This window comes from Streptomyces sp. NBC_00775 (assembly GCF_036347135.1).
Lineage (GTDB): Bacteria > Actinomycetota > Actinomycetes > Streptomycetales > Streptomycetaceae > Streptomyces > Streptomyces lutosisoli.
Genome location: NZ_CP108938.1, coordinates 2,858,702 through 2,916,372, shown reverse-complemented (window position 1 = coordinate 2,916,372; position 57,671 = coordinate 2,858,702). Strand labels below are relative to the sequence as shown.

At 68.9% G+C, this 57,671-nt stretch carries 43 protein-coding genes, 1 tRNA gene and 3 rRNA genes (2 of these 47 running past the window's edge); 31 read left to right on the top strand and 16 right to left on the bottom strand.

Annotated elements, in window-relative coordinates:
* A protein-coding gene (locus OIC96_RS12950) for a tetratricopeptide repeat protein (protein ID WP_330307684.1) crosses the window boundary here: on the top strand, window positions 1-49 show its 3' end. The gene continues 404 nt to the left of window position 1, outside the view; 49 of the gene's 453 nt are visible here — the last part of the coding sequence; its start codon lies beyond the left edge, outside the window; it ends in the stop codon at window positions 47-49.
* A gap of 125 nt (window positions 50-174) precedes the next feature.
* Here the strand turns inward: OIC96_RS12950 and OIC96_RS12945 are convergent, their stop codons facing one another.
* Together OIC96_RS12945 and OIC96_RS12940 are read right to left on the bottom strand one after the other, a co-directional pair.
* Complete coding sequence (locus OIC96_RS12945) at window positions 175-732, bottom strand: hypothetical protein (RefSeq protein ID WP_330307685.1); 558 nt, start codon at window positions 730-732, stop codon at window positions 175-177.
* A 90-nt stretch (window positions 733-822) separates the two neighbouring features.
* Window positions 823-1,062 (bottom strand): hypothetical protein, encoded by a 240-nt coding sequence (locus OIC96_RS12940; RefSeq protein WP_330307686.1) that lies wholly within the window; start codon window positions 1,060-1,062, stop codon window positions 823-825.
* Between the two features lie 247 nt (window positions 1,063-1,309).
* On the opposite strand from OIC96_RS12940, the gene thyX reads away from it, so the two are divergent.
* The 8 genes from thyX (at window position 1,310) to OIC96_RS12900 (ending at window position 11,635) form a co-directional block, all read left to right on the top strand.
* Window positions 1,310-2,050 carry an FAD-dependent thymidylate synthase gene (gene thyX / locus OIC96_RS12935; RefSeq protein ID WP_327432153.1) on the top strand — a complete coding sequence of 247 codons (741 nt, stop codon included), beginning with the start codon at window positions 1,310-1,312 and terminating at the stop codon, window positions 2,048-2,050.
* Between the two features lie 210 nt (window positions 2,051-2,260).
* On the top strand, window positions 2,261-3,160 hold the full coding sequence (gene dapA, locus OIC96_RS12930; RefSeq protein ID WP_330307687.1) for a 4-hydroxy-tetrahydrodipicolinate synthase: 900 nt from the start codon (window positions 2,261-2,263) through the stop codon (window positions 3,158-3,160).
* 137 nt (window positions 3,161-3,297) lie between these two features.
* Window positions 3,298-4,983 carry a ribonuclease J gene (locus OIC96_RS12925; RefSeq protein ID WP_330307688.1) on the top strand — a complete coding sequence of 562 codons (1,686 nt, stop codon included), beginning with the start codon at window positions 3,298-3,300 and terminating at the stop codon, window positions 4,981-4,983.
* Window positions 4,984-5,524: 541 nt separating this feature from the next.
* A 16S ribosomal RNA gene (locus tag OIC96_RS12920) occupies window positions 5,525-7,050 on the top strand.
* A 313-nt stretch (window positions 7,051-7,363) separates the two neighbouring features.
* Window positions 7,364-10,485 (top strand): 23S ribosomal RNA (locus tag OIC96_RS12915).
* A gap of 86 nt (window positions 10,486-10,571) precedes the next feature.
* Window positions 10,572-10,688: ribosomal RNA gene (rrf, locus tag OIC96_RS12910) — 5S ribosomal RNA — on the top strand.
* The 16S, 23S and 5S rRNA genes sit together here, the layout of an rRNA operon.
* Before the next feature lie 114 nt (window positions 10,689-10,802).
* Window positions 10,803-11,465 carry a DegT/DnrJ/EryC1/StrS family aminotransferase gene (locus OIC96_RS12905; RefSeq protein WP_330310309.1) on the top strand — a complete coding sequence of 221 codons (663 nt, stop codon included), beginning with the start codon at window positions 10,803-10,805 and terminating at the stop codon, window positions 11,463-11,465.
* Window positions 11,466-11,559: 94 nt separating this feature from the next.
* A tRNA-Thr gene (locus OIC96_RS12900) sits at window positions 11,560-11,635 on the top strand.
* Between the two features lie 63 nt (window positions 11,636-11,698).
* Here OIC96_RS12900 and OIC96_RS12895 read toward each other — a convergent pair.
* Window positions 11,699-14,446, bottom strand: a complete 2,748-nt coding sequence (locus OIC96_RS12895; protein ID WP_330307689.1) for a SpoIIE family protein phosphatase — start codon at window positions 14,444-14,446, stop codon at window positions 11,699-11,701.
* 317 nt (window positions 14,447-14,763) lie between these two features.
* Here OIC96_RS12895 and OIC96_RS12890 point away from each other — a divergent pair, with 317 nt between their 5' ends.
* From OIC96_RS12890 to OIC96_RS12845, 10 genes are all read left to right on the top strand, one after another.
* The gene (locus tag OIC96_RS12890) at window positions 14,764-20,265 is read left to right on the top strand and encodes a HAMP domain-containing protein (protein WP_330307690.1); all 5,502 of its coding nucleotides are present in this window, start codon (window positions 14,764-14,766) and stop codon (window positions 20,263-20,265) included.
* A 343-nt stretch (window positions 20,266-20,608) separates the two neighbouring features.
* The gene (locus OIC96_RS12885) at window positions 20,609-21,292 is read left to right on the top strand and encodes a response regulator (RefSeq protein WP_028802361.1); all 684 of its coding nucleotides are present in this window, start codon (window positions 20,609-20,611) and stop codon (window positions 21,290-21,292) included.
* Window positions 21,293-21,416: 124 nt separating this feature from the next.
* Entirely contained in the window at window positions 21,417-24,155 is a 2,739-nt protein-coding gene (locus OIC96_RS12880) for a DNA translocase FtsK (RefSeq protein WP_330307691.1), read from the top strand.
* A 311-nt stretch (window positions 24,156-24,466) separates the two neighbouring features.
* Entirely contained in the window at window positions 24,467-25,321 is an 855-nt protein-coding gene (locus OIC96_RS12875; protein ID WP_330307692.1) for a helix-turn-helix domain-containing protein, read from the top strand.
* A 127-nt stretch (window positions 25,322-25,448) separates the two neighbouring features.
* Entirely contained in the window at window positions 25,449-26,924 is a 1,476-nt protein-coding gene (gene rimO / locus OIC96_RS12870) for a 30S ribosomal protein S12 methylthiotransferase RimO (RefSeq protein ID WP_330307693.1), read from the top strand.
* On the top strand, window positions 26,921-27,643 hold the full coding sequence (pgsA, locus tag OIC96_RS12865; RefSeq protein WP_330307694.1) for a CDP-diacylglycerol--glycerol-3-phosphate 3-phosphatidyltransferase: 723 nt from the start codon (window positions 26,921-26,923) through the stop codon (window positions 27,641-27,643). Before rimO ends, pgsA begins: the two co-directional genes overlap by 4 nt.
* Entirely contained in the window at window positions 27,640-28,185 is a 546-nt protein-coding gene (locus OIC96_RS12860) for a CinA family protein (RefSeq protein WP_330307695.1), read from the top strand. The genes pgsA and OIC96_RS12860 overlap by 4 nt, the downstream gene beginning before the upstream one ends.
* 109 nt (window positions 28,186-28,294) lie before the next feature.
* Complete coding sequence (locus tag OIC96_RS12855) at window positions 28,295-28,672, top strand: helix-turn-helix domain-containing protein (protein WP_028802355.1); 378 nt, start codon at window positions 28,295-28,297, stop codon at window positions 28,670-28,672.
* 253 nt (window positions 28,673-28,925) lie between these two features.
* On the top strand, window positions 28,926-29,396 hold the full coding sequence (locus tag OIC96_RS12850; protein ID WP_330307696.1) for a Dps family protein: 471 nt from the start codon (window positions 28,926-28,928) through the stop codon (window positions 29,394-29,396).
* Window positions 29,397-29,494: 98 nt separating this feature from the next.
* Window positions 29,495-29,767, top strand: coding sequence for a hypothetical protein (locus OIC96_RS12845; protein ID WP_330307697.1), 273 nt, complete (start codon window positions 29,495-29,497; stop codon window positions 29,765-29,767).
* A gap of 238 nt (window positions 29,768-30,005) precedes the next feature.
* On the opposite strand, the gene OIC96_RS12840 is transcribed toward OIC96_RS12845, so the two are convergent.
* The 3 genes from OIC96_RS12840 to OIC96_RS12830 form a co-directional block, all read right to left on the bottom strand.
* Window positions 30,006-30,767 carry an SDR family NAD(P)-dependent oxidoreductase gene (locus OIC96_RS12840; RefSeq protein WP_330307698.1) on the bottom strand — a complete coding sequence of 254 codons (762 nt, stop codon included), beginning with the start codon at window positions 30,765-30,767 and terminating at the stop codon, window positions 30,006-30,008.
* A gap of 32 nt (window positions 30,768-30,799) precedes the next feature.
* Window positions 30,800-31,642 carry an Fpg/Nei family DNA glycosylase gene (locus OIC96_RS12835; protein WP_330307699.1) on the bottom strand — a complete coding sequence of 281 codons (843 nt, stop codon included), beginning with the start codon at window positions 31,640-31,642 and terminating at the stop codon, window positions 30,800-30,802.
* Between the two features lie 126 nt (window positions 31,643-31,768).
* Window positions 31,769-36,829, bottom strand: a complete 5,061-nt coding sequence (locus tag OIC96_RS12830) for an ATP-dependent helicase (RefSeq protein ID WP_330307700.1) — start codon at window positions 36,827-36,829, stop codon at window positions 31,769-31,771.
* Between the two features lie 355 nt (window positions 36,830-37,184).
* On the opposite strand from OIC96_RS12830, the gene OIC96_RS12825 reads away from it, so the two are divergent.
* From OIC96_RS12825 to OIC96_RS12810, 4 genes are all read left to right on the top strand, one after another.
* The gene (locus tag OIC96_RS12825; RefSeq protein ID WP_330307701.1) at window positions 37,185-38,132 is read left to right on the top strand and encodes an AraC family transcriptional regulator; all 948 of its coding nucleotides are present in this window, start codon (window positions 37,185-37,187) and stop codon (window positions 38,130-38,132) included.
* Window positions 38,051-38,797 (top strand): AzlC family ABC transporter permease, encoded by a 747-nt coding sequence (locus OIC96_RS12820; RefSeq protein ID WP_330307702.1) that lies wholly within the window; start codon window positions 38,051-38,053, stop codon window positions 38,795-38,797. Before OIC96_RS12825 ends, OIC96_RS12820 begins: the two co-directional genes overlap by 82 nt.
* Window positions 38,794-39,102, top strand: coding sequence for an AzlD domain-containing protein (locus OIC96_RS12815; RefSeq protein WP_330307703.1), 309 nt, complete (start codon window positions 38,794-38,796; stop codon window positions 39,100-39,102). The genes OIC96_RS12820 and OIC96_RS12815 overlap by 4 nt, the downstream gene beginning before the upstream one ends.
* 175 nt (window positions 39,103-39,277) lie before the next feature.
* The gene (locus tag OIC96_RS12810; protein ID WP_330307704.1) at window positions 39,278-40,480 is read left to right on the top strand and encodes a PucR family transcriptional regulator; all 1,203 of its coding nucleotides are present in this window, start codon (window positions 39,278-39,280) and stop codon (window positions 40,478-40,480) included.
* 2 nt (window positions 40,481-40,482) lie between these two features.
* Here the strand turns inward: OIC96_RS12810 and OIC96_RS12805 are convergent, their stop codons facing one another.
* Entirely contained in the window at window positions 40,483-41,427 is a 945-nt protein-coding gene (locus OIC96_RS12805; RefSeq protein WP_330307705.1) for a hypothetical protein, read from the bottom strand.
* Window positions 41,428-41,507: 80 nt separating this feature from the next.
* Between OIC96_RS12805 and OIC96_RS12800 the strand changes: the two genes are divergently transcribed.
* Both OIC96_RS12800 and OIC96_RS12795 read left to right on the top strand, forming a co-directional pair.
* The gene (locus OIC96_RS12800) at window positions 41,508-41,702 is read left to right on the top strand and encodes a DUF3046 domain-containing protein (protein WP_327432173.1); all 195 of its coding nucleotides are present in this window, start codon (window positions 41,508-41,510) and stop codon (window positions 41,700-41,702) included.
* A 60-nt stretch (window positions 41,703-41,762) separates the two neighbouring features.
* On the top strand, window positions 41,763-42,977 hold the full coding sequence (locus OIC96_RS12795) for an AI-2E family transporter (RefSeq protein WP_330307706.1): 1,215 nt from the start codon (window positions 41,763-41,765) through the stop codon (window positions 42,975-42,977).
* On the opposite strand, the gene OIC96_RS12790 is transcribed toward OIC96_RS12795, so the two are convergent.
* Window positions 42,967-43,752, bottom strand: a complete 786-nt coding sequence (locus OIC96_RS12790) for a hypothetical protein (protein WP_330310310.1) — start codon at window positions 43,750-43,752, stop codon at window positions 42,967-42,969. The genes OIC96_RS12795 and OIC96_RS12790 overlap by 11 nt on opposite strands.
* A gap of 355 nt (window positions 43,753-44,107) precedes the next feature.
* Between OIC96_RS12790 and recA the strand changes: the two genes are divergently transcribed.
* The 4 genes from recA (at window position 44,108) to OIC96_RS12770 (ending at window position 49,737) form a co-directional block, all read left to right on the top strand.
* Window positions 44,108-45,232, top strand: coding sequence for a recombinase RecA (gene recA / locus OIC96_RS12785; protein WP_330307707.1), 1,125 nt, complete (start codon window positions 44,108-44,110; stop codon window positions 45,230-45,232).
* 3 nt (window positions 45,233-45,235) lie between these two features.
* Window positions 45,236-46,195 (top strand): recombination regulator RecX, encoded by a 960-nt coding sequence (recX, locus tag OIC96_RS12780; protein ID WP_330307708.1) that lies wholly within the window; start codon window positions 45,236-45,238, stop codon window positions 46,193-46,195.
* A gap of 324 nt (window positions 46,196-46,519) precedes the next feature.
* Entirely contained in the window at window positions 46,520-47,206 is a 687-nt protein-coding gene (locus OIC96_RS12775; RefSeq protein WP_330307709.1) for an ArsR/SmtB family transcription factor, read from the top strand.
* Entirely contained in the window at window positions 47,203-49,737 is a 2,535-nt protein-coding gene (locus OIC96_RS12770; RefSeq protein ID WP_330307710.1) for an ABC transporter permease, read from the top strand. Before OIC96_RS12775 ends, OIC96_RS12770 begins: the two co-directional genes overlap by 4 nt.
* A gap of 110 nt (window positions 49,738-49,847) precedes the next feature.
* On the opposite strand, the gene OIC96_RS12765 is transcribed toward OIC96_RS12770, so the two are convergent.
* From OIC96_RS12765 to OIC96_RS12730, 8 genes are all read right to left on the bottom strand, one after another.
* Entirely contained in the window at window positions 49,848-50,243 is a 396-nt protein-coding gene (locus OIC96_RS12765; RefSeq protein WP_330307711.1) for a rhodanese-like domain-containing protein, read from the bottom strand.
* Complete coding sequence (locus tag OIC96_RS12760; RefSeq protein WP_330307712.1) at window positions 50,240-50,773, bottom strand: cysteine dioxygenase; 534 nt, start codon at window positions 50,771-50,773, stop codon at window positions 50,240-50,242. Before OIC96_RS12760 ends, OIC96_RS12765 begins: the two co-directional genes overlap by 4 nt.
* Before the next feature lie 76 nt (window positions 50,774-50,849).
* Window positions 50,850-50,921 carry a putative leader peptide gene (locus tag OIC96_RS12755; protein WP_309544753.1) on the bottom strand — a complete coding sequence of 24 codons (72 nt, stop codon included), beginning with the start codon at window positions 50,919-50,921 and terminating at the stop codon, window positions 50,850-50,852.
* A 288-nt stretch (window positions 50,922-51,209) separates the two neighbouring features.
* On the bottom strand, window positions 51,210-52,916 hold the full coding sequence (locus OIC96_RS12750; protein WP_330307713.1) for an FAD-dependent monooxygenase: 1,707 nt from the start codon (window positions 52,914-52,916) through the stop codon (window positions 51,210-51,212).
* 172 nt (window positions 52,917-53,088) lie between these two features.
* Complete coding sequence (locus OIC96_RS12745; RefSeq protein ID WP_330307714.1) at window positions 53,089-53,997, bottom strand: amino acid ABC transporter permease; 909 nt, start codon at window positions 53,995-53,997, stop codon at window positions 53,089-53,091.
* The gene (locus OIC96_RS12740) at window positions 53,994-54,662 is read right to left on the bottom strand and encodes an amino acid ABC transporter permease (RefSeq protein WP_330307715.1); all 669 of its coding nucleotides are present in this window, start codon (window positions 54,660-54,662) and stop codon (window positions 53,994-53,996) included. Before OIC96_RS12740 ends, OIC96_RS12745 begins: the two co-directional genes overlap by 4 nt.
* A gap of 115 nt (window positions 54,663-54,777) precedes the next feature.
* Entirely contained in the window at window positions 54,778-55,620 is an 843-nt protein-coding gene (locus OIC96_RS12735; RefSeq protein WP_330307716.1) for a glutamate ABC transporter substrate-binding protein, read from the bottom strand.
* 80 nt (window positions 55,621-55,700) lie between these two features.
* Window positions 55,701-56,477, bottom strand: a complete 777-nt coding sequence (locus OIC96_RS12730; RefSeq protein WP_330307717.1) for an amino acid ABC transporter ATP-binding protein — start codon at window positions 56,475-56,477, stop codon at window positions 55,701-55,703.
* Between the two features lie 284 nt (window positions 56,478-56,761).
* Here OIC96_RS12730 and OIC96_RS12725 point away from each other — a divergent pair, with 284 nt between their 5' ends.
* Window positions 56,762-57,448 (top strand): response regulator transcription factor, encoded by a 687-nt coding sequence (locus OIC96_RS12725; RefSeq protein ID WP_330307718.1) that lies wholly within the window; start codon window positions 56,762-56,764, stop codon window positions 57,446-57,448.
* 9 nt (window positions 57,449-57,457) lie between these two features.
* Window positions 57,458-57,671: the beginning of a sensor histidine kinase gene (locus tag OIC96_RS12720; protein WP_330307719.1), read on the top strand. Its footprint extends 1,193 nt past the window's final position; 214 of the gene's 1,407 nt are visible here — the first part of the coding sequence; its start codon is at window positions 57,458-57,460; its stop codon lies off the right edge, out of view.

Below are 57,671 nucleotides of genomic sequence, written 5' to 3'. Positions count from 1 at the left end.
GATGCAGCGGGCCATCGCCCTGCACGAGGGCAGGCCGGTGGAGGCCTGAGGGCCGAACACACCTCACCGGTGACACGAACCCGAAGGCCGTACGCGCCCGGCGGTGACACGAAAGGGGCCGGTCCGCGTGGTGCGGACCGGCCCCTTTCCTGCGCGCGGGAGGCGTACGGGGCCTCAGCTCCGCCGGTACTCGTCCGCCCACACCTCGATGCCGTCCGCGGCCCGGTCGAAGGCCTCCATACGGGCCAGGAAGTCGGCGTTGTGCGTGGTCAGCAGCGGCGGCACGGCGTCGGGCGCACGATCCTTGCGTACGAGGATCAGCGCCTGCCCCTGAACGGTGCGCGGCAGGCCCAGCCAGCGGACCGGCTGCTGCACCGTCCGCACCGCCACGACCTGCTCCCACGGCGTCGTACGGGTGAGGAAGAAGCCCGCCCGGCGCAGCCCACGCGCGCTCACCCACACGCCCACGCGCAGCAGCCGCAGAGCGCACAGTATGGCGGCCAGGGCCCCGGCCAGACAGGACGCCGCCGCGGTCAGGGTCCCGGTGAGCGCGATGACCACCGCGGCGACGAGCACATACGACGCGAGCAGCAGGACGAGCGCTGCCGCGCCCACCCGCCACGGTCCGGGCCGGTAGGGACGCCGCCAGCGGTCACGGTCGTCGAACGGCAGCGCGAGACCGTCCGCCGCCTCGTCAAAGGCGCGGTCCGCCGTCAGGAAGGGCAGGGGCACGACTGAACCTCACTCAATCCATGCATGGGCTGTGCCCGGTGAGGCTATCGAGACGTGTGTCTGCTCACCACCCTTGGGGGTCCGGAAGAGTCAGCGGCCGTCCGACGCCTCGGAATGCTGTGTCTTCGCAGGTGACTGATCCTGTGACAGGGCGGGCATGCCGAGGATCAAGGATCCGGCGAGCCCGGCGACCATGGTGAGCCCAATGAGCCACCGGCCGGCTATCTGTCCGGCGGACGCACGCTCGCGGGGCGGCGGTGAGACATTGCTGCGGAACTGGTCGGCTTCGGCGATGAAGGCGAACGGGACGGGCTCGCGCCGACGGAACATGGGGCTGCTTCTCCTCTGGAGACTCGTAGCGATGGATCCATGGATCCATGGATCTGGTGACCAGCGACTCGAACGAAATCGCCGTCACCCATACAGACGAGCGAATGCCCCAAGAGGTGCCCAGAATCACCGAATTCGCAGAAGTTCGCCGACGAATGTCGCGGCAAGGTACCGAACGCCCCGTTGTCAGTGCCGGGCCGTAGAGTGGGCGCCGCCCGAGCCTGTGATGGGAAGGACCCTGCGCACCGTGACCGACACCCCCGCCGACGACCTCAAGCCCAGCTTCCGCAGCGATGTCACCGTCGAGCTGATCAAGCACACGGCGTCCGACGCCGATGTGCTGTTCGCCGCCCGTGTCTCCACCGCCGGGGAGCAGTCCCTGGACGAGCTGAAGAAGGACCCGGAGCGGTCCAAGGGCCTGATCAACTACCTGATGCGGGACCGGCACGGCAGCCCCTTCGAGCACAACTCGATGACGTTCTTCATCAGTGCCCCGATCTTCGTCTTCCGCGAGTTCATGCGGCACCGCGTGGGCTGGTCGTACAACGAGGAATCGGGTCGGTACAGGGAGCTCGAGCCCGTCTTCTACGTCCCGGACGAGTCCCGCAAGCTGGTCCAGGAGGGCCGCCCCGGCAAGTACGTCTTCGTCGAGGGCACCCAGGCCCAGCAGGAGCTCACGGGCCGTGTGATGGAGGACTCATACCGGCAGGCGTACGAGGCGTACCAGGAGATGCTCGCCGCCGGCGTAGCCCGCGAGGTCGCCCGTGCGGTCCTGCCGGTCGGCCTCTTCTCCTCGATGTACGCCACGTGCAACGCCCGCTCGCTGATGCACTTCCTGGGCCTGCGCACCCAGCATGAGCTGGCCAAAGTCCCGTCCTTCCCGCAGCGCGAGATCGAGATGGTCGGGGAGAAGATGGAAGCGGAGTGGGCCAAGCTCATGCCGCTCACGTACGCCGCCTTCAACGGCAACGGGCGCGTGGCGCCGTAGCGCGCTTCCGCACGCCTTCCGGCACTGATGTACGGATCAGCCGAGCGAAGTGTCCGTATTGCGGCATTTCGAGAAGTTCATCTAGCCTGATCAAACGGACCCGGCACTGCTTGAACCCCCGAGCAGGCAGTGCCGGGCTCCACATTTGTCGTGCTTTGTCGTGTCCCCCGAGGGCAGACCACGTGTTGAGCAGCGAGTAGCGTGTTACCCATGGCTCCGACCTCCACTCCGCAGACCCCCTTCGGGCGGGTCCTCACCGCCATGGTCACGCCTTTCACGGCGGACGGCGCACTCGACCTCGACGGCGCTCAGCGGCTCGCTACCCACCTGGTGGACGCAGGCAACGACGGCCTGATCATCAACGGCACCACCGGTGAGTCCCCGACCACCAGCGACGCGGAGAAATCGGATCTCGTACGAGCCGTACTGGAGGCGGTGGGCGACCGAGCCCATATCGTCGCCGGCGTCGGTACGAACGACACCCACCACAGCATCGAGTTGGCCCGCGCCGCCGAGAAGACCGGCGCGCACGGCCTGCTGACCGTGACGCCGTACTACAACAAGCCCCCGCAGGAGGGCCTCTACCGGCACTTCACGGCCATCGCCGACGCGACCGAACTTCCGGTGATGCTCTACGACATCCCCGGCCGCAGCGGCGTACCGATCAACACCGAAACGCTGGTGCGGCTCGCCGACCACCCGCGTATCGTCGCGAACAAGGACGCCAAGGGGGACCTCGGCCGGGCCAGCTGGGCCATCGCCCGCTCCGGCCTCGCCTGGTACTCCGGCGATGACATGCTGAACCTGCCGCTGCTCTCCGTGGGCGCGGTCGGCTTCGTCTCCGTCGTGGGCCATGTCGTCACCCCGGAGCTGCGTGCCATGCTCGACGCGTATGTCTCGGGTGACGTGCAGAAGGCGACCGAGATCCACCAGAAGCTGCTCCCCGTCTTCACCGGCATGTTCCGCACCCAGGGCGTCATGACGACCAAGGCAGCGCTCGCCCTCCAGGGCCTGCCCGCCGGACCGCTGCGCGCCCCGATGGTCGAGCTGTCGGCCGAGGAGACCGCCCAGCTCAAGATCGATCTTGCCGCCGGCGGGGTAGAGCTCTAACCACAGACTTCACAACTGAATACGTAAGACCCCGCAGGCCACCGGCCTGCACCCCACACAGACAACTGCTACTGCACGAACGTCACGCGCGCCACGTGCCTTGCCAGGTACGTGGCGCGCGTGGTGAGGAGAGTCTTTTGAGTCATCCGCATCCTGAACTCGGCGCACCGCCGGTGCTCCCGAAGGGTGGCCTGCGGGTCACCCCGCTCGGCGGCCTCGGTGAAATCGGCCGAAACATGACCGTCTTCGAGTACGGCGGTCGCCTGTTGATCGTCGACTGCGGAGTGCTCTTCCCAGAGGAGGAGCAGCCCGGAATCGACCTGATCCTGCCGGACTTCACGTCCATCAGGGACCGCCTCGACGACATCGAGGGCATCGTCCTCACGCACGGCCACGAGGACCACATCGGCGGTGTCCCGTTCCTTCTCCGCGAGAAGCCGGACATCCCGCTGATCGGCTCCAAGCTGACCCTCGCCCTGATCGAGGCGAAGCTCCAGGAGCACCGCATCCGGCCGTACACGCTCGAGGTGGCCGAGGGTCATCGCGAGCGCATCGGCCCCTTCGACTGCGAGTTCGTCGCGGTCAACCACTCCATCCCGGACGCCCTCGCGGTCGCCATCCGCACGCCTGCGGGCATGGTGGTCCACACCGGCGACTTCAAGATGGACCAGCTCCCGCTGGACCGCCGCCTCACGGACCTGCACGCGTTCGCACGGCTGAGCGAGGAGGGCATCGACCTCCTTCTCTCGGACTCCACGAACGCCGAGGTCCCGGGCTTTGTCCCGCCCGAGCGCGACATCTCGAACGTGCTGCGCCAGGTCTTCGCCGGCGCACACAAGCGGATCATCGTGGCGAGCTTCGCCAGCCACGTCCACCGCATTCAGCAGATCCTTGACGCGGCTCATGAGTACGGCCGCCGGGTCGCCTTCGTCGGCCGCTCGATGGTCCGCAACATGGGCATCGCACGGGATCTCGGCTACCTCAAGGTCCCGCCGGGCCTGGTGGTCGACGTCAAGACGCTGGACGACCTCCCGGACCACCAGATCGTGCTCGTCTGCACGGGTTCCCAGGGCGAGCCGATGGCGGCCCTGTCGAGGATGGCCAACCGCGACCACCAGATCCGGATCGTCCAGGGCGACACGGTGATCCTGGCGTCGTCCCTGATCCCCGGCAACGAGAACGCGGTCTACCGCGTCATCAACGGCCTGACCCGCTGGGGCGCGAACGTCGTCCACAAGGGCAACGCCAAGGTGCATGTTTCCGGCCATGCCTCCGCGGGCGAGCTCCTGTACTTCTACAACATCTGCAAGCCGCGGAACCTGATGCCGGTCCACGGCGAATGGCGCCACCTGCGCGCCAACGCCGAACTGGGCGCCCTCACCGGTGTCCCGCACGACCGCATCGTGATCGCCGAGGACGGCGTCGTCGTCGACCTCATCGAGGGCAAGGCCAAGATCTCCGGCAAGGTCCAGGCGGGATACGTGTACGTCGACGGCCTCTCGGTCGGCGACGTCGGCGAGCCCGCGCTCAAGGACCGCAAGATCCTCGGTGACGAGGGCATCATCTCGGTCTTCGTGGTGATGGACTCCAGCACCGGCAAGATCACCGGCGGCCCGCACGTCCAGGCCCGGGGTTCCGGCATCGACGACTCCGCCTTCGGGGACGTCATCCCGAGGGTCAGGGAAGTCCTGGAGAAGTCGGCCCAGGACGGCGTCGTCGAGCCCCACCAGATGCAGCAGCTCATCCGCCGCACGCTGGGCAAGTGGGTCTCGGACAACTACCGCCGACGCCCGATGATCCTCCCGGTCGTCGTCGAGGTCTGACCCCCTCGCACGCGCCAACTCCGGAGCGGGGAGCCTCGATTTGCATCGAGGCTCCCCGCTCCAGTACGTTTACGGCTCCACCTGAACGGGAACCCAGCACCACCGCGTGCCTGGAACCACCCCGAGCGGGATGGAAATTCCGACTCAGAATCTCTGATAAAGTCGGAACCGCCGGAAAGGGAAACGCGAAAGCGGAAAACTGGAAAGCACCGAGGGAAATCGGACCGGAAACGATCTGATAGAGTCGGAAACGCAAGAACGAAACAAAAACAAAGCAAGACCGAAGGGAAGCGCCCGGAGGAAAGCCCGAGAGGGTGAGTACAAAGGAAGCGTCCGTTCCTTGAGAACTCAACAGCGTGCCAAAAATCAACGCCAGATATGTTGATACCCCGTCTCCGGCCGATCGGCTGGGACGAGGTTCCTTTGAAAAAGTCCTGCCGGGCACTGCCTGGTAGGCGCACAGCGAGGACGCTGTGAACCGAGGGGATTATTCCTCTCCTTGGTTCCGCTCTCGTGGTGTCCACCCGATTACGGGTAAACATTCACGGAGAGTTTGATCCTGGCTCAGGACGAACGCTGGCGGCGTGCTTAACACATGCAAGTCGAACGATGAAGCCCTTCGGGGTGGATTAGTGGCGAACGGGTGAGTAACACGTGGGCAATCTGCCCTTCACTCTGGGACAAGCCCTGGAAACGGGGTCTAATACCGGATAACACTCCTGCCCGCATGGGTGGGGGTTAAAAGCTCCGGCGGTGAAGGATGAGCCCGCGGCCTATCAGCTTGTTGGTGAGGTAGTGGCTCACCAAGGCGACGACGGGTAGCCGGCCTGAGAGGGCGACCGGCCACACTGGGACTGAGACACGGCCCAGACTCCTACGGGAGGCAGCAGTGGGGAATATTGCACAATGGGCGAAAGCCTGATGCAGCGACGCCGCGTGAGGGATGACGGCCTTCGGGTTGTAAACCTCTTTCAGCAGGGAAGAAGCGAAAGTGACGGTACCTGCAGAAGAAGCGCCGGCTAACTACGTGCCAGCAGCCGCGGTAATACGTAGGGCGCAAGCGTTGTCCGGAATTATTGGGCGTAAAGAGCTCGTAGGCGGCTTGTCACGTCGGGTGTGAAAGCCCGGGGCTTAACCCCGGGTCTGCATTCGATACGGGCTAGCTAGAGTGTGGTAGGGGAGATCGGAATTCCTGGTGTAGCGGTGAAATGCGCAGATATCAGGAGGAACACCGGTGGCGAAGGCGGATCTCTGGGCCATTACTGACGCTGAGGAGCGAAAGCGTGGGGAGCGAACAGGATTAGATACCCTGGTAGTCCACGCCGTAAACGGTGGGAACTAGGTGTTGGCGACATTCCACGTCGTCGGTGCCGCAGCTAACGCATTAAGTTCCCCGCCTGGGGAGTACGGCCGCAAGGCTAAAACTCAAAGGAATTGACGGGGGCCCGCACAAGCAGCGGAGCATGTGGCTTAATTCGACGCAACGCGAAGAACCTTACCAAGGCTTGACATACACCGGAAACGGCCAGAGATGGTCGCCCCCTTGTGGTCGGTGTACAGGTGGTGCATGGCTGTCGTCAGCTCGTGTCGTGAGATGTTGGGTTAAGTCCCGCAACGAGCGCAACCCTTGTTCTGTGTTGCCAGCATGCCCTTCGGGGTGATGGGGACTCACAGGAGACTGCCGGGGTCAACTCGGAGGAAGGTGGGGACGACGTCAAGTCATCATGCCCCTTATGTCTTGGGCTGCACACGTGCTACAATGGCAGGTACAAAGAGCTGCGAAGCCGCGAGGCGGAGCGAATCTCAAAAAGCCTGTCTCAGTTCGGATTGGGGTCTGCAACTCGACCCCATGAAGTCGGAGTTGCTAGTAATCGCAGATCAGCATTGCTGCGGTGAATACGTTCCCGGGCCTTGTACACACCGCCCGTCACGTCACGAAAGTCGGTAACACCCGAAGCCGGTGGCCCAACCCCTTGTGGGAGGGAGCTGTCGAAGGTGGGACTGGCGATTGGGACGAAGTCGTAACAAGGTAGCCGTACCGGAAGGTGCGGCTGGATCACCTCCTTTCTAAGGAGCATCTAGGCCGCCGGGCTTGCCCGGTGGTCCAGGGCCATTACGTCGGCACACGTTCGACGGTGGTTGCTCATGGGTGGAACGTTGATTATTCGGCACCGTCAGTCATCTCGGGCTGTGAGTACTGTCCTTCGGGGCGTGGAAAGCTGATCACGAGTGGCGAGGGTGTCGGGCACGCTGTTGGGTGTCTGAAGGTACGGCCGATACGGCTGCCTTCAGTGCCGGCCCCAGTGAACTCCGGTGGTAACCGGGGGTGATGGGTGGTTGGTCGTTGTTTGAGAACTGCACAGTGGACGCGAGCATCTGTGGCCAAGTTTTTAAGGGCGCACGGTGGATGCCTTGGCACCAGGAACCGATGAAGGACGTGGGAGGCCACGATAGTCCCCGGGGAGCCGTCAACCAGGCTTTGATCCGGGGGTTTCCGAATGGGGAAACCCGGCAGTCGTCATGGGCTGTCACCCATACCTGAACACATAGGGTATGTGGAGGGAACGCGGGGAAGTGAAACATCTCAGTACCCGCAGGAAGAGAAAACAACCGTGATTCCGGGAGTAGTGGCGAGCGAAACTGGATGAGGCCAAACCATATGCGTGTGAGACCCGGCAGGGGTTGCGCATGTGGGGTTGTGGGATCTCTCTTTCACAGTCTGCCGGCTGTGAGACGAGTCAGAAACCGTTGATGTAGGCGAAGGACATGCGAAAGGTCCGGCGTAGAGGGTAAGACCCCCGTAGTCGAAACATCAGCGGCTCGTTTGAGAGACACCCAAGTAGCACGGGGCCCGAGAAATCCCGTGTGAATCTGGCGGGACCACCCGCTAAGCCTAAATATTCCCTGGTGACCGATAGCGGATAGTACCGTGAGGGAATGGTGAAAAGTACCGCGGGAGCGGAGTGAAATAGTACCTGAAACCGTGTGCCTACAAGCCGTGGGAGCGTCGCGCATTGAGTTTACTCAATGCGTCGTGACTGCGTGCCTTTTGAAGAATGAGCCTGCGAGTTTGCGGTGTGTTGCGAGGTTAACCCGTGTGGGGAAGCCGTAGCGAAAGCGAGTCCGAATAGGGCGATTTAGTAGCGCGCTCAAGACCCGAAGCGGAGTGATCTAGCCATGGGCAGGTTGAAGCGGCTGTAAGAGGTCGTGGAGGACCGAACCCACCAGGGTTGAAAACCTGGGGGATGACCTGTGGTTAGGGGTGAAAGGCCAATCAAACTCCGTGATAGCTGGTTCTCCCCGAAATGCATTTAGGTGCAGCGTCGTGTGTTTCTTGCCGGAGGTAGAGCACTGGATAGGCGATGGGCCCTACCGGGTTACTGACCTTAGCCAAACTCCGAATGCCGGTAAGTGAGAGCGCGGCAGTGAGACTGTGGGGGATAAGCTCCATGGTCGAGAGGGAAACAGCCCAGAGCATCGACTAAGGCCCCTAAGCGTACGCTAAGTGGGAAAGGATGTGGAGTCGCAGAGACAACCAGGAGGTTGGCTTAGAAGCAGCCACCCTTGAAAGAGTGCGTAATAGCTCACTGGTCTAGTGATTCCGCGCCGACAATGTAGCGGGGCTCAAGCGTACCGCCGAAGTCGTGTCATTCATACAATAGGGCCAACGCCCGTATGGATGGGTAGGGGAGCGTCGTGTGCCGGGTGAAGCCGCGCCGGAAGGCAGTGGTGGACGGTTCACGAGTGAGAATGCAGGCATGAGTAGCGATACACACGTGAGAAACGTGTGCGCCGATTGACTAAGGGTTCCTGGGTCAAGCTGATCTGCCCAGGGTAAGTCGGGACCTAAGGCGAGGCCGACAGGCGTAGTCGATGGATAACCGGTTGATATTCCGGTACCCGCTGTGAAGCGTCAAACATCGAACCAGGCGATGCTAAGTCCGTGAAGCCGCCCCGGAGCCTTCGGGCAAAGGGGAGTGGTGGAGCCGACGGACCAGACCTGTAGTAGGTGAGTGATGGGGTGACGCAGGAAGGTAGTCCATCCCGGGCGGTGGTTGTCCCGGGGTAAGGGTGTAGGCCGTGCGATAGGCAAATCCGTCGCACATGAGGCTGAGACCTGATGCCGAGCCGATTGTGGTGAAGTGGATGATCCTATGCTGTCGAGAAAAGCCTCTAGCGAGTTTCATGGCGGCCCGTACCCTAAACCGACTCAGGTGGTCAGGTAGAGAATACCGAGGCGTTCGGGTGAACTATGGTTAAGGAACTCGGCAAAATGCCCCCGTAACTTCGGGAGAAGGGGGGCCATCACCGGTGAGGGAATTTACTTCCTGAGCTGGGGGTGGCCGCAGAGACCAGCGAGAAGCGACTGTTTACTAAAAACACAGGTCCGTGCGAAGCCGTAAGGCGATGTATACGGACTGACGCCTGCCCGGTGCTGGAACGTTAAGGGGACCGGTTAGTCACTCTTCGGGGTGGCGAAGCTGAGAACTTAAGCGCCAGTAAACGGCGGTGGTAACTATAACCATCCTAAGGTAGCGAAATTCCTTGTCGGGTAAGTTCCGACCTGCACGAATGGCGTAACGACTTCTCGACTGTCTCAACCATAGGCCCGGTGAAATTGCACTACGAGTAAAGATGCTCGTTTCGCGCAGCAGGACGGAAAGACCCCGGGACCTTTACTACAGTTTGATATTGGTGTTCGGTTCGGCTTGTGTAGGATAGCTGGGAGACTTTGAAGCAGGCACGCCAGTGTTTGTGGAGTCGTCGTTGAAATACCAGTCTGGTCGTGCTGGATGTCTAACCTGGGTCCGTGATCCGGATCAGGGACAGTGTCTGATGGGTAGTTTAACTGGGGCGGTTGCCTCCTAAAGAGTAACGGAGGCGCCCAAAGGTTCCCTCAGCCTGGTTGGTAATCAGGTGTTGAGTGTAAGTGCACAAGGGAGCTTGACTGTGAGACCGACGGGTCGAGCAGGGACGAAAGTCGGGACTAGTGATCCGGCGGTGGCTTGTGGAAGCGCCGTCGCTCAACGGATAAAAGGTACCCCGGGGATAACAGGCTGATCTTCCCCAAGAGTCCATATCGACGGGATGGTTTGGCACCTCGATGTCGGCTCGTCGCATCCTGGGGCTGGAGTCGGTCCCAAGGGTTGGGCTGTTCGCCCATTAAAGCGGTACGCGAGCTGGGTTTAGAACGTCGTGAGACAGTTCGGTCCCTATCCGCTGCGCGCGCAGGAATATTGAGAAGGGCTGTCCCTAGTACGAGAGGACCGGGACGGACGAACCTCTGGTGTGCCAGTTGTCCTGCCAAGGGCATGGCTGGTTGGCTACGTTCGGGAGGGATAACCGCTGAAAGCATCTAAGCGGGAAGCCTGCTTCGAGATGAGTATTCCCACCTCCTTGAGAGGGTAAGGCTCCCAGTAGACGACTGGGTTGATAGGCCAGATCTGGAAGCCCGGTAACGGGTGGAGGTGACTGGTACTAATAGGCCGAGGGCTTGTCCTCAGTTGCTCGCGTCCACTGTGTTGGTTCTGAAACCACGAACAACCGTCGTAGCTATGCCACGGCTCCGGTTGACAGTTTCATAGTGTTTCGGTGGTCATAGCGTGAGGGAAACGCCCGGTTACATTCCGAACCCGGAAGCTAAGCCTCACAGCGCCGATGGTACTGCAGGGGGGACCCTGTGGGAGAGTAGGACGCCGCCGAACTATTATTAATAGAGCTGGTCCCTGAACTTCGGTTCAGGGACCAGCTCTTTTTTGTTTTGCGTCACTTGCAGTTCACGTTGCGCGACCAACATCCGCAGCATGGGTACTGCTGCAATGCTCAGGGCCGCGGGTGTCGGAGCCGGTGACGAGGTCATCGTGCCGGCGTTCGGGAACGTCGAGGTCGCCGAGGCCGTGACGCAGGCCGGTGCGACGGTTGTCTTCGCCGACATAGACCCGGCGACCTACTGCCTGGACGCGAGGGCGGTCGAGTCCGCCGTAACTCCCCGGTCGGCGGCTCTGGTTGTCGTGCACCGCTTCGGGCGGACGGCAGACATGGTGCGGCTGCGGGAGGTTGGGCAGCGGCTCGGCCTCCTGCTGCTGGAGCAGGGTGAGTCCGAGGCGCCGTACGACGAGATCGCGCAGCGCAGGGAGCGGGCCGCGTATCTGGACGGGCGGCTCAGCGGCGTGTGGACGCCTGACGGCGGTGATGGGCACACGTACCAGCAGTACGTCGTGCGGGTGCCGGGCAATGGGCGGCCGGACCGGGACGCCTTCGCACGGGCCGTACGGGCTCGGGGAGTTGAGTGCCGGGTGCCGGTGAAGACGCCGGTGCACCGCATGCCCGCGTTCCGTCGGGACGTGCATCTTCCGGAGACCGAGCGGGCCGCGGACGAGACCCTCGCGCTGCCCGTGGACGCGTCGTTGACGAAGCGGGAGATGCATCGGATCGTCTCCGCGTGCAATGCGCTGGGCGGATTGCTGCAGCCCGCCTTCTGATTCAGCCGGATTCAGCGGGACGGGTTGGGAGCACGCTTCTGTTCGGGGTATGATCTATTTCGTTGCCGCGGGGGAAACCTCGAGAAGGCGACTGGCCCCCCTAGCTCAGTCGGCAGAGCGTCTCCATGGTAAGGAGAAGGTCAACGGTTCGATTCCGTTGGGGGGCTCCAGCAAGAAAAGGCCTCCGCCCTTACAGGCGGGGGCCTTTCTCGTACCCCGGATGAAACCCGGCCTCAGTTCTTCTGGAGACCGGGAACGCGCATCGCCAGAATCGCCATGTCGTCGGACGGGGCGTCGGAGGCGAAGCGCTCGACCGCGCGCATGATGCGGGCGGCGACCGCGCCCGCCGTCAGGCCCGTGCAGGTGGTGAGGACGTCCGTGAGGCCGTCGTCGCCGAGCATGCGGGTGCCCTCGCGGCGTTCCGTGACGCCGTCCGTGACGCACAGCAGGACGTCGCCCGGGTCGAGCGTGATGGTCTGCTCGTACAGCTCCAGGTCTTCCATGACGCCGAGCAGCGGCTGCGGTTCGGCGGCCGGTTCGACCGTCCCGTCCTGGCGCAGGCGCAGCGGGAGCGGGTGGCCGGCGCAGACCACCTTCAGTACGGCGCTGCCGTCCTCCTGGGGCCACAACTCGCCGTACAGGAGCGTCAGGAAGCGGCTGCGGGCGCCCTCGTCGAGGATCGCGGAGTTCAGGCGCTCCAGGACGGCCGGGCCACCGTAGCCCTCGCGGGCGAGGAGCCTGAGCGCGTGCCGGGCCAGGCCCGTGACCGCGGCCGCCTCCGGGCCCGTACCGCAGACGTCGCCGATGGCGAAGCCGTACGCGCCGTCGCGGATCGGGAAAAGGTCGTAGAAGTCGCCGCCGACCTCGTTGCCCTCGCCGGCCGCGCGGTAGATGACCTCGACCTCTACGCCGTCGATGTTCGGGAGCTCCGGGGGCAGGAGGCTGCGCTGGAGGGACTGGCTGATGGCCATGCGCTCCGAGTACAGGCGGGCGTTGTCGAGTGCGAGGGCGGCCCTGCGGGACAGGTCCTCGGCCAGTTCCAGGATTTCCTGCCGGAAGTGTTCGTCCGACGGCTTGCCGAGCGTCAGCATGCCGATGACGCGGTTGCGGGCCACCAGGGGGAGTACGACCGTCTCGCCGCCGACCGCGGAGGCCGTCGCCAGCGTCGTACCGATGCCCGAACTCACCGAAGCGGGTTCGCCCAGGCCCAGGCTGCGCATGGAGGTGCGCAGGGCCGCCTGGTGGGCGGCTTCGGCGGGGGCCGACCAGACGCGGGCGCCCGGGGTGGGGACCGGGTCCGGCGGGGCGATCTTCGAGAGCAACGCCTTGAGGCCGTCGATGCGTTCCTCGTCCTCGTGCAGGACGTACGAGAGATACGGGTCCGAGGCCTGGTCGGCGATGGTGTAGACGGCGCACCAGGTGGCCAGGGTCGGGACCGTCATCTGGGCCATGAGGGCCAGGGTCTGGTCGCGGTCCAGGGTGCCGGCGAGGAGGTCGGAGGCCTCGACGAGGAAGGACAGCGAGCCGCGGCGCAGGCGTTCCAGCTCGCCCAGGCGGGCCGATTCCACCGCCAGGGCGATGCGGTCGGCGGCGAACTGGAGGCGCAGGGCCTCCTCGTTGGAGTATCTGCCGGGCCCTTCGGCCGCGACGCCGAGCGAGCCGGTGAGGCGGCCCTCGACCTTCAGTGGGACCGTCACGACCGAGCGCATGCCGGTGCCGCTCAGCAGCGGGACGGCGCCGGGGACCACCATCAGGTCCTCGTGCACGGCGGGCATGCGCGCCGAGCCGTAGCGGCCGGGGCCCGCCTCGACGGGGACGCGGGCGAAGCGCTGGCGGGCGGAGGGGAGGCCCGTCGAGGCTCGTACCTCCAACTCCGTTTCGTCGTCGGTCGCCAGGAGCAGGAAGGCGGAGTCGCCGTCGAGCATGTCGCGGGCGCGCTCCACCGTGCGCTGGAGGAGGCCGTCCAGGTCGTCGGGGGCCGGAGAGCCGATGAAGACCTCGAAGGGGTCGGAGGCCTGGCCTTCGGAGCTGGTGGTCGTGTCGGTGGCCGAGACGCGCAACGGGGTCTGCAGGACGGCGCGTTCGTGGTCGCGGACAAGGAGGCAGACGGTGGAGGGTTCGCCGCCCGTGTCGCGTACCCGAAGGTGTGAGGCGTAGACGGGGGTGACGCGGCCGGTGGCGGCGCGGATGCCGTAAGTGCCCTCCCATCGGGAGAGTTGGAGGGCCTCGACGATGCCGGTGCTGGTGCCGGGGGTGTGCGGCCAGGCCGCGAGGTCGGTGAGCGGCTTGCCGGTGACCTGCTCGGCGGCGTAACCGAAGAGTTCCTCCGCGTCCTCGTTCCAGGCGTTGATGGCGCCGACGCGGTCGATCTGGACGACAGCGACGCGGACGCGGCCATCGGCGAGCGGGAGGAGGTCGGCGGGGAGGGAAGGGCCGGCGGTGCGGGTGCCCACCGCGCGCTCGGGGAGGTCGATCTGGAACCAGACCTGCTTGTGGGTGGGCGTGTACTCGACGCCCCAGCGGCCGGCCAGGGCCGCGCAGAGCTGGAGGCCGCGGCCGCCCTCGCGGTCGGGGCTGCCCATGTTCACAGCCGTCGCCTGGAGTGGAATTTCACGTTCCGGGTAGCGGTCCGCTACCTCGATGCGTACGCCGTCGTCGCTGCGCAGACACAGGACGTCCGCGGAGGTGCCCGCATGCACGACAGCGTTGGTGACCAGTTCGCTGGTGAGGACCACGGCGTCGTCGACCACGTCGGCGAAGCCCCAGCCCTGGAGGGTGTCACGGACGAAGGAGCGGGCGGTCGCGACGGATCGCCCCAGGGGCTCGAAACTGGCGGCCGCGCGCGCGGTGATCACAGAACTCCTCGTCCGGTTGTCGGCGGGCAGCGCTCCGTGGCCGACCCGCTCCTGCCAGGGCAGAGCGTGGTTCCCCGTCGGCCGGGGATCCTGGGACGATCCCCCAGGATGCAGTCCGGTGGTCATGGTGCGGCGCCCCTCCGATGCCTGCCCGCTCGTGCTCGTGCCACCGCCCAGGCCGGACGGGACCGGCACCGCTGGACAGCCGCATGCAAGGTTACTTACCTTCGCCGTCCATGCGGATGCCGGTCGCCTGTGTTTCCGCCCAGAGGTGTGCGGACGATGTGCGAAGCTGCCGAACTGTTATGGCCTGGTTCAGCCGGGGTGAAACACTGGGCAAGCTCCAGGAGAACGTCCGGGCAGGCTGAACGCCTCCCAGCACGCAGAGCAGAAGTACCCGAGTAAGCCGAGCAGTAACGGTCAACCCTTGCGGGAGGGACACAGTGGAGTCTGGCGCAGCGACGCGGGGCACTAAGGCGCGCGCGAAAGGCGGACAGTCCCTGAACAACGGGCGCACACCGCGCAATGGCACCACGGCGGTGGACACGGCTGCCCTGAACCGGCTGCTCATGGCCCTGGTGTCGATGCGGGACGGCAACTTCCGCAAGCGGCTCACGGTTTCCGGCGACGGCGTGATGTCCGAGATTGCGGCGGTTTTCAATGAAGTGGCCGACCGCAATCTGCATCTGACGGGCGAGCTGTCGCGTGTACGGCGCATGGTCGGGCGTGAGGGAAAGCTCACGGAGCGGCTGGAGACGGGTGCCTGTGAGGGCTCGTGGGCGGCGGCGATCGACGCCTCCAACGCGCTCGTCGACGATCTCGTACGGCCTGTGTCCGAGGTCGGCCGGGTGCTGTCCGCGGTCGCGGAGGGCGACTTGTCGCCGCGCATGGAGCTGCGGGCGCAGGCGCCGGACGGCAACGGGCATCCGCTGCGCGGGGAGTTCCTCAAGGTCGGGCGGACAGTCAACAATCTGGTCGACCAGCTGTCGACGTTCACCGACGAGGTCACGCGCGTGGCCAGCGAGGTGGGCACCGAGGGCAAGCTGGGCGGCCAGGCCCGGGTACGTGGGATGTCCGGTTCGTGGAAGGACCTCACGGATTCGGTCAACACCATGGCGTACCGGCTGACGGCACAGGTACGTGACATCGCTCTGGTGACGACGGCGGTCGCCAAGGGTGACCTGTCCCGGAAGGTCACGGTTCACGTGGCCGGCGAGATGCTGGAGCTCAAGAACACCGTCAACACGATGGTGGACCAGCTGTCCTCCTTCTCCTCCGAGGTGACGCGAGTCGCGCGCGAGGTGGGCACCGAGGGCGAGCTGGGCGGCCAGGCGCAGGTGCCCGGTGTGGCCGGTGTGTGGAAGGACCTCACCGATTCGGTGAACCTGATGGCCGGCAACCTCACGGCCCAGGTGCGCGGGATCGCTCAGGTGACGACGGCGGTCGCCAGCGGCGATCTGTCGCAGAAGGTCACGGTCAGCGCGCGCGGTGAAGTCGCGCAACTGGCCGAGACCATCAACCAGATGACCGAGACGCTGCGGACGTTCGCGGACGAGGTCACGCGTGTGGCCAACGAGGTCGGCGGCGAGGGGCGGCTCGGCGGGCAGGCGAACGTGCCGGGCGCGGCGGGGACGTGGAAGGACCTGACGGACTCCGTCAACACGGTCTTCCGGAACCTGACGACCCAGGTGCGCGACATCGCCGCGGTGACCACGGCCGTGGCCAACGGTGACCTTTCCCAGAAGGTCAGCGTCGAGGTCGCCGGCGAGATGCTGGAGCTGAAGAACACCGTCAACACGATGGTCGACCAGCTGTCGTCGTTCGGTGTCGAGGTCACGCGTGTGGCGCGCGAGGTCGGTGTCGAGGGTGAACTGGGCGGCCAGGCGCAGGTCCCGGGTGTGGCCGGTACGTGGAAGGACCTCACCGACTCCGTCAACACGGCGTTCCAGAACCTGACGGGTCAGGTGCGCAACATCGCGCAGGTGACGACGGCGGTTGCCAACGGTGACCTGTCGCAGAAGGTCACGGTCGATGTCTCCGGCGAGATGCTCCAGCTGAAGAACACCGTGAACACCATGGTGGATCAGCTGTCGAGCTTCGCCGACCAGGTGACGCGGATGGCGCGTGACGTGGGTACGGAGGGCCGGCTCGGTGGTCAGGCCCGTGTGGACGGCGTTTCCGGTACGTGGAAGGAACTCACCGACTCCGTCAACTTCATGGCGGGGAACCTGACGTCGCAGGTACGTCAGATCGCCCAGGTCACCACGGCGGTGGCCCGCGGTGATCTCTCGCAGAAGATCGATGTCGACGCGCGCGGCGAGATCCTGGAGCTGAAGAACACCATCAACACGATGGTCGACCAGCTTTCCGCCTTCGCGGACCAGGTGACCCGGGTGGCCCGCGAGGTGGGCACGGAGGGCCGTCTCGGCGGTCAGGCGCAGGTGCCCGGTGTCGCCGGCGTGTGGCGGGACCTGACCGACTCCGTGAACGGCATGGCCGGCAACCTCACCGCGCAGGTGCGGAACATCGCGCAGGTCGCGACGGCGGTGGCCCGCGGTGACCTGTCGCAGAAGATCGACGTGGACGCGCGCGGCGAGATCCTGGAGCTGAAGAACACCCTCAACACGATGGTGGACCAGCTCTCGAACTTCGCCGAGCAGGTGACGCGGGTGGCCCGCGAGGTGGGCACCGAGGGCATGCTCGGCGGGCAGGCCGAGGTGCAGGGTGTCTCCGGCACCTGGAAGGACCTCACCCAGTCCGTGAACTTCATGGCGAACAACCTGACCATTCAGGTGCGCAACATCGCCGAGGTCACGACCGCCGTCGCCAAGGGCGACCTGTCGAAGAAGATCACCGTCGACGCGAAGGGCGAGATCCTCGAACTCGTCACCACCGTCAACACGATGGTCGACCAGCTGTCGAACTTCGCGGAGCAGGTGACCCTGGTGGCCCGCGAGGTGGGCACCGAGGGCAACCTGGGCGGGCAGGCACGGGTGCCGGGTGTCACGGGCATCTGGAAGGACCTGAGCGACAACGTCAACGTGATGGCCAACAACCTGACCAACCAGGTGCGCAACATCTCGCAGGTCGCGACCGCGGTGGCCAACGGCGACCTCACCAAGAAGGTCACCGTCGAGGCGAGCGGCGAGGTCGCCCAGCTCGCCGACACCGTCAACACGATGGTGAAGACGCTGAGTTCGTTCGCCGACCAGGTCACCCGGGTGGCCCGCGAGGTGGGCACGGACGGCATCCTCGGCGGGCAGGCGCGCGTGCCGGGCGTGTCCGGTACGTGGAAGGACCTCACCGAGTCCGTGAACGGGATGGCGTCCAACCTGACCGGCCAGGTGCGGAACATCGCGATGGTCACGACGGCCATCGCCAAGGGCGACCTGACCAAGAAGATCGACATCGACGCGCGCGGCGAGATCCTGGAGCTCAAGACCACCATCAACACGATGGTCGACCAGCTCTCGTCCTTCGCGGAGGAGGTCACCCGAGTCGCCCGCGAGGTGGGCACCGAGGGGCAGCTGGGCGGCCAGGCACGCGTGCGTGACGTCGACGGCACCTGGCGCGACCTCACCGAGTCGGTGAACGAGATGGCCGGGAACCTGACCCGGCAGGTGCGTGCCATCGCGCGCGTGGCGACCGCGGTGACCCGCGGCGACCTGAACCTGAAGATCGACGTGGACGCCTCCGGCGAGATCCAGGAACTTCAGGACTACATCAACAAGATGATCGCCAACCTGCGCGACACCACCATCGCCAACAAGGAGCAGGACTGGCTCAAGGGCAACCTCGCCCGCATCTCCGCCCTGATGCAGGGGCGCCGCGACCTCGACGACGTGGCCTCGCTGATCATGAGCGAGCTGACACCTGTCGTCTCCGCGCAGCACGGCGCGTTCTTCCTCTCCATGCCGCTGGTCGACGGCAAGGAGGCGGTCGCCGAGGACGAGGACGCGTACGAGCTGCGCATGCTCGGGTCGTACGGCTACTCGATGGGCTCCATGCCGACGTCGTTCCGGCCCGGTGAGGCGCTGATCGGGACGGCCGCCCAGGAGAAGCGCACGATCCTGGTGGAGAACGCGCCGAGCGGCTATCTGAAGATCTCCTCCGGGCTCGGCGAGGCGCCCCCGGCGCAGGTGATCGTGCTCCCGGTGCTCTTCGAGGGGACCGTGCTCGGCGTCATCGAACTGGCGTCCTTCACGCCGTTCACGCAGATCCAGAAGGACTTCCTGAACCAGATCGCCGAGATGATCGCGACCAGTGTGAACACGATCTCCGTCAACACCAAGACGGAGGTGCTGCTCAGGCAGTCGCAGGAGCTCACCGAGCAACTCCGTGAGCGGTCGGCCGAGTTGGAGAACCGGCAGAAGGCGCTCCAGGACTCCAACGCGGAGCTGGAGGAGAAGGCCGAGCTGCTGGCCCAGCAGAACCGGGACATCGAGGTCAAGAACACCGAGATCGAAGAGGCCCGGCAGGTCCTGGAGGAGCGCGCCGAACAGCTCGCGGTCTCGATGCGCTACAAGAGCGAGTTCCTGGCGAACATGTCGCACGAGCTGCGCACACCGCTCAACTCCCTGCTGATTCTCGCCAAGTTGCTCGCCGACAACGCGGACACGAACCTCACCCCGAAGCAGGTCGAGTTCGCCGAGACGATCCATGGCGCGGGCTCCGACCTGCTCCAGCTGATCAACGACATCCTCGATCTGTCGAAGGTCGAGGCGGGCAAGATGGACGTGTCGCCGACACGCATCGCGCTGGTCCAACTCGTCGACTACGTAGAGGCCACTTTCCGTCCGCTGACCGCAGAGAAGGGCCTCGATTTCTCCGTACGGGTCTCGCCGGAACTGCCCGCCACGCTGCACACCGACGAACAGCGCCTCCTCCAGGTGCTGCGCAACCTGCTCTCGAACGCGGTGAAGTTCACCGACTCCGGAGCGGTCGAATTGGTGATCCGGCCCGCCGGGGCGGACGTTCCGGTGGCCATCCGGGAACAGCTCCTGGAGGCCGGTTCACTGCGGGACGCGGACGCCGATCTGATCGCGTTCTCCGTGACGGACACCGGCATCGGCATCGCGGCCAGCAAGATGCGGGTCATTTTCGAGGCCTTCAAGCAGGCGGACGGCACGACAAGCAGGAAGTACGGCGGTACGGGTCTGGGGCTGTCCATCTCGCGGGAGATCGCGCGGCTGCTGGGCGGCGAGATCCACGCGCAGAGCGAGCCGGGACGCGGTTCCACGTTCACGCTGTATTTGCCGCTGCACCCCAGCGAACTGCCGCCCCAGGGCTACGGGCAGCTCGCGCCGGCGCTGGAGGCCGGGGAGCTGCTGGCCTCCGAGGCCGAGCTGTCCGGGGTCGGCATCGAGACGCCGGCCGAGGTGAAGTCGTACCAGGAGACCCAGAACGGGCCCGCCGCGCTCTTCAGGAGGCGACGCAGGGCGGTGTCCGCGGTCGACCAGCGAACCGCGCTGCCGGGCCAGCCGAACGGCGCCGGGGGCGCGGCTCAGGAGCCGTGGGCGGCTCCGGGCCAGCAGGACGCGGCGCCGCAGCCTCGCCGTGGGATCCGGTTCGAGGGCGAGAAGGTGCTGATCGTCGACGACGACATCCGCAATGTGTTCGCGCTGACCAGCGTCCTTGAGCAGCACGGCCTTTCGGTGCTGTACGCCGAGAACGGCCGCGAGGGCATCGAAGTCCTGGAGCAGCACGACGATGTGACGGTCGTCCTGATGGACATCATGATGCCCGAGATGGATGGATACGCGACGACGACGGCGATTCGGCGTATGCCGCAGTTCGCCGGGCTGCCGATCATCGCGCTCACGGCGAAGGCCATGAAGGGCGACAGGGAGAAGGCAATTGAGTCAGGAGCTTCCGACTACGTGACGAAACCGGTCGATCCCGATCACCTGCTCTCTGTGATGGAGCAGTGGATGCGTGAGGGGTGACAGACTCTTGTCCGGCGAGTCCGGTCGCGACGCGATGTCGATGACCGGAACGCCGGGCCGTGCACGCCGAACCGGCGGTGCGGCAGGCCGGACCGCGCATAACTGACTGTGGCCGAAGCCGTGTAGAAGTACGGGATTCGGGGAACCTTCTGGTCTCCCGCTGCGTTTCTGCTACGTGCACAGTGACATCGCGGTGACAGGGTGTGGCGACAGGCGGGGTGCGGCTACCATGACCGGCACAAGGACGGGCGGCGCAAGGGAGTCGTCCCCTGGGGCGGCGCCCGGTGCTTCCCCAAGTCCTGCGGACAGGGGAGGCCCCATGCCGGGGCGAGGAGGGCGGGCCATGGTGCAGAAGGCCAAGATCCTCCTGGTCGATGACCGGCCGGAGAATCTGCTGGCGCTGGAGGCGATCCTCTCCGCGCTCGATCAGACACTGGTACGGGCATCGTCCGGGGAGGAAGCGCTCAAAGCGCTGCTCACGGACGACTTCGCGGTCATTCTGCTGGACGTCCAGATGCCGGGCATGGACGGTTTCGAAACCGCCGCGCACATCAAGCGGCGAGAGCGGACCCGGGACATCCCGATCATCTTCCTCACCGCCATCAACCACGGCCCGCACCACACCTTCCGGGGGTACGCGGCGGGTGCGGTGGACTACATCTCCAAGCCGTTCGACCCATGGGTGCTGCGCGCGAAGGTCTCCGTCTTCGTCGAGCTCTATATGAAGAACTGCCAACTCCGGGAGCAGGCGGCCCTGCTGCGGCTTCAGCTGGAGGGCGGCGGCAAGGCGGCACTCGGCGAGGCCAAGGAGCCCGCCGGACTCCTCGCCGAACTCTCCGCGCGGCTCGCGGCCGTTGAGGAACAGGCCGAGGCGCTGTCCAAGCAGCTCGACGACGACTCGGCGGACGCGGCGGCGGTGGCGACCGCGGCCCATCTCGAACGCAAACTCACGGGGTTGCGCAGGGCACTGGACGCGTTGGAGCCGGGCACAGGGAGCGGGGCACCTTCGGTGCCGTCGCAGAACTGAGCGCCACCGAGCCGTGCGTTCTGAGTGAGCAGGCGTCAGTTCTGGTCCCAGGCAAGGGCGACACGAACGGGTGAAGCACTGGGCACACGTGTCCGCTGTCGTCTCCACCGGTAACCTCACACACATGGCCTCACGTCAGTCCGCAGCCAAGAAGCCGCCCGCGAAGAAGGCGGCCGCTCCGACGAAGGCTCCGGCGAAGAAGGCCCCCGCGAAAAAGGCAGCCGCCAAGAAGGCGCCCGCCAAGAAGACCGCGGCGAAGAAGCCCGCTCCCGCGCCGGCGCCCAACCCGACCGCGGGCGTGTACAAACTCGTACGCGCAGTGTGGCTGGGCATCGCGCACGCCGTCGGGGCGATGTTCCGCGGCATAGGGCGGGGCGCGAAGGGCCTCGACCCGGCGCACCGCAAGGACGGTGTCGCGCTCCTGCTGCTCGGCCTGTCGCTGATCGTCGCGGCGGGTACGTGGTCCAATCTGCGCGGCCCGGTGGGCGACCTCGTCGAGATGCTGGTGACCGGTGCCTTCGGCCGCCTCGACCTGCTCGTCCCGATACTGCTCGGCGTCATCGCGGCCCGGCTCATCCGGCACCCCGAGCAGCCCGACGCCAACGGCCGCATCGTGATCGGCCTGTCCGCGCTCGTGATCGGTGTCCTCGGCCAGGTCCACATCGCGTGCGGGGCGCCCGCGCGCAGCGACGGCATGCAGGCGATAAGGGACGCCGGCGGGCTCATCGGCTGGGGCGCGGCCACCCCGCTGACGTACACGATGGGCGACGTCCTCGCCGTACCGCTCCTTGTGCTGCTCACGATCTTCGGGCTGCTCGTCGTCACGGCGACCCCGGTCAACGCGATTCCGCAGCGGCTGCGGCTGCTCGGCCAGAAACTGGGCGTCGTCCACGCCGACCTCGACGAGGACGAACTGGGCGAGGACGACGAGCGCTACGACGAGCAGTGGCGCGAGGCGCTCCCCGCGCGCTCCCGGAGGCGCTCGCGCGCCCCTGAGGAGTACGACCCCGACAGTGCCGAGCAGGAGGCGCTCACCAAGCGCCGGAGCCGCCCCAGACGCCCCGCGGTGCAGCAGCCCGACATGAACCGGCCGATGGACGCGGTGGACGTCGCCGCGGCGGCGGCAGCCGCGCTCGACGGAGCCGTGCTGCACGGGATGCCGCCCTCGCCGCTGGTCGCCGACCTGACGCAGGGCGTCACCGTGGAGCGCGACGGGTACGAGGAGACGACACCCGTACCGGCCGCGCGTGCCAAGGTCCCCCCGGGCGCCAAGCGGCCCAAGCAGGAGGCCCTGCCGGTCGAGTCGGTCGTGCCCGACCTCACCAAGGCCGCGCCCGCCGAGCCGCGCGACCTGCCCCCGCGCGCGGAACAGCTCCAGCTCTCCGGCGACATCACCTACTCCCTGCCGTCGCTCGACCTCCTGGAGCGCGGCGGCCCCGGCAAGACGCGCAGCGCCGCCAACGACGCGGTCGTCGCCTCGCTGCAGAACGTCTTCATGGAGTTCAAGGTCGACGCCGCGGTCACCGGCTTCACGCGCGGTCCGACGGTCACGCGCTACGAGGTCGAGCTCGGCCCCGCCGTGAAGGTCGAGCGGATCACCGCGCTCACCAAGAACATCGCGTACGCCGTCGCCAGCCCCGACGTGCGGATCATCAGCCCGATCCCCGGCAAGTCCGCGGTCGGCATCGAGATCCCGAACACCGACCGCGAGATGGTCAACCTGGGGGATGTGCTGCGGCTGGCCGATGCCGCGGAGGACGACCACCCGATGCTGGTCGCGCTCGGCAAGGACGTCGAGGGCGGCTATGTGATGGCCAACCTGGCGAAGATGCCGCACGTGCTGGTCGCCGGAGCCACCGGTTCCGGCAAATCGTCATGCATTAACTGCCTGATTACGTCCGTCATGGTCCGTGCGACTCCCGAGGACGTCCGCATGGTCCTCGTCGACCCCAAGCGGGTCGAGCTGACCGCGTACGAGGGCATTCCGCACCTGATCACGCCGATCATCACCAACCCGAAGCGGGCCGCCGAGGCGCTGCAGTGGGTCGTACGGGAGATGGATCTGCGCTACGACGACCTCGCGGCGTTCGGCTACCGGCACATCGACGACTTCAACCAGGCCATCCGCGACGGCAAGCTCAAGACGCCGGAAGGCAGCGAGCGGGAGCTCAAGACCTATCCGTATCTGCTGGTGATCGTCGATGAGCTCGCCGACCTGATGATGGTCGCACCACGAGACGTCGAGGACTCGATCGTGCGCATCACGCAGCTCGCGCGCGCCGCCGGCATCCACCTGGTGCTCGCCACCCAGCGGCCGTCCGTCGACGTCGTCACCGGTCTGATCAAGGCGAACGTGCCCTCCAGGCTCGCGTTCGCCACCTCCTCGCTCGCCGACAGCCGGGTCATCCTCGACCAGCCGGGCGCCGAGAAGCTGATCGGCAAGGGCGACGGGCTGTTCCTGCCGATGGGCGCCAACAAGCCCACCCGTATGCAGGGCGCCTTCGTCACCGAGGACGAGGTCGCGGCGATCGTGCAGCACTGCAAGGACCAGATGGCGCCGGTCTTCCGGGACGACGTCACCGTGGGCACCAAGCAGAAGAAGGAGATCGACGAGGACATCGGCGACGACCTCGACCTGCTGTGCGCGGCCGCCGAGCTGGTCGTCACCTCGCAGTTCGGGTCCACCTCGATGCTCCAGCGCAAGCTGCGCGTCGGCTTCGCCAAGGCAGGGCGGCTGATGGACCTCATGGAGTCCCGCGGCATCGTCGGACCCAGCGAGGGTTCCAAGGCTCGTGACGTTCTTGTGAAGGGTGATGAGCTGGATGGAGTGCTCGCCGTGATTCGTGGGGAGGCTGACGCGTAGTGCCTCCGGCGGAGGAAAACGGGACAGGTCGGTCACCGTGCGGGTGGGTTCACGGCGGGCGGCCATGGAGCGGGCCGGCCGGCGGCGGTTCGTTGATATTCGAACGTGACTCACCCGTAAGGGAACGGCGGGCAACCGTTTCCCTTCGGCGTACGTCAAGTTGAGCGAAGGGACGCACACATGTCCCAGCATCAGGATGACCGGCCATTCTGATGGCGTACAAAGTCCCACCGCCCGGTTGCCCCACCCTTTCGTACCCCCCCTAGACTGAACCTCCAGCACAGGTGGCTACACGCTCGAAAGGCGCCCCCGTGTCCATCGGCAACTCCCCTGACGGCAACTCCCCCGAAGACGAGCGTCCGTTCGAAGACGACCGCGAGGCCGAGCAGTTCTCGATCGGCCGTGCCCTGCGGCAGGCACGCATCGAGGCCGGGCTGACTGTGGACGACGTCAGCAACGCCACCCGGGTCCGCATCGTCATCGTCCACGCGATCGAGCAGGACGACTTCGCCCCCTGTGGCGGCGATGTCTACGCGCGCGGTCACATCCGGACCCTGGCACGCGCCGTCCGTCTCGATCCCGCCCCGCTGCTCGCCCGGTACGACGCCGACCACGGCGGGCGTCCCGCGCCGACGCCGGCTGCCCCGCTCTTCGAGGCGGAACGTATCCGCCCCGAGCGGCGCGGGCCGAACTGGACCGCCGCCATGGTCGCCGCGATCGTCGCGGTGATCGGCTTCGTCGGGTTCACCGTGGTCAAGGGCAGCGGCGGGGACGACACGAAGACGCAGGTCGCCGAGGGGTCCACGCCGACCACCAGTACGTCGGCCTCGCCCAAGTCGGAGACCAGCAAGCCCGCCGATCCGAAGCCGGACCCCTCCGACAGCGCCATCGCGGCCGCCCCGCAGGACAAGGTGACCGTGCAGGTCAGTGCGGCGGACGGACGCAGCTGGATCTCGGCCAAGGACCACAACGGCCGGATGCTCTTCGACGGATTGCTCAAGAAGGGCGACTCCAAGACCTTCCAGGACAGCTCGAAGATCAACCTCATCCTCGGTGACGCCGGCGCGATCCAGCTGTACGTGAACGGCAAGAAGATCGAGGACGACTTCCAGCCCGGCGCCGTCGAGCGCCTCACGTATACGAAGGGCGACCCCCAGGTCGGGTAACGGCCCCAGGCCGGACAACGGCCTCAGGCCGAACAGCGGTCCGAAGGGGTATGCCGGTACGGGGTTGGCCAAGATCGGCCAACCCCGTCGACGTGGGCTGTCTGTGGGACGAAGTAGTCTTGAGCCCATGCCTGAACGCCGTACCGTCGCACTCGTCACCCTTGGCTGCGCCCGTAACGAGGTGGACTCGGAGGAGCTCGCAGGCCGCTTGGAGGCGGACGGCTGGCAACTCGTGGAGGACGCCGAGGAAGCGGACGTCGCCGTCGTCAACACCTGTGGCTTCGTCGAGGCCGCCAAGAAGGACTCCGTCGACGCCCTCCTCGAAGCCAATGATCTCAAGGGGCATGGCAGAACCCAGGCCGTCGTGGCGGTGGGCTGCATGGCCGAGCGGTACGGCAAGGAGCTCGCCGAAGCGCTGCCCGAGGCCGACGGCGTGCTCGGCTTCGATGACTACGCCGACATCTCCGACCGCCTCCAGACCATCCTGAACGGCGGCATCCACGCCTCCCACACCCCGCGTGACCGGCGCAAGCTGCTGCCGATCAGCCCGGCCGAGCGGCAGAGTGCCGGCGAGGAAGTGGCCCTTCCCGGCCACGGCGCCCCCACGGACCTCCCGGAGGGCGTGGCCCCGGAGTCAGGCCCCCGCGCGCCCCTGCGCCGCCGCCTGGACGGTTCCCCGGTGGCCTCGGTGAAGCTCGCCTCCGGCTGCGACCGGCGCTGCTCTTTCTGCGCCATCCCGTCCTTCCGCGGCTCGTTCATCTCGCGCCGCCCCAGCGACGTACTGAACGAGGCGCGCTGGCTCGCCGAGCAGGGCGTCAAGGAGGTCATGCTGGTCTCCGAGAACAACACCTCGTACGGCAAGGACCTGGGCGACATCCGCCTCCTGGAGACCCTGCTGCCCGAGCTGGCCGAGATCGACGGCATCGAGCGCGTGCGGGTCAGCTACCTGCAGCCCGCCGAGATGCGCCCCGGACTCATCGACGTCCTGACCTCCACGCCGGACATCGCGCCCTACTTCGACCTGTCCTTCCAGCACTCCGCACCCGACGTGCTGCGCTCGATGCGGCGCTTCGGCGACACCGACCGCTTCCTGGAGCTGCTCGACACGATCCGCTCCAAGGCCCCGCAGGCCGGTGTGCGGTCCAACTTCATCGTGGGCTTCCCCGGCGAGACCGAGGCCGACCTCGCTGAGCTGGAGCGGTTCCTCACGGGCGCGCGCCTCGACGCGATCGGCGTCTTCGGGTACTCCGACGAGGACGGCACCGAGGCGGCGACGTACGAGAACAAGCTCGACCAGGACGTGGTCGACGAGCGCCTCGCGCGCGTGTCCCGGCTCGCCGAGGAACTGGTCGCGCAGCGTGCCGAGGAGCGCGTCGGCGAGACCGTTCAGGTGCTCGTCGAGTCGATCGACGACGAGGAGGGCGCGATCGGCCGCGCCGCCCACCAGGCGCCCGAGACGGACGGCCAGGTGATCTTCACGAGCAGCGAGGGTCTCACCGTGGGCCGTATCGTCGAGGCCAAGGTGGTCGGCACGGAAGGTGTCGACCTGGTGGCCGAGCCGCTCCTGGGCGCGCTCCCGTGTACTGAGGAGGCGGGCAGATGACCGGAGTCCCGGCATCCGCGGCGGGCGGCTCCCCCAGCACGAAAGGTGCGGCGGGGGCTCCCGGCGCATCCGGCGCTCCGGGGGGCTCGAAGCCGGCACGGGCCGGGAAGCTGGGCGCTGCGGCCGTCAACCAGGCCAGCCTCTGGAACATCGCCAACATCCTGACCATGATCCGGCTCGTCCTCGTGCCGGGCTTCGTGGCGCTGATGCTGGCCGACGGCGGGTATGACCCCGCCATGCGCGCGTGGGCCTGGGCGGCCTTCGCCGTCGCCATGATCACCGACATCTTCGACGGCCATCTGGCGCGCACGTACAACCTGGTCACCGACTTCGGGAAGATCGCCGACCCCATCGCCGACAAGGCGATCATGGGCGCGGCGCTGATCTGTCTGTCCTCGCTCGGCGATCTGCCGTGGTGGGTGACGGGAGTGATCCTCGGGCGTGAGCTCGGGATCACCCTGCTGCGCTTCGTGGTGATCCGTTACGGGGTCATCCCGGCGAGCCGCGGCGGCAAGCTGAAGACGCTGGCCCAGGGCACGGCGGTCGGGATGTACATCCTGGCGCTGACGGGGGCGCTGGCCACCCTGAGGTTCTGGGTGATGGCCGTGGCGGTCGTCCTGACGGTCGTCACCGGGCTCGACTATGTGAGACAGGCCATTGTGCTGCGCAGGCGTGGAATCGCCGAGCGGCAGGCGGCGGCCGAGGAGGCGGAGCGGTGAGTTCCACGGCCGCCGAAGTGCTGCGACTACTCACGGTGAGGGGCGAGACGCTCGCCGTCGCCGAGTCGCTCACCGGTGGTCTGGTGGCGGCGGAGATCACCGCGACGCCGGGTGCCTCCAAGGCCTTCCGGGGTTCCGTGACCGCGTACGCCACCGAACTCAAGCACGAGCTGCTGGGCGTCGACGCCACTCTGCTGGCCGAGCGCGGCGCGGTGGATCCGCAGGTCGCGGCCCAGATGGCGGTGGGTGTGCGCAAGGCGCTCGGTGCCGACTGGGGGATCGCGACCACGGGCGTCGCCGGTCCCGAGCCCCAGGACGGACACCCGGTCGGCACGGTTTTCGTGGCCGTCGACGGGCCGTCCGAAGCATCTTTTCATGCCGCTGGTGGCGGGAAAGTCATAGCGCTGCGGTTGAACGGCGATCGGGCGGAAATCCGTATGGAGAGTGTACGGAGCGTACTCGCACTGCTCCTGAAGGAGCTTGCGGGCGAACAGACCGGGAATGAGCGGGCACAGGATACGGAACAGAACGGGGGGTTTTGATGTTTGCAGCCCTGAGTGAACACGACATCGCTCCCCGCACGGCCGCGGCGCAAGGCGGTACGGTGGGGCGTGAAGGATGCGGCTACGCGGTCCGAGGAGGGAGCCACCGATGATTCTGCTCCGTCGCCTGCTGGGTGACGTGCTGCGTCGGCAGCGCCAGCGCCAGGGCCGTACTCTGCGCGAAGTCTCCTCGTCCGCCCGAGTTTCACTCGGCTATCTCTCCGAGGTGGAGCGGGGGCAGAAGGAGGCATCCTCCGAGCTGCTTTCCGCGATCTGCGACGCGCTGGACGTACGGATGTCCGAGCTCATGCGGGAAGTGAGCGACGAGCTCGCCCTCGCGGAGCTGGCACAGTCGGCTGCGGCCACCGAACCGGTGCCCGCACCGGTGCGTCGCCCGATGCTCAATTCCGTATCGGTGACCGGTGTGCCACCGGAACGGGTCACGATCAAGGCGCCTACCGAGGCGGTCGACGTCGTCGCCGCCTGACGCTCACGAGTTCGCGCTCATGAGCTGAGAATGCTTGTGTGAAGCCCCGGCCGGGGTTTTTGCGTTGTATGGGTGTCCTCTATGGGTCCATTTGCCGGTATCCGGTGTGGCGGCCATGGTGGAGGGGTGTGGCGGGGGCCGGCCGGTGGACGGACGCCGGTCGTGCACCTTGATCATCGTGTTCGTTGCAGGCGCTGCAGGCGTTGCAGGCGTCGTGATCGATCGTCGTAGTCGTCGTAATCGGAGGATGCGGATGTACGTCGTGAAGAGCCCGTTGTCCGACGCGGACCTGAAGACCGTGGCCGAGGCGCTGCAGGGTGCCCTGGTCGACCTGCTGGACCTCTCCCTTGTGGCCAAGCAGGTTCACTGGAACGTGGTGGGACCGCGCTTCCGTTCCATCCATCTCCAGCTCGACGAGGTCGTGGACACCGCACGACTGCACTCCGACACCGTGGCGGAACGCGCCTCGACGCTGGGTGTCCCGCCGGACGGCCGGGCCGCGACCGTGGCCGTCAGCAGTGGCATCGGCGCGACGCCCGAGGGCTGGGTCAAGGACACCGACGCCGTGAAGACGCTCGTGGACGCGCTGGGCGCGGTGATCACGCGGATGCGCGAGCGGGTGGCGGCGACCGGGGACGCGGATCCGGTGAGCCAGGACATCTTCATCGGGATCACGGCCGACCTGGAGAAGCATCACTGGATGTTCCAGGCGGAGAACGGGTGACCGCCCGCCGGTGCTGCCCGAGGTGCGCCCGTGTGCCGTTGGTGCGCCCTGCCGGGGCGTGAGAGCGGCGGTCTAGCGTCGGGCTGGAGGTGGGCACCATGGCGGGGCGAATAGTGCGCTGGGGGGCTGCACTGGCGCTCGGTGCGGTGTGGTGGTGGAGCGTGCTGCGGCTCGCGCTGGTGCCCGATGCCGGAGTGCTGGAGGGGGCGGTCGCCGCCGGGGGATGGGGGCTGAGCCTGTTGCCGGTGCACTGCGTGCCGAAGGCCCGGGCGGTGGGTGCCGTGGGGTCGGATCGGTGGCGGGAGTCCTGGCAGGAAGCGTGGTTGCGGCGGCGGGGGACTGCTGGGGGGCGTGCGCGGGGCGTGCGGTAGGGAGTGGGGGCGCGCTTCAGGGGGTGGGGTGTGTGGCGAGGCCGGTGTGCGGGGGCGGAGCGCTGGAGGGTTGGGCGCTCCGGGAGGGGAAAGCGCCCCCTCGGGTGTGGCAGGCGGGCGCGTCCGTGTGCCGGGGGCGTGCGGGGGCTTGGGGCGTGCAGGGAGCGAAGTGGGGCGCGTGGGTGCGTGTGGGCGCCGGCGTGTGCCGGCGGGAGCGGTAGTGCGTGGGTGAAGCGGGCTACCAGGGCATCGCGACGCCGCCGTTGGGGCGGAGGATCTGGCCCGTGGTGAACGCCGAAGCGTCCGAGGCGAGGTGCAGTACGGCGTGGGCGATGTCCTCCGGTTCGCCGACCCGGCCCAACGGTGACAGTCGCGCCATGAACGCCTCTGTCTGCGCCTGCGCCTCCCCGTGGCGGTCGGTCATCGGGGTGCGGATCCAGCCGGGCGCGACCGCGTTGACGCGGATGCCGTGCGGGCCGATCTCGGTCGCCAGGGTCTTCGTCAGCTGCACGACGGCCGCCTTCGCCGCGCCGTAGCAGAGCAGGCCGGGTCCGCCGGTGTCTATCGCACCCGACGCCATGGTGATGATGCTGCCGCGGACGCTCTTCGCGATCATGAGGCGGGCGGCTTCCTGGCAGGCGTACAGCACACCCTTGAAGTTGATGCTCAGCACCCGGTCGAGGTCCTCGTCCCGGGTCTCCAGGACCGGGCTGCTGTGCATGATCCCGGCGACCGCCGCCATGACGTCGAGACGTTCGCAGGACGCGACGGCCTGCTGGAGCTGGGCACGGTCGCTGACGTCGAGCGGGTGGGTGTGGGCGGTACCGCCCTGACTCTTGATCAGGGTCGCCGTCTCGTGCAGGCCCTGCGCGTCGCGGTCCGCGCAGTGGACGGTGGCGCCCGCCTCCGCGAGCAGGACGGCGGAGGCGCGGCCGATGCCGCTGGCGGCGCCGGTGACGAATGCGGTGCGTCCGGTGAGGTCGTACGCCGTGAGGGGCATGAAAGGACGGTACGAGGGTTTCTGACGGATCGTCAATTAGTCGTACGTCGGGGACCCATACGGGGCTGGGCGGCGCCCGGCGATGGCGTGGGCCCCGTCTGGCACGTCGGACACCAGTAGGTGGGGCGCTCACGGGCACCGTCGCCCTGGTCCGCCGAACGGATAGGGGTGCGGCAGCGCAGACAGGGGCGGGGTGTCCGGCCGTACACGAAGAGGTTCTGGTCGCGGCGGCCCGTGGTGCTGCGGGCGGGCCGGTCGCGGTTGACCTCGAGGAGCCTCTTGGCGAGGGCGGGCAGCTGGGCGGCGCGGTCGGCCGGCACATCGCCGATGGGGAGCCAGGGAGTGACCCCCAGGAGGAAGCACAGCTCGCTCTTGTAGACGTTGCCGATGCCGGCGAGATTGCGCTGGTCCAGCAGGGCCTCGCCGAGCGGGCGGGCCGGGTCGTGCAGGAGGTTCTCCAGGGCCCTGTCCGGGTTCCAGCCCGGGCCCAGGAGGTCGGGACCGAGATGGCCGACCGCTCGTCCTTCGTCGGTGGTGCGGAGCAGCTCCAGTACGGGGAGGCGGTACCCGACGGCCGTGCGGTCCGCGGTGCCGAGGATGGCCCGGATCTGATGCGTGGGGCCGCCGCTCCAGCGCTGGCCGTTCGCGTACACCTTCCACGAGCCGTCCATCCGCAGATGCGAGTGCAGGGTCACTCCGCCCTCGATCCGGGCGAGGAGGTGCTTGCCGCGCGGGGTGACATCCAGGACCGTGCGACCGGTGAGGTCGGCTGTGGCGTACTTGGGCACCCTCAGGTCGGAGCGGGTCAGCACCTTGCCCGCGAGGGCGATGTGCAGCCGCCTCGCGGCCTGCCAGACGGTGTCTCCTTCGGGCATGGGTCCAGGGTGACATGGGTGGGAGGTGGCACGGATCGGGGCGTTTGTCGGGGGCGTCGAGGTGGGGTGTGCGGGGCGCGGGGTTGCAAGGTGCGCGGGGCTTCTTGGCGGGCGTCTGTACGGGACTCAGGCGCGGAGGCGCAGTCCGCGGGGGGTCGCGATGAAGCCTGCTCCTTCCAGGAGGGTGCCGATGGGGGAGGTCAGCGCGGAGGCGCCGTTGACGCGCTCCACCGTGACTGTGCCGAGCGAGCCCGCGCGGGCCGCTGCGGCGAGGGCCTCGGCGGCGGTGTGCAGCCGCGCGTCCTCCGTGACCGAGCTGTCCGGGGCGACGGGCCAGGCCAGCAGGGTCTTGCCGCCGCGCTCCATGTACAGGGTCAGTTCGCCGTCGACGAGCACCACCAAGGAGCCCGCCTTTCGGCCCGGCTTGTGCCCGGCGTCGGTCGGGGGCTCGGGCCAGGGAAGGGCCGCGCCGTAGGCGTTGGCGGGGTCGGCGGCGGCCAGGACAACGGCTGACGAGGTGGTGCGGGGGCGGGAGCGACTGTTCGAGAAGGCTGGGGTGTTGGGGTAGGCGGAGATGTGGGGGTGGGGGGAGGTGTGGGGGCGGGTGGAGCGGGCCGGGAAGGCCGAGTCGGCCGAGAAGCCGTGGTCGTCGGTGAAGCCGGGTTCTTCCGGGAAGCCGGAGGCGTCCGGGAACGCGGAACCGTCGGGGAAGCCGGAGTCGTCAGGCAAGGCGGAACCCTCCGGGACGCCGGAGGTGTTCGCCGGGTCGAGGTCGGGTGCGTAGCCGAAGGTGTCCTTGGGGGCTTGGCCGCCGGGGAAACCTGAGGTGTGCGCCGAGGCACGGTCGCCGGGGAAGCCGGCAGGGTTCGCGGGGCTTCGGTCGCCGGGGAATCCGTAGGCGCCCGGGAAACCGTCCGGGAGGTTCGGGTCGGACAGGGCTTCGCCCCGGTCCCGCGCGTTCGCCGCCGCGCGCAGCCGGTCCACCGCGCCGTCCATCGCGAACTGGGCCGCGCCGAGACCTTCGACCACATAGCCGCGGCGTGCCTGGCCGCTGTCCTCGAATGCGGACAGGATGCGGTACACCGCCGAGAAGCCGCCTTCGACGCCCTCCGCGGCGACGGCGCCCCGGGTCACCACGCCGTGCCGGTCGAGCAGGGTGCGGGCCAGGGCGTGGGCGCGCACCGTCGGGTCGGGCTCACGCTCGGGCAGCAGCGACCAGCGGCCCGCCACGGTCGGCGGGCCCGTACGGGACTGGGGGCGCGCGGCGCCGGTCAGGGAGCCGTAGCGTCCGCGCGGGACCGAGCGCTTGGCGCGGTGGGCCGTGGACCCGGCGGTGCGTCCCGAGCCCAGGAGGGAGCGCATCGGCGCGAGCGTGTCGTTAGTGAGCCGTCCGGACCAGGCCAGGTCCCAGACGGCGTCGGCCAGTTGGGGATCGGTGACGTCGGGATGCGTGGTGGCGCGCACCTGGTCGGCGATCTGGCGGAAGAAGAGGCCGTAGCCCCCGGAGAGGGCGTCCAGGATCGACTGGTGGAGCGCGGTCGGCTCCAAGGGGTGCGGGGCCGGCAGGAGCAGCGGCGCCGCGTCCGCCAGATACAGCGAGACCCAGCCGTCCTTGCCCGGCAGCGACCCTGCCCCCGCCCAGACCACCTCTCCGGCGGCCGTGAGCTCGTCGAGCATCGCGGGGGCGTACCCGGCGACCCGGGAGGGCAGGACGAGTTTCTCCAGCGCGGACGCGGGTACGGACGCGCCCTGCAACTGCTCGATGGCGCGCACCAGTCCGTCGATTCCGCGCAGCCCGTGCCCGCTGCCCACGTGCTGCCACTGCGGCAGGAACTGCGCGAGCGCGGCGGGTGGCACCGGCTCCAGCTCGTGGCGCAGGGCCGCGAGCGAACGGCGCCGCAGCCTGCGGAGCACCGTCGCGTCGCACCACTCCTGACCGATACCCGCCGGATGGAACTCCCCTTGTACGACACGGCCGCTCGCTGCGAGTCGCTGCAGTGCCCCGTCCGTGACGGCCGGGCCGAGACCGAAGCGGGCGGCGGCCGTCGTCGAGGTGAACGGGCCGTGGGTGCGTGCGTACCGGGCGAGGAGGTCGCCGAGCGGGTCCTTGACCGGCTCGGTGAAGGCCTCCGGGACGCCGACGGGCAGCGCCGTACCGAGTGCGTCGCGCAGTCGGCCGGCGTCCTCGATCGCCGCCCAGTGGTCGGCCCCGGCGATGCGGACCCGGATGGCACGGCGGGCGCCGGCCAGCTCCTGGGCCCACTGCGGCTCGGCACCCCGCTCGACGAGCTCGGCGTCGGTGAGCGGACCCAGCAGACGCAGCAGGTCGGCCACACTTTCGGCGTCCTTGGCGCGACGGTCCTCCGTGAGCCACTGGAGCTCCCGCTCCAGCTCAGCCAGGACATCGGCGTCGAGGAGCTCGCGCAGCTCGGCCTGCCCCAGGAGTTCGGCCAGCAGCCGTGAGTCCAGCGACAGGGCGGCGGCGCGCCGCTCGGCGAGAGGTGAGTCACCCTCGTACAGAAACTGGGCGACGTATCCGAAGAGGAGGGAGCGGGCGAAGGGGGAAGGCTCGGGCGTGGTGACTTCGACGAGCCGCACCTTGCGGGACTCGATGTCGCCCATCAGCTCCGTGAGTCCGGGGACGTCGAAGACATCCTGGAGGCATTCACGGACCGCCTCCAGGACGATCGGGAACGAGCCGAACTCGCTGGCCACCTGAAGGAGTTGGGCGGCACGCTGGCGCTGCTGCCACAGTGGGGTGCGCTTGCCGGGGTTACGGCGCGGCAGCAGCAGCGCGCGGGCGGCGCACTCGCGGAAGCGTGACGCGAAGAGCGCGGAGCTGCCGACCTGGTCGGTGACGATCTGGTTGACCTCGCCCTTGTCGAAGGCGACGTCCGCCGCGCCGACCGGCGCCTGTTCCGCGTCGTACTCCGTACCCGCCTTCACAGGTGCCTGGTCGAGCAGGTCGAGGCCCATGATGTCGGCGTCGGGCAGCCGCAGCACGATGCCGTCGTCGGCGTGCATCACCTGGGCGTCCATGCCGTACCGCTCGGAGAGCTTGGCGCCGAGAGCGAGGGCCCAGGGGGCGTGGACCTGGGCGCCGAAGGGGGAGTGCACGACGACTCGCCAGTCGCCCAGCTCGTCGCGGAAGCGCTCGACGACGATGGTCCGGTCGTCCGGGATGTGCCCGCATGCCTCGCGCTGTTCGGCGAGGTACGAGAGCACGTTGTCGGCTGCCCAGGCGTCCAGGCCCGCGGCGAGGAGCCGGAGCCGGGCGTCGTCCTTGGGGAGTGAGCCGACCTCGCGGAGGAACGCGCCGACCGCGCGGCCCAGTTCGAGCGGGCGGCCGAGCTGGTCGCCCTTCCAGAAGGGCAGTCTGCCCGGGACACCGGGTGCGGGGGAGACCAGAACGCGGTCGCGGGTGATGTCCTCGATGCGCCAGGAGCTGGTGCCGAGCGTGAAGACGTCGCCCACACGGGATTCGTAGACCATCTCCTCGTCGAGCTCGCCGACCCGGCCGCCGCCCTTCTTGGGGTCGGCTCCCGCGAGGAAGACCCCGAAGAGCCCGCGGTCGGGGATGGTGCCACCTGAGGTGACGGCGAGGCGCTGCGCGCCGGGGCGCCCGGTGACCGTACCGGCGACGCGGTCCCACACCACGCGGGGCCTGAGCTCCGCGAAGGCGTCGGACGGATAGCGGCCCGCGAGCATGTCGAGCACGGCGGTGAACGCCGACTCCGGGAGCGAGGCGAAAGGGGCCGCCCGGCGGACCGTGGCGAGCAGGTCGTCGACCTGCCAGGTGTCGAGTGCGGTCATGGCGACGAGCTGCTGGGCCAGCACGTCCAGGGGATTGGCGGGGACCCGGAGGGACTCGATGGAGCCCGTGCGCATCCGCTCGGTGACCACCGCGGCCTGGACGAGGTCGCCGCGGTACTTGGGGAAGACGACGCCGGTGGAGACCGCGCCCACCTGGTGTCCCGCCCGCCCCACGCGCTGGAGCCCGGAGGCCACGGACGGCGGCGACTCGACCTGGATGACGAGGTCCACGGCTCCCATGTCGATTCCCAGTTCGAGGCTGGAGGTGGCGACCACCGCGGGCAGGCGGCCCGCCTTCAGGTCCTCCTCGACCAGCGCCCGCTGCTCCTTGGAGACGGAGCCGTGGTGGGCGCGGGCGATGACGGGCGGAGCTCCCTGCGCCGCGCCCGAGCCGCCCATCAGCTGGGCCGGGGCGTGAGCCTCCTCAAGGGGCTCGCCGGTCGCCCTCTCGTACGCGATCTCGTTGAGCCGGTTGCAGAGGCGCTCCGCCAGACGGCGGGAGTTGGCGAACACGATGGTGGAGCGGTGGGACTGGACGAGATCGGTGATCCGCTCCTCGACATGCGGCCAGATGGACGGCTTCTCGGCGCCCTCCTTGCCATCGGCGACCGGGGAGCCGCCCAACTCGCCCAGGTCCTCCACCGGGACGACCACGGAGAGGTCGAACTCCTTGCCGGACGGCGGCTGGACGATCTCCACCTTGCGCCGGGGCGAGAGATAACGCGCGACCTCGTCCACCGGACGGACCGTCGCGGAGAGGCCGATGCGGCGGGCGGGCTTGGGCAGCAGCTCGTCGAGGCGCTCCAGGGTGAGCGCGAGATGGGCGCCGCGCTTGGTGCCCGCGACCGCGTGCACCTCGTCCAGGATCACCGTCTCGATGCCCGTCAACGCGTCGCGCGTGGCCGACGTCAGCATCAGGAACAGTGACTCGGGGGTCGTGATCAGAATGTCCGGCGGGCGTGTGGCCAGCGCGCGGCGCTCTGCGGGCGGGGTGTCGCCGGAGCGGATGCCGACCTTCACCTCGGGTTCGGGCTGCCCGAGCCGCACGGCTTCCTGTCGGATGCCGGTCAGTGGGCTGCGCAGATTCCGCTCCACGTCGACCGCGAGGGCCTTGAGCGGTGATACGTACAGCACCCGGCAGCGCTTCTTGGGGTCCGCCGGCGGTGGGGTCGAGGCCAGCTGGTCGAGCGCGGCGAGGAACGCGGCCAGGGTCTTGCCGGAGCCGGTCGGGGCGACCACGAGCACGTCCGAGCCTTCGCCGATGGCCGCCCATGCCCCGGCCTGGGCCGCGGTGGGCGCGGAGAAGGCCCCCGTGAACCAGCCGCGGGTCGCGGGGGAGAAGCCGTCGAGGGCTCGGTGTGCGGAGCTGACCATGCGTCCATCCTGCACCCGGCCACTGACAATCCCGTCTGACCTGCGGGAACGCGGTCGCAGGAGGAGTCGAGGCGCCTGCGGCGGGTGGTGGGTCGGGGCCGGTTCGAGGGTATCCGTCCTCGGTCTGGCGCGGAATCGGTTTGGTGGTGGAGGTGCTGGTGTTGACGCGCCAGCCGCTGCGGGCGGACACCCCCGGACCGGCCCCTTCCGCCGGTGGGCGGCTGTCGGCTGGTGGGGGAGGGGTGCATGCAGCGGCTGGCGGCTGGCGGCTGGCGGCTGGTGGGGGTGCAGTGGCAGCTGTCCGGTGCGGCGTCATCGGGCGGCTGTCGTTGTGGTGGTCGCGGAGAATGGCAGTGTGGCGGATTCGGGACGGGAGCGGGCGCGGCACTGGCAGTACGCGGAACTGCCCGGTGTCGATCTGCTGCGTGCCAGCTATGTCGAAAAGATCTTCGTGCGGCATACCCACGAGAACTTCGTCATCGCTGCCATCACCGACGGTGTCGAGGTCTTCCACCACGGCGGTGGCGACCAGTACGCGGGTCCGGGCGCCCTCGCGCTGGTCAACCCCGACACCCCGCACACGGGCCGGGCGGGCGTCCCCGAGGGCTGGCGGTACGGGGCGGTGTACCCGTCGCCGGAGCTGGTGGCCGAGATCGCCGCGGAGACCACCACCATCCGCGGCACTCCCGGATTCACCAGTCCGGTGCTCGACGACCCGTACGCGGCGGGCCTGGTGCACCAGGTGCTGCGGGCCGCCGAGGAGGGCAACGCGCTCGCCGCCGACACTCTGCTGCGCGTCGCCGTGACCCGGCTGCTGCGCCTGAACGGAGGCGCGCTGCCGCAGCGGGCCGTGCACACCGCGGGCGCCCGCGTCGCCGCACGCGCGCGTGCCGTGCTGGAGGAGCGGATGGTCGAGCCCCCTTCCCTGGAGCGGCTCGCCGCCGACCTCGGCACGAGCCCGTTCGCGCTGCTGCGCGCGTTCCGGGACACCTACGGCATGCCGCCCCACACCTGGCTGACCGACGCCCGCGTACGCCGGGCCCGCCGCCTCCTGGACGCCGGTTCCGCGCCCGCCGAGGCGGCCGTCGCCGTCGGCTTCACCGACCAGCCGCATCTCAATCGGCACTTCACCCGGATCGTGGGCGTGCCCCCGGGCGCCTACCAGCGCGAGCGCAAGAACGTACAAGACGGTGACGGTCGACTGCTCCTACCGTCCAGGGCGTGGCAGAACAGACAGCTCTCGCAGACATACGCAGTGAAGAAGGCGGAAAACCCGACGCCGCCGTCGTCCGGGACGCCCTAGGGGTCGGGGTTGCCGTCGGACTGTCCGGGTTCGCCTTCGGGGTGACCTCGGCCGGCAGCGGGCTCACGCTGCTGCAGACCTGCGCGCTCAGCCTCCTGGTGTTCACCGGCGCCTCGCAGTTCGCGCTCGTGGGCGCGCTCGCGGCCGGGGGCAACCCGCTCACGGCGGCCGCGGGCGCCTTCTTTCTCGGGGTGCGCAACGCCTTCTACGGACTGCGCCTGTCGCAACTGCTCGCCCTCCCGCGCGCGGTGCGACCGTTCGCCGCGCAGTGGGTCATCGACGAGACCACCGCGGTCGCGCTCGCCCAGCCCACCCGCCGCAGCGTCCGCATCGGTTTCACCGTCACCGGGCTCTCCCTCTACGTGCTGTGGAACCTCACCACCCTGCTCGGCGCCGTCGGGGCCGAAGCCATCGGCGACACCGACGCGTGGGGGCTGGATGCCGCAGGACCCGCCGTCTTCCTGGCGCTGCTCGCGCCGATGCTGAAGACCACCACGGAGCGCACGGTCGCGGGTATCGCGGTCATTCTGGGGCTCGGTCTGCTGCCCGTGCTGCCCGCCGGAGTTCCCGTACTGGTGGCCGCGCTGGCCGCTCCCGCCGTCCTCTACGTAGAGGGGCGCCGCAGTGCGAAGACCGCCAACGACGTGCCAAGGGAAGATCGTTGAACATCTGGATCGCCATCGGCGCGACCGCCGTCGGCTGCTACGCCGTCAAACTCATCGGGCTGCTGATCCCCGCCGGCGTACTGGAACGTCCCCTCGTCCGGCGCCTCGCCGCCCTGCTGCCCGTCGCCCTCCTCGCCGCTCTCACGGCCCAGCAGACCTTCGCCGACGGGCGCGTCCTGGTCGTGGACGCGAAGGCCGCGGGACTCGCCGCGGCGGCCGTCGCGCTGATCCTGCGCGCCCCCTTCCTGCTCGTGGTCGCCGCGGCGGTGGTGGTGACGGCGGGGGTGCGGGCGATGACGGGCTGACGTCCGGGCGTACAACGCTGTCGGCCTTCACGCGTGCGTGTGGGCCGACGGCCCCTCCAAGGCGTCGAAGGCACCAGGGCCGGCCGGGAGTCCCTCCGGAGCGACGCGCTCGGTACGTCACAGGCCGCCTGGGTACTGTGACGCGTCACAAGCCGCCCGCCCGCAGGAGCCCGCCGTGCCCCTCTCCGCAGCCGCCAGGGCGCTCGCGCTGCGCTGCGAGCCCAGGGTCAACGAACTGGCCCGGCGGATGTCCCGCGAGTCCTTCGAGGCGCTCCCCGGCTACGCGGAGCTCCCGGACGATCTGAAGGACCTGGAGATCGCGGCGACGGCCCGGCACGGCATCCGGCTGTTCCTGCGCCGCGCGGGCGACCCGGATCTCGCGCGCGCCGACCTGCGTCTGTTCCGCGAGCGGGCCGCTCAGCGCGCCGAGGAGGGGATGCCGCTGCACCTGCTGCTGCGCACGCACTCCCTGGGCGCATACGTGCTGTGGCGGGCGCTGCGCGAGACGGCCCGGCCCGGGGAGGAGGCCGCCCTCGTAGAACTGGTCGACCTTCTCCTGGAGTCGCACCACAGGGTGGTGGGCGCGGTCGCCGAGACGTACGTCGACGAGCGCACCGCTCTGGAGGCCGACGCCCGCGCCCAGCGCCGCTCGCTGGTCCGCGGGCTACTGGACGGCGTACTCAAGCCCGGACACATACTCCTGGACGAGCTGCGGCTGGAAGGGCCCGCCCTGGTGCTCGCCCTCGACCTCGGAGTGTCGGCCGAGGGTCCCGTGGGCGAACGGCGGCGGCAGCGCAGGGCGCAGACCGTCCTGGACCACGCCTTCGGTACGGAGGTGGCGGCGCTCCTGGACACCGGCCTGGGCCGTGCCGTCGTCCCCAAGGAGTGCGAGCCGCCGGACGACCTCGCCCAGCGGCTGAGCAAGGCCCTGGGGACACCGGTCAGGGTCGCGCACGTGCCGGCCGCGGGGCCCGAGGACATCCCGGAGGCGGCTCGCACCGCGATGGAGATCCTGCGCGTCACGCGCGCGTGCGGACTGCCGCCCGGACTGCACCGCCTGGAGGACGTCCTTCTGGAGTTCCATCTCTCCCGGCCCGACCCCAGCAGCCACAAGATCGCCGCCCTGCTCGACCCGGTCGCCGACCGCCCCGAGCTCCTGGAGACCCTGCGCACCCACCTCGCGCATCAGCAGGACCGCCGGGCCACCGCCGCCGCGCTGGGACTGCACCCGAACACCGTCGACAACCGGCTCGCCAAGATCGGGGAACAGTCCGGCATCGACCTCTCGTCGCCCCGAGGGGCGGCCCTGGCGATCGCGGCACTGCTCCTCAGGGACACCCAGGACACGCCGTCCTACGGCCCCTACGCGCGCCCCTGACGTCAACCGATGGACCGTCCGTACGCCCGCAGCGTGCGCAACGCCTCGATCGTCACCATGGGGCGGCACTCCAGGGCGGTGCTCGGCGCCCACTGACGCCAGCGGATCGGCCAGCCTCCGTCCTTCTCCTGCTCGTCCGCCAGGTGGTCGAGCGAGCGCGTCATCTCCTCGTCGGTGAACCAGGCGCGCGCGAGAGACTCGGGAGTCTTCGCGTAGTCGTGCGGGAAGTGGCGCTCGCCCGGCGCGTACCCGGGGGCGACCGGAAACGACTCAAGGTGTTCCGGGTCCAGCGCCGCGAGCCGGTGCTCGCGCACCAGGCGGCCCAGACGGTCGGCGGCCGCCTCCGCGCGCGGGCGGTCGGGCGCGGAGTCCAGGAAGACGACGGCGGCCTCGATCTCGTACGGATGGGACTTCTCCAGCGAATCGACAGCCTGCCAGCAGAAGTCGGTGGCACGGAACAGCCAGGCGTGCCACACCTCGTTGCGGTGCAACAGGCCCACCACGGGCCCGGTGGCCAGGAGTTCGCTCGGCGGGTCGTCGACGATCGGGACGAAAGGAGCCGTCGGATAGCCGCGCTGGCTGGGATGGATCGCCGGCAGCGCGCCGTCCCCCGTCGACACGGAGGTCAGATAGCGGCACACGCGCTCCACGCGCTGTCCACCGCAGCGCCCGATCGAGTCCAGCACACGCAGCGCGTGCCCGGTGTGCAGCGGCTGGCTGACCGGGCCGCGCAGATCGGGTTCGAGCGCGTGACCGTACCCTTCGTCCTCGTTGCGGTAGGCGGCCAGCGCGGTCTCCACCGCGTCGGCGCCGCCGCCGAGGAAGTGGTACGCGAAGCGGCGCTGCTCCAGTACGCGTGCGGTGAGCCAGATGAAGTGCTCGGCGCGTGCGAGTGGGGAGTGCGCCGGGGGCGTCGGGGGGAGTGGGGATGCTCCTGTTTCGGCCATGCGTCAGACCGTAGGACGGAAAGCGGTCTCGGCAAGCGGTCCCGGCTCGGGCCCACTCTCAGGGGCGGGATACTGGAGTCATGCGGTTGACGGTCTTCTGGCAGCGGATGGCGGATCACTTCGGTGCGGGGTACGCCGATACTTTCGCGCGCGATCATGTGATGACGGAACTCGGCGGGCGCACCGTCCACGAGGCGCTGAACGCCGGCTGGGAGGCCAAGGACGTGTGGCGCGTGGTGTGCGCGACCATGAACGTTCCGTACGAAAGCCGCTGACGGACCGGGAAGATCCGGGGGCGGGGGCCGATTGTCGGCGGTGTGGGCGAGACTTGCACCGTGGCCCCGACAGACGAGACCGCACAGGTCGCCCAGCAGGCATCACCGTTCGGCACGACGCCGCCCACCGGCCCCCCGGCCGGGGACACAGCCGCGCCCGGCGGGCGCATGCCGCGCTGGCTGCCGCGCGCCATGGTGCTCGCCCTCGCGCTCGTCGCTGTCTTCCAGCTGGGCAGTTGGGCGTTCCACCAGCTCACCAGCCTGCTGATCAACATTCTCATCGCGTTCTTCCTGGCTCTCGCGATAGAGCCCGCGGTGAGCTGGATGGCCTCGCGCGGCATGCGCCGGGGACTGGCCACCTTCCTCGTCTTCTTCGGTGCGACGATCGCGATCGCCGGATTCATCACGCTGCTGGGCTCGATGCTCGCGGGCCAGATCATCAAGATGGTCGAGGGCTTCCCCGACTACCTCGACTCGGTCATCAACTGGATCAACACGCACTTCCACATGGACCTGAGACGGGTGGACATCCAGGACAGCCTGGTCCACTCCGACTGGCTGCGGAAGTACGTACAGAACAGCGCCACCGGCGTCCTGGACGTGTCCGCGCAGGTGCTGGGCGGACTCTTCAAGCTGCTGACGATCGCGCTGTTCTCGTTCTACTTCGCCGCCGACGGACCGCGGCTGCGGCGCGCGCTGTGCTCGGTGCTGCCGCCCGCCCGGCAGGCCGAGGTGCTGCGCGCGTGGGAGATCGCCGTCGACAAGACCGGCGGCTATCTGTACTCACGCGGTCTGATGGCGCTGATCTCCGGCATTGCGCACTACATCCTGTTGCAGTCCCTGGGCGTGCCCTACGCGCCCGTGCTCGCCGTCTGGGTGGGCCTGGTCTCGCAGTTCATCCCCACGATCGGCACTTATCTCGCGGGCGCCCTGCCGATGCTGATCGCCTTCACGATCGACCCCTGGTACGCGCTGTGGGTGCTCATCTTCGTCGTGGTCTACCAGCAGTTCGAGAACTATGTGCTGCAGCCCAAGCTGACCTCCAAGACCGTCGACATCCACCCCGCGGTCGCCTTCGGGTCGGTCATCGCGGGCACCGCGCTCCTGGGCGCCGTCGGCGCGCTGATCGCCATCCCCGCCGTCGCCACGCTGCAGGCGTTCCTGGGGGCGTACGTGAAGCGCTACGACGTCACGGACGACCCCCGAGTGCACGGCCACCGCAGCCGGGACTCGGGCACCTTCCTCGCGCGCGTGCGGCGGCTGTTCACCAGGTGAGGACCGCCCACACGCCGGCGCCGACGACGGCCGCCGCGTAGCAGCCGGCCGCCGCGTACATCACCCGCTGCTTGGTCCTGTCGCTCCAAGCGGCGTGCGACAGCAGCCAGGCCAGTGCGGGCAGCACCAGCACGGCGTGCAGGCTCACCCCGTGCAGCGGCTTGAGCGGGGCCGTCGAGTGGTACGCCGCCTCCTGGTGGCCGGTCCGGGTCAGGAGGACCCCGCGCGCGATCATCGCGGCGCCCGTCAGCAGGGCGACGAGCAGGATCGCGAACCCGGAGCGCAGCGCGAGCGGCATCCCCAGGGGGCCTGCGGGGCGGTTCCGGAACGAGGCCGCCGCGAACACGGTGAGCAGCACCACGAGAACCCCGCCGCCCACCGCGAGCGTCATGGACACCGCCGTGTCGAAGCCGGTCTCCATGTTGAGATGCGAGGGCACCCGACGCCACGCCTGCAGGGTGATCCCGCCCACTTCCACGACACAGTCGGCGGCGAACACCACGAGCAGCGTGGTGCGCAGCCTCGGCCCGACGCGCAGATACGACGTGACCCACGTGATCGCGATCAGTGTCAGCCCGAAGGAGAGCCCGAAGGTGACCGGCTTGCGCCAGGAGACGGGCCCGTCCCAGGGGCCACCGTCGACGGCGAAGACCACCAGATGCACGCATCCCGAGAGGACGAGCAGGGCACCGGTCGCGTAGCAGAGCCGCTCGGCCGGGCGGAACGTGAGCTTCGAGGGTGTCTGCGTGCGCTTCAAGGGTGCCCGGGACCTCATGGTTTCCATGGCCCAAGCCTCGCGAGCAGGCCTCACGGCGTCGTCGTACGGCCGAAGGCACCTGTCGTACGCCCGGGAGAGTAGCCCGGTACCGGATCGTGCCGGCGGGAAATCCGGGGCACTGTCAGACCGCGAACGTACTCTCGGAGGTGTCGCGTGGTGCGCTTGACACGAAAATCGAACATCCATTCTTATGGAAGCTCCGGCGGAGCTCTCGACGGGGATTTCGGCAGGGTTTTCATGGAGATGTGCCCGAGTTATCCACAGGCCGGACGGGCGTCGGGGCGCATTGTCAGTGGCAGGCGTTAGCGTCTTTGACGTGAAGCGATCGACTCAAGCAAACCGGGTGGAACCCATGGCAGGAACCGACCGCGAGAAGGCGTTGGACGCCGCGCTCGCACAAATTGAACGGCAATTCGGCAAGGGCGCAGTGATGCGCCTGGGCGAGCGGCCGAATGAGCCCATCGAGGTCATCCCCACCGGGTCGACCGCGCTCGACGTCGCCCTCGGTGTCGGCGGCCTGCCGCGCGGCCGAGTGGTGGAGGTGTACGGCCCGGAGTCCTCCGGTAAGACGACCCTGACCCTGCACGCCGTGGCGAACGCGCAGAAGGCCGGCGGCCAGGTGGCCTTCATCGACGCCGAGCACGCCCTCGACCCCGAGTACGCGAAGAAGCTCGGCGTCGACATCGACAACCTGATCCTGTCGCAGCCGGACAACGGCGAGCAGGCTCTGGAGATCGTGGACATGCTGGTCCGCTCCGGCGCGCTCGACCTCATCGTCATCGACTCCGTCGCCGCCCTGGTGCCGCGCGCGGAGATCGAGGGCGAGATGGGCGACTCGCACGTGGGTCTGCAGGCCCGTCTGATGAGCCAGGCCCTGCGGAAGATCACCAGCGCGCTCAACCAGTCGAAGACCACCGCGATCTTCATCAACCAGCTCCGCGAGAAGATCGGCGTGATGTTCGGCTCCCCGGAGACCACGACGGGTGGCCGGGCGCTGAAGTTCTACGCCTCGGTGCGACTCGACATCCGCCGCATCGAAACGCTGAAGGACGGTACGGACGCGGTCGGCAACCGCACCCGCGTCAAGGTCGTCAAGAACAAGGTCGCGCCGCCCTTCAAGCAGGCCGAGTTCGACATCCTCTACGGCCAGGGCATCAGCCGCGAGGGCGGCCTGATCGACATGGGCGTGGAGCACGGCTTCGTCCGCAAGGCCGGCGCCTGGTACACGTACGAGGGCGACCAGCTCGGTCAGGGCAAGGAGAACGCGCGCAACTTCCTGAAGGACAACCCCGACCTCGCCAACGAGATCGAGAAGAAGATCAAGGAGAAGCTGGGCGTCGGAGTGCGTCCCGTGGAGCCCACCACCGAGCCGGGCGCGGACGCGGCGGTCTCGGCCGCCCCGGGCGAGGCCGCGAAGACGGTGCCCGCTCCGGCGGCCAAGGCCACCAAGCCCAAGGCCGCGGCGGCCAAGAGCTAGTCCATGACGCGACGAACCGACTGGGCCGAGTACGCCTACCCTGCCGACCCGGAGGGGCCAGGGCAGGGGTACCACGGGGGCGACAGTGGCTCGGCCGGAGACGGTGACGGGGGGTACGGCGGCGCGGGAGCGTACGACGGCGGGACGTACGGCCCCGACGACGGGTTCTACGGCGCCGAGCGCGGCGTCGAGGGGTTCTACGGCGGCGATCCGGGCGCCGGTTCGGACGGTGGTCCGGACGGCGAAGCCTCGCCGGACGGAGGCTCGCGGCGCGGTGAACGCCAGCCGGGTGGTCACGGTTCGCCGGGCGGCGCCTCACGCCGAGGCGGCGGTCGGCGTGGTGACGGCGGAGCGCGTGGTGGACGAGGGCGTCGCAGGCGTGGCGGTTTCGGTGAACCGTCCGGCGACCCACAGGACGGAGGCGCCCCCTCCTCGTCGAGGGCCGAGAAGGGGGAGCCCCCAGGGGACCCGGCTGAGCGGGCGCGGGCAATCTGTCTGCGCCTGCTCACCGGGACCCCGCGCACCCGCAAGCAGCTCGCGGACGCACTGCGCAAGCGCGAGATCCCGGACGACGTGGCGGACGAGGTGCTGTCACGGTTCGAGGAGGTCGGCCTGATCAACGACAGTGCCTTCGCGGACGCCTGGGTGGAGTCCCGGCACCACGGCCGGGGTCTGGCCAGGCGGGCTCTCGCCCAGGAGCTGCGGACCAAAGGCGTGGACTCGACGCTGATCGACGAGGCCGTCGGGCAGCTCGACTCCGAGCAGGAGGAGGCGACCGCGCGCGAGCTGGTCGCCCGCAAGCTGCGCTCGACGCGCGGCCTCGACCGCGACAAGCGGTTGCGGCGCCTCGCGGGCATGCTCGCCCGCAAGGGCTACTCCGAAGGCATGGCCCTGCGTGTGGTCCGCCAGGCGCTGGAGGAAGAGGGCGAGGACACGGAGGGGCTAGGGGACGAGGGGTTCTGACCCCAATGAGGGCTCGGAGAGCGTTGGCCCAGCGTTCCCGGGGTGGCCCGGAGCCCTGACCGGCCGCACCGTAATCCGATCCCAAATACACAACCCATCCCGGGCCTTGAACACGGTGGACGCGCGGGGGCGCCGATCGCGTTCAGGGCCCGGACGTATGCCCGGACCCATGCCCGGATGTCTGCCTGATCGCCTGCCGGACGCCGGCCCGGACGCAAGGGCTGAGCTGCTCAACTCCCGCTGGCCGGGGTGGGGTTAACCCCCGGCTGAAGACGCCGGGCCGCCGCAATGCACAGACACCTGTGCACAGACGACTGTGTACCCATGGCACAGGAACCCGGCGCAGAAGAGGAAACACCCCCGAAGGCGCCGCACGCCTCCACCGAGCTCTCCGACCTCGCCACGCTCAAGGCCCTCGCGCAGCCCCGGCGGCAGCGCATGCTCCAGCACCTCACTGTGCACGGCCCCGCCACATCGGCGACGCTCGCCCGGGCGCTGGGACTCAACACCGGAACCACCAGCTACCACCTGCGCGAACTCGCCCGATACGGCTTCGTGGAAGAGCAGGCCGAGGCGAACGGCCACGGCCGGGAGCGCTGGTGGCGGGCCGTCCCCGGTGACCGGCGCTTCCCGCCGCGCAGCCGCCAGAGTCCCGAGATGCGGCTCGTCATGGACGAGTTGAACCACCACGCGTACGCCGCCGACCTCGAACTCTTCGAGCAGATGCAGCTCCAGCCAGGCGCGGGCGAGGATCCCTGGGTCGACGCCCTCCCGTACTCGCGCGGCAGCATCCGGCTGACGCTGCCCGAACTCCGCGCGTTCTTCGAGGAGTACATCGCGCTCCTCAACCGCTACAAGCGCCCGGAAGCCGACACCCCGCCCGACGCGCGCACAGTACTCACCCGGTTCCTCGCCTTCCCGACCCCTGGCGGAGCGCCAGGGAGCCGCCCGGCGCCCCACGGCACGGACCACGACGCGCACCACAACAGAGAAGAGAGCGAACCCTCATGATGCTGCGCTACGCCCTGCGGACCGTCCGAGCCCGCAAGGGCGGCTTTCTCGGCGCCTTCCTCGCCCTGATGTGCGCGGCCGCTCTCATCACCGCCTGCGGCACCCTCCTCGAAACGGGCCTGCGCGGCACGATCCGCAGTGAACGTTATGCCGCGACCCCCGTCGTGGTCTCCGCCGATCAGAACGTCCACCAGACCACCGTCAAGCACAAGAAGGGCAAGACCAAGGTCAAGCACAAGGCCAAGCCCATCGCGGAACGGGCCTGGCTGTCCGGCGACCTGGCGGCACGGTTGCGCCAGGCTCCCGGTGTAGGCCGAGTCATCCCCGAACTGACCTTCCTGGCCCAGCCGTTGGCACCCAGCGGGAGTGTCGACAAGGACCGGCCCGCCTACGGTCACGCCTGGGAGTCCGCCGCGCTGACCCCGTACACACTCATCACCGGCACCGCGCCCGAGGCCGACGGCGACCTCGTCGTCGACCGCCACTTCGCCGAGTGCGCCCACCTCAAGGCCGGCGACCGCCTCACCGTCCAGTCGACGCAGTCCCCGCGCACCTACCGGATCACCGGGATCGCCGAGCCCGCCGCAGCCGTACGCCACCAGACCTCCCTCTTCTTCTCGACCTCCGAGGCCCGGCGGCTGGCCGCGCACCCCGGGCAGGTCACCGCCTTCGGCGTACTGCCCGCTGAGGGCACCGACACCGCTGCCCTCAAGCAGTCCGTCGCCAAGGCACTGCACGGCACCACCGCGCAGGTCAGCGCGGGAGACGGCCGTGGCCCGGTCGAGTTCCTGGACGCGGCCGCCGCCCGGACAAAGCTGGTCAGCATGGGCGGTGCCATGGGCGGCACCTCGCTGCTGGTGGCCGTGCTGGTCGTCGTCGGCACCTTCGCCCTCTCCGTGCAGCAGCGCCATCGCGAACTCGCCCTGTTGCGCGCCATCGCCGCCACGCCGGGCCAGATCCGCGCACTTCTCGGCAGGGAGGCCCTCATCGTCGGGGCTGCCGCCGGTGTGACCGGCGCACTCGCAGGGCTGCCGCTGGGTAGCTGGCTGCACAGCCGGTTCGTCGCCATGGGCGCCGTCCCGGCCACGCTTCAGCACACCGTCAGCGTCTTCCCGCTGTTCGCCGCGGTCGCCGCGACACTCCTCGGCGCCTGGGCCGCCGCGCGTATCTCGTCCCGCCGCATCACCCGGATCCGCCCGGCCGAGGCGCTCGCCGAAGCCCGGGTCGAGCGCACCCGCCCCGCATGGGGACGCATCCTCGCCGGCCTCGCGCTGCTCACCGGCGGTGCCGTCCTCGTCGCCGTGCTCAGCGTGCTGCGCACCGAGCCCGCCTCAACCCCCGTGACCTTCCTTGCCGTTGTGGTCCTCGCCTCCGCTGTGGCACTGCTCGGCCCCCTGCTGGTCAAGGCGGCAGCGGCCGTACTCGCGGGCCCGCTGCGGCTGACCGGTCCCGGCGGCCGTCTTGCCCGCGCCAACCTTCGCGGCAACGCGGCCCGCATGGCCTCCGTCGTCACTCCCCTCACCCTCCTCATCGGTATGACCTGCACGGTTCTCTTCGTCCAGCCGACGCTCGGCGACGCGGCCCGGGCCCAGGCGCGCGAGGGCATCCGCGCCGACTGGGTGCTCGCCGCCCAGGGCCCCGGCGTCCCGGCCGAGGCCGCGCGGCAGTTGCGTACGGGCCACGACGTCGTCACCGAAGTGGTCCGTACGACCGTGCGCGTGGGTCTCGACAAGTACGCGGCCCAGGGCGTCACGCCGGCCGGGCTGACCCGCACCTGGGACCCGGACGTCACGGCGGGCTCCCTGAACGGCCTCAAGGACAGCACCGTCGCGGTCAGTGAACTCGCCGCGGACCAGCTCCACTTGAAGCCCGGCGGCACACTGAAGGTCACCCTCGGCGACGGCACGCCCGTCACGCTCACCGTCGCCGCCGTCTACGCCAAGGGTCTCGGCTTCGGCGACCTCACCTTCGCCCATGACCTGGTCGCGCGCCATGTGGACAACCCGCTCGCCACCTCCGTCCTTGTCACCACCGCCCGTACACAGACACAACTCGCGGCTACTCTCCGTAAGTTCCCGGCGGTCCATGTCCTCGCGCCGGCCGCCGCGGACTCGATCCAGGCCGCCCGCCAGCAGGCGAACGCCGAGGTCAACTACCTCGCCATGGGACTGGTCCTGGCCTTCACCGCCATCGCCGTCGTCAACACGCTGGCCATGTCGGTCTCCGAGCGGGTCCGCGAGTTCGCGATGCTCCGCCTCGCCGGGGCGACTCGTCGGCAGGTACTGCGGATGCTGCGGACCGAGGCGGTGTCGGTGCTGCTGCTCGCCACCGCGCTCGGCAGCGGAATCGCGCTCGCCGTCCTGACCGCGTTCAGCGTCGGCATGACGGGCAGCGCGGCTCCGGCGGTCACACCCCTGTTGTACGTGACGGTCATCGCGGTGGCCGGGGCGCTCGCCCTTGTCGCCTCCGCGCTGCCGGGCCGGGTGGCGTTGCGGGTTCGCCCTGTCACGGTGGCCACGGCCAAGGAGTAAGGGGCGGTACGCAGTGGTGGGCGCCCCTTACATCAAGGGGCGCCCACCACTACGTACGACGTGAAGAACTTTTTCCCTGCGGTCGGGGAAATCCATGGGGCGGCGGCCGCCTAGGCGGCGGTCACCGGGAACCCGGCCGACTTCCAGGCCTGGAATCCGCCGACCAGATCGGTCGCCCGGTGCAGCCCCAACTGCCGCAGCGACACGGCCGCGAGGCTCGACGCGTACCCCTCGTCGCAGAACACGACGATCCGCAGGTCATGGCTCGTGGCCTCCGGGGCGCGGTGGCTGCCTTGGGGGTCGAGCCGCCATTCCAGTTCGTTGCGCTCGACGACGAGGGCGCCGGGGATCAGGCCGTCGCGCTCACGCAGGGCCGCGTAGCGGGTGTCGACCAGGAGCGCCTCGCCCGCCTGCGCGGCTTCGTACGCGTCCTTGGCCTCCACCCGGTCCAGGCCCTCGCGGACCCGCTCCAGCAATTCGTCGATGCCCACGCGCCGGGCGGTCACTGCCAGTCCTCCGGACGCTCGACGTGCTCCAGGCGCAGCACCTGGCCCGTACGGCTGTAGCGGCGGATCTGCGGGAGCGGCGGGTAGTAGGCGTGGACCGAGATCGCGTGCTTCTCAGGGGACTCGTTGAGTACCTCGTGCACGTGGTGGCGGCCGAAGGAGCGGCCCTTGCCCGTCGGCAACGTCCGTTCCCGGTCGATGTCCTCGGCGAGTTCCAGGGTCTTCCAGCCGTCGGCGGGCAGCCGGGCGGCGAGGGAGTTCTCCTTGAGTTCGCCCGACGCGGTGAGGAAGGCGCCGACGGATTCGGCGTGGTCGTGCCAGCCGGTTCCGGTGCCGGGGGGCCAGCCGATGAGCCAGGCCTCGCTGCCGCCCGGGCCTTCGAGGCGCACCCAGGTACGGCCCTCGGGGTCGAGCGGGAGTGAGGCGATCAGCTCGGCGTCGGCGGCAGTGCGGCGTACGAAGTCGAGCAGATCGGCCTGGGTGGGCGTTTGCGGGGGTGCGGAGACAGAGACAGAGGGGGACACAGACACTCGTAACCGTCCTGAGGGTTCGCGTGAAGCGCGCGACGGCACAAGGGCGGCGCGCGAAGGAGGGAGGGATGCGAATTCAGCAGGACGGGCGACACACGCAGCCCGCATAGCGGACGAGGTCCATATGGACCCTCCGCCACAGGCGCACACAGGTGTCGGTCACGATCCGGAGTACACCATGGGGGTGCGGGCCGGTCAACTCACCGTCACCATGTGGACGCTCGGTGACGGTGGCTGCGGTGGACGGCCTGGGGCGGCCGGGCGCGGGGCTTCGACAGCCCGGCTCGTGGGCAGGTCAGGGCGGCGGTACGCGGACTCGGGCAGGGCGGATTCCGGGCGACCCGGCCCACCCGTCACCCCGGGCTCGGACGGCCCCGGTCTCCGCTGGTGGGAGCGTCGCCGCCTGCTCGGCCCCCGTTTCGCCCGCACCAGAAGTTCAGCCCGTGCTCGCCGTGGCCTCCGCCTTTGCCGGTCCGCCCAGTGTCGCCTCGGCCGCCTCGTACAGGTCGGCCGGGCGCACCCCGCTGAAGGCGGTGACCAGGTGGCCGTCGGGACGGACGAGGAGCACGGTGTGGGCGGCCGCGCCTGGATAGCTCTCGGCGACCAGCAGCTCGGCGGGGTGCGGCAGGGCGGTCACGGCGGCCGCGAGCCGGGGCATGATTCCGGCCGTCACCCAGTGTTTCCGTTCCCAGACGCCCGTCCCCGGAGCGATCAGCATCACGAGCAGCACCCCGCGCCCGAGGCGCTCCCGCAGTCGTACGAACGAGCCGTCCTCCGCGGTCACCCGGACATCGACGACCGGGGCTCCGGGCGCGGTGTCCACGGGAGCCGCCGAGTCGGCGTGCGGCGGCGCGAGCGGGGAGTCGGCGTACGCTCCCGGCGCTCCCAGCGGGCCGCGCCCCAGGTGGCCGTCCGTGAGCAGCGTGTCGTGGCCGCGGGCCGACCCGGGGACGTACGAGCGCAGGCCCCCGCCGCCGCGCAGCAGCGGCAACGCCTGGTCGGCGGCGCGCAGCCGGGCGGCGACGACGGCGCGCCGTTCCACCTGGTAGCTGTCCAGCAGCGTCTCGTGCGGCCCGTGGTGCCAGGCCAGCGCCAGCTTCCAGGCGAGGTTGTCCGCGTCCCGCAGTCCCTCGTCCAGGCCCTGGGTGCCGAGCGCGCCCAGCAGGTGTGCGGCGTCCCCCGCGAGGAAGACACGGCCGACCCGCCACCGGCGGGCGAGGCGGTGGTGGACGGTGTGGACTCCGGTGTCGAGCAGTTCGTACGCGGGTGTGGAGCCGCCGCTCCAGCCCGCGAGGGTCTCCCGGATGCGTGCCAACAGCAGGTCGGGCGTGACCAGGTCCTTGCCCGGTGGCAGCAGCCAGTCCAGGCGCCACGCGTCGTCGGCGAGGGGGCGCGCGGTCACCTCCCCGGCCGAGGGGCCCGACGTCCGCCACGGCGGCATCCGATGCAACAACGCCTCGCCGGGCCACGGAAGTTCCGTACGCAGCGCAGCGACGGCGTGTCGTTCGACGGCGGTACGTCCGGGGAAGCGGATGTCCTGGAGTTTGCGCACCGTCGAGCGCGGTCCGTCGCAGCCGACGAGATAACTGCCGCGCCACCAGGTGCCCTTGCCGCCCCGGGTGTGCGCGGTGACGCCCGACGTCTCCTGCTCGATGGAGTCGAGGCGGCTGTTCACGGCGACCTTGATCAGCCGCTCGTGGACGATCGCGTCGCGCAGAGCCCCGGTCAGCGCGTGCTGGGCGATGTGCAGCGGGGCGGCGTACTGCTCGGTGTCCGCGGAGCCTTCCGCGTCCCTGGACGCGTGAATGTCCCTGGAGCCCTGTGCGCCACTGGTGCCGGCCGTGCGCCTGGAGCTCTCCGCGTCGGAGGAACCCTGCGTGTCGAACGCGATCTCACGCATCACCTGCTTGCGCCGCATCGACCGCCATCCGGCCCAACGGAAACCGGCCTCGGAGAGCGGGAAGCCGGTGAGCCGCTCGACGAGCGCGGCCGTGTCCTCGCGCAGGACGACCGTCCGCGCGGGCCTTTGTTCGTCCTTGCCCGGGCCCTCGTCGAGGACCACGGAAGGGACCTCCTGGCGGGCGAGCGCAAGGGCGAGCGTGAGCCCCACGGGCCCTGCTCCGACGATGATCACCGGGTCCACGGCGCGGTGCCCCCTGCCCGGAGCGGTGTCCTGAGGGACGTAGAGGAACAGGCAGTTGGAGCGGGGTGCACGATCACAGAACGTATGCAACCCATTGCCGGTGCTTGCGTCAAGTGACGGAGGCAGCGGCCGTCACGCCACTGCCTCCGTGCGGCTCATGTCACTTGACTGTTCATCGGATGGCGCCGTCGGCACCGGTTCCGAAGCTGCCCCTCACCTCGGCGGGGTTGAGCTCCACCTCATCGGCGCCGAGGACCGCGCCCGTGCTCTTCTTGCCGCGCCGCAGCCTGCCCTCCAGCCAGCTCGCGAAGCTGGTGAGGGCGAAGTTCAGCACGATGAAGATGGCCGCCACCACGATGAAGCTCGCGATGACGTTGGCGTAGTTGGCCGCGAGCGTGCTGCGCGAGTTGAGCAGCTCGGGGAACGTCAGCAGGACGCCGCCCAGCGCTGTGTCCTTCACGATGACGACGAGCTGGCCGACGATGGCCGGCAGCATGACGGTGACGGCCTGCGGGAGCAGGATGCTCGTCATTGTCTGACCCTTGCGCAGACCGACCGCGTAGGCGGCCTCCGTCTGCCCCTTGGGGAGGGCCAGGATTCCGGCGCGTACGACCTCGGCGAGGACCGAGGCGTTGTAGAGCACCAGGCCGGTGACGACGGCGTACAGGGGCCGTTCTTCGCTGGGGATGTCCGTGGAGCGGACGTAGAGCTCGTTGGCGAACAGCATCAGCAGCAGCACCGGGATCGACCGGAAGAACTCGACCACCACACCGGCCGGAGCCCGGACCCACCGGTGGTCGGACAGGCGTGCGATACCGAAGAGCGCGCCCAGCGGAAGGGCGATGACCATGGCGAGTGCCGCGGCCTTCAGCGTGTTGGCGAGGCCCGGCAGCAGATACGTCGTCCAGGCGTCCGACGTGGTGAACGGCTCCCAAAGGGACCACTTCAGCTGGCCCTTGTCGTCCATCGTCCGCCAGATCCACCACAGGAAGAGGGCGAGCAGGACGAAGAAGCCCACTGAGAAGATCACATTGCGCCGCTTGGCGCGGGGGCCGGGGGCGTCGTAGAGGACGGAGGTCATCGCTTCACCGCCAGTCGCTTGCCGAGCCAGCCGAGGATGAGGCCGGTGGGCAGGGTCAGTACCACGAACCCGAGGGCGAAGACGGCGGCGATGGCCAGCGTCTGGGCCTCGTTCTCGATCATCGTCTTCATCAGGGTGGCTGCCTCGGCCACGCCGATGGCGGCGGCCACGGTCGTGTTCTTGGTCAGCGCGATCAGTACGTTGGCCAGCGGGACGATGACCGAACGGAAGGCCTGCGGCAGCACGATGAGCCGCAGGCTCTGGCTGAAGCTCAGCCCGATGGCGCGTGCCGCCTCCGCCTGGCCGACGGGCACGGTGTTGATGCCGGAGCGCAGTGCCTCGCAGACGAAGGCCGCGTGATAGACGACCAGGCTGAGCACCGCCAGCCGGAAGCCCTGGAGCTTGAAGTCGTCGGGCGCGCCCATCGTCATACCGAAGATGTCGGCGAGACCGAGCGAGCTGAAGACGATGATGACCGTCAGGGGGATGTTCCGGACGATGTTCACATAGGCGGTGCCGAACCCGCGCATGAGCGGGACCGGGCTGACGCGCATCGCGGCCAGCACGGTGCCCAGGATGAGGGAGCCGACGGCGGAGAGGGCGGTGAGTTTCACCGTCGTCCAGAACGCCCCGAGGACGTCGTAACCTTCAAGAAAGTCGAACACGATCTCCCGCGCTTCCGGGTGTGTGGCGTACGTGGCGGACGCGGCGCGCCGCCGCCGTGATCGCGGCGGGCGGCGGCGCGCCTGCGGAACCCTGCGTTGCCTGCGGATTCCAGGGTTACTTGACGATGACGCCGATCTTCGGGGCCGGCTCGTTCTTGTAGTTGGCCGGACCGAAGTTCGCGGCGACCGCCTTCTGCCAGGAGCCGTCGCTGACCATCTTCTCCAGGGCGGTGTTGATCTTGTTCACGGTCGCGGTGTCGCCCTTCTTGACGCCGATGCCGTAGTTCTCGTTGCTCAGCTTGAGACCGGCGAGCTTGAACTGACCCTTGTACTTGTCCTGCGCGGCGAAGCCCGCGAGGATCGAGTCGTCGGTGGTCACCGCGTCCACGGCGCCGCTCTGCAGAGCGGCGATGCACTCCGAGTAGCCGCTGTACTCCTTCAGCTGGGCCTTCGGGGCGATCGTGTCGTGGACGTTCTGCGCCGAGGTGGAGCCGGTCACGGAACACAGCTTCTTGCCGTTGAGGTCCGTGCCCTTGGAGATGTCGGAGCCCGTCTTGACCAACAGGTCCTGGTGGGCCAGCAGGTAGGGGCCGGCGAAGTCGACCTTCTGCTTGCGCTCGTCGGTGATCGAGTACGTGGCCGCGATGAACTTCACGTCGCCGCGGGCCAGCGCGTTCTCACGGTCGGCGCTCTTGGTCTCGACGAACTCGATCTGATCGGGCTTGTAGCCGAGTTGCTTGGCCACGTACGTTGCCACGTCCACGTCGAAGCCGGCGTAGGAACCGTCCGGCTGCTTCAGGCCGAGGCCGGGCTGGTCGAACTTGATGCCGACCTTGATCTTGCCGCCGCCGCTGGAGCTGGAACCGGAGTCCTTGCTGTCGTCGCCCCCACAGGCGGTGGCGGTCAGCGCGAGGGCGAGCACAGCGGCCGAAGCGGCGGTGACCTTGCGGAGCTTCATGATGAACATCCTTTGAGTGGTGAAGAGGTGCGGTCCGTCGAGGGCGGGTGACGCGGATCGGCAGGGGCGCGACGGGGCCGTCAGTGATGCAGGATCTTCGACAGGAAGTCCTTGGCGCGGTCACTGCGGGGATTGCTGAAGAACTGGTCCGGCACAGCCTCTTCGACGATCCGACCGTCGGCCATGAACACCACTCGGTTGGCAGCCGAACGAGCGAAGCCCATCTCATGGGTGACGACGATCATGGTCATGCCGTCACGCGCGAGCTGCTGCATGACCTCCAGGACCTCGTTGATCATCTCGGGGTCCAGCGCGGAGGTCGGCTCGTCGAAGAGCATGACCTTGGGGTCCATCGCCAGCGCCCGCGCGATCGCGACGCGCTGCTGCTGGCCGCCCGACAGCTGTGCGGGGTACTTGTCCGCCTGCGTGCCGACACCGACGCGGTCGAGCAGCGCGCGGGCCTTCTCCTCGGCCGCCTTCTTGTCGGTCTTGCGCACCTTGATCTGACCCAGCATCACGTTCTCGAGCACCGTCTTGTGCGAGAAGAGATTGAAGGACTGGAAGACCATGCCCACGTCGGCCCGCAGCCGGGCGAGCGCCTTACCCTCTTCGGGCAGCGGCTTGCCGTCGATCGAGATGTCGCCCGAATCGATCGTCTCCAGGCGGTTGATGGTGCGGCACAGGGTGGACTTTCCGGACCCGGAGGGCCCGATGACCACGACGACCTCGCCGCGGGCGATCGTCAGGTCGATGTCCTGGAGCACGTGCAACGCGCCGAAGTGCTTGTTGACGCTCTTCAGGACGACCAATTCCTCGGTCGCGGCCACGGCATCCTTGGCCACCGATACTTCGGTCATCGCTTTTGGGCTCCGTCCTCCTCGGTTTCGGAGGACAGTAGTGAGCCCTTACGACCAGCGTCATTACATCTGAGGGGAACTTGAGCATCACGATCCGGTAGCAATCGGGCACGTGTCGTAGTGGCCCTGTGCGGTCGCGTACCGGCTGCGTAACGGAAGCCCTTCGCAACCCGAAGCCACTTGACGCCGTCCTTGTCCATCGGCGTGACTTCCATGGTGCACGCGTGCGTGCAGCGCGTTCTACAAGCCGAGACCGTACGACCAATGAACCGGAGGGGGCCGGAATGAGACTGCTCCTCGTCGAGGACGACAACCATGTCGCCGCCGCCCTGTCCGCGGTGCTGGCCCGGCACGGCTTCGACGTCACGCATGCCCGCAGCGGCGAAGAGGCCCTGCAGGCACTGGTCCCGGAGAGCGACGGGTTCGGGGTCGTCCTGCTCGACCTGGGCCTGCCCGACCAGGACGGATACGAGGTCTGCGGCAAGATCCGCAAGCGGACCAGCACCCCGGTGATCATGGTCACCGCGCGCGCCGACGTGCGCTCCCGGATCCACGGCCTCAACCTCGGCGCTGACGACTACGTAGTGAAGCCCTACGACACGGGGGAGCTGCTCGCCCGTATCCACGCCGTCAGCCGGCGCAGTGCCGCGGACGACGCCTCGGCCGCCGGCGACACCGCGCTGCGGCTCGGCCCTGTGCACATCGAACTCCCCAACCGCCAGGTCACGGTGGACGGTTTGGTTGTCCAACTGACGCGCAAGGAGTTCGACCTTCTCGCGCTGCTGGCCCAGCGGCCCGGAGTGGTGTTCCGCCGGGAACAGATCATCAGCGAAGTGTGGCGCACCAGTTGGGAGGGGACCGGGCGCACCCTGGAGGTGCATGTCGCATCCCTGCGCTCCAAGTTGCGCATGCCGGCGCTGATCGAGACCGTACGCGGCGTCGGGTACCGGCTCGTCGCCCCGGCGTCGTAGCGGGCACGGGTGCGCACACGTCTTCTCCCGCTGCTCATCGTCCTGATGGCCGCCGTGCTGCTCGCGCTTGGCATTCCGCTCGCCGTGAGTGTCGCGGCGGCTCAGCAGCAACGGGTGGTCGTCGACCGCATCGACGACACGGCGCGCTTCGCGGCGCTCGCGCAGTTCGTCACCGACCCGGCGACCGCTTCCTCGGGAACCTTCCCCGACGAGCGCCGCGAGA

Bases quoted from the DNA above. Each gene is read 5' to 3' on its own strand.
- OIC96_RS12880 (WP_330307691.1), top strand. From the start codon at position 21,417: ATGGCCTCACGTCAGTCCGCAGCCAAGAAGCCGCCCGCGAAGAAGGCG.
- OIC96_RS12850 (WP_330307696.1), top strand. From the start codon at position 28,926: ATGTACGTCGTGAAGAGCCCGTTGTCCGACGCGGACCTGAAGACCGTG.
- OIC96_RS12725 (WP_330307718.1), top strand. From the start codon at position 56,762: ATGAGACTGCTCCTCGTCGAGGACGACAACCATGTCGCCGCCGCCCTG.
- OIC96_RS12735 (WP_330307716.1), bottom strand. From the start codon at position 55,620: ATGAAGCTCCGCAAGGTCACCGCCGCTTCGGCCGCTGTGCTCGCCCTC.
- OIC96_RS12830 (WP_330307700.1), bottom strand. From the start codon at position 36,829: ATGGTCAGCTCCGCACACCGAGCCCTCGACGGCTTCTCCCCCGCGACC.
- recX (WP_330307708.1), top strand. From the start codon at position 45,236: ATGACGCGACGAACCGACTGGGCCGAGTACGCCTACCCTGCCGACCCG.
- OIC96_RS12885 (WP_028802361.1), top strand. From the start codon at position 20,609: ATGGTGCAGAAGGCCAAGATCCTCCTGGTCGATGACCGGCCGGAGAAT.
- recA (WP_330307707.1), top strand. From the start codon at position 44,108: ATGGCAGGAACCGACCGCGAGAAGGCGTTGGACGCCGCGCTCGCACAA.
- OIC96_RS12770 (WP_330307710.1), top strand. From the start codon at position 47,203: ATGATGCTGCGCTACGCCCTGCGGACCGTCCGAGCCCGCAAGGGCGGC.
- OIC96_RS12895 (WP_330307689.1), bottom strand. From the start codon at position 14,446: ATGACCACCGGACTGCATCCTGGGGGATCGTCCCAGGATCCCCGGCCG.
- OIC96_RS12805 (WP_330307705.1), bottom strand. From the start codon at position 41,427: ATGGCCGAAACAGGAGCATCCCCACTCCCCCCGACGCCCCCGGCGCAC.
- OIC96_RS12790 (WP_330310310.1), bottom strand. From the start codon at position 43,752: ATGAGGTCCCGGGCACCCTTGAAGCGCACGCAGACACCCTCGAAGCTC.
- OIC96_RS12800 (WP_327432173.1), top strand. From the start codon at position 41,508: ATGCGGTTGACGGTCTTCTGGCAGCGGATGGCGGATCACTTCGGTGCG.
- OIC96_RS12745 (WP_330307714.1), bottom strand. From the start codon at position 53,997: ATGACCTCCGTCCTCTACGACGCCCCCGGCCCCCGCGCCAAGCGGCGC.
- dapA (WP_330307687.1), top strand. From the start codon at position 2,261: ATGGCTCCGACCTCCACTCCGCAGACCCCCTTCGGGCGGGTCCTCACC.
- OIC96_RS12730 (WP_330307717.1), bottom strand. From the start codon at position 56,477: ATGACCGAAGTATCGGTGGCCAAGGATGCCGTGGCCGCGACCGAGGAA.
- OIC96_RS12840 (WP_330307698.1), bottom strand. From the start codon at position 30,767: ATGCCCCTCACGGCGTACGACCTCACCGGACGCACCGCATTCGTCACC.
- rimO (WP_330307693.1), top strand. From the start codon at position 25,449: ATGCCTGAACGCCGTACCGTCGCACTCGTCACCCTTGGCTGCGCCCGT.
- OIC96_RS12775 (WP_330307709.1), top strand. From the start codon at position 46,520: ATGGCACAGGAACCCGGCGCAGAAGAGGAAACACCCCCGAAGGCGCCG.
- OIC96_RS12940 (WP_330307686.1), bottom strand. From the start codon at position 1,062: ATGTTCCGTCGGCGCGAGCCCGTCCCGTTCGCCTTCATCGCCGAAGCC.
- pgsA (WP_330307694.1), top strand. From the start codon at position 26,921: ATGACCGGAGTCCCGGCATCCGCGGCGGGCGGCTCCCCCAGCACGAAA.
- OIC96_RS12855 (WP_028802355.1), top strand. From the start codon at position 28,295: ATGATTCTGCTCCGTCGCCTGCTGGGTGACGTGCTGCGTCGGCAGCGC.
- OIC96_RS12905 (WP_330310309.1), top strand. From the start codon at position 10,803: ATGCTCAGGGCCGCGGGTGTCGGAGCCGGTGACGAGGTCATCGTGCCG.
- OIC96_RS12845 (WP_330307697.1), top strand. From the start codon at position 29,495: ATGGCGGGGCGAATAGTGCGCTGGGGGGCTGCACTGGCGCTCGGTGCG.
- OIC96_RS12835 (WP_330307699.1), bottom strand. From the start codon at position 31,642: ATGCCCGAAGGAGACACCGTCTGGCAGGCCGCGAGGCGGCTGCACATC.